This window comes from Edaphocola flava, assembly GCF_004118155.1.
GTDB classification, from domain to species: Bacteria; Bacteroidota; Bacteroidia; order Chitinophagales; family Chitinophagaceae; genus Edaphocola; species Edaphocola flava.
Map to the genome: position 1 here is coordinate 230686 of NZ_SAIQ01000003.1, position 57671 is coordinate 288356.

49 protein-coding genes (2 of these 49 only partly in view) are annotated in these 57671 nt (G+C 43.9%); 17 read left to right on the forward strand and 32 right to left on the reverse strand.

Translation table 11 applies throughout. The features are described from left to right. From EMP01_RS10505 to EMP01_RS10515, 3 genes are all read left to right on the forward strand, one after another. On the forward strand, nucleotides 1-70 hold the final stretch of the coding sequence (locus tag EMP01_RS10505; protein WP_161971314.1) for a tetratricopeptide repeat protein. The gene continues 989 nt to the left of window position 1, outside the view; 70 of the gene's 1059 nt are visible here — the last part of the coding sequence; the start codon falls outside the window, past its left edge; its stop codon occupies nucleotides 68-70. 63 nt (nucleotides 71-133) lie between these two features. After that, the gene (locus tag EMP01_RS10510; RefSeq protein WP_129021475.1) at nucleotides 134-670 is read left to right on the forward strand and encodes an inorganic diphosphatase; all 537 of its coding nucleotides are present in this window, start codon (nucleotides 134-136) and stop codon (nucleotides 668-670) included. A 113-nt stretch (nucleotides 671-783) separates the two neighbouring features. After that, nucleotides 784-1437 (forward strand): DUF4240 domain-containing protein, encoded by a 654-nt coding sequence (locus EMP01_RS10515; RefSeq protein WP_129021476.1) that lies wholly within the window; start codon nucleotides 784-786, stop codon nucleotides 1435-1437. Nucleotides 1438-1635: 198 nt separating this feature from the next. Here EMP01_RS10515 and EMP01_RS10520 read toward each other — a convergent pair whose 3' ends face one another. The 11 genes from EMP01_RS10520 to queG form a co-directional block, all read right to left on the reverse strand. Continuing rightward, on the reverse strand, nucleotides 1636-3741 hold the full coding sequence (locus EMP01_RS10520; protein ID WP_129021477.1) for a gliding motility-associated C-terminal domain-containing protein: 2106 nt from the start codon (nucleotides 3739-3741) through the stop codon (nucleotides 1636-1638). Nucleotides 3742-3805: 64 nt separating this feature from the next. Beyond that, nucleotides 3806-5566, reverse strand: a complete 1761-nt coding sequence (locus tag EMP01_RS10525) for a PKD domain-containing protein (RefSeq protein ID WP_129021478.1) — start codon at nucleotides 5564-5566, stop codon at nucleotides 3806-3808. A gap of 186 nt (nucleotides 5567-5752) precedes the next feature. Further along, nucleotides 5753-7438 (reverse strand): hypothetical protein, encoded by a 1686-nt coding sequence (locus tag EMP01_RS10530; RefSeq protein WP_129021479.1) that lies wholly within the window; start codon nucleotides 7436-7438, stop codon nucleotides 5753-5755. A 406-nt stretch (nucleotides 7439-7844) separates the two neighbouring features. Beyond that, complete coding sequence (locus EMP01_RS10535; protein WP_129021480.1) at nucleotides 7845-8441, reverse strand: acyltransferase; 597 nt, start codon at nucleotides 8439-8441, stop codon at nucleotides 7845-7847. 16 nt (nucleotides 8442-8457) lie between these two features. Continuing rightward, nucleotides 8458-8943, reverse strand: coding sequence for a 1,2-phenylacetyl-CoA epoxidase subunit PaaD (paaD, locus tag EMP01_RS10540; protein WP_129021481.1), 486 nt, complete (start codon nucleotides 8941-8943; stop codon nucleotides 8458-8460). 1 nt (nucleotide 8944) lies between these two features. Beyond that, entirely contained in the window at nucleotides 8945-10114 is a 1170-nt protein-coding gene (locus EMP01_RS10545; RefSeq protein ID WP_129021482.1) for a class I SAM-dependent rRNA methyltransferase, read from the reverse strand. Between the two features lie 70 nt (nucleotides 10115-10184). Beyond that, the gene (locus EMP01_RS10550; RefSeq protein ID WP_129021483.1) at nucleotides 10185-10889 is read right to left on the reverse strand and encodes a hypothetical protein; all 705 of its coding nucleotides are present in this window, start codon (nucleotides 10887-10889) and stop codon (nucleotides 10185-10187) included. Between the two features lie 103 nt (nucleotides 10890-10992). Next, entirely contained in the window at nucleotides 10993-12375 is a 1383-nt protein-coding gene (locus EMP01_RS10555; protein WP_129021484.1) for a thioredoxin family protein, read from the reverse strand. A gap of 51 nt (nucleotides 12376-12426) precedes the next feature. Continuing rightward, a complete protein-coding gene (locus tag EMP01_RS10560) occupies nucleotides 12427-13827 on the reverse strand; it encodes a chloride channel protein (RefSeq protein WP_202616052.1) in 1401 nt (466 codons plus the stop codon). Nucleotides 13828-13906: 79 nt separating this feature from the next. Then, the gene (locus EMP01_RS10565) at nucleotides 13907-15034 is read right to left on the reverse strand and encodes a cysteine desulfurase family protein (RefSeq protein ID WP_129021485.1); all 1128 of its coding nucleotides are present in this window, start codon (nucleotides 15032-15034) and stop codon (nucleotides 13907-13909) included. A gap of 73 nt (nucleotides 15035-15107) precedes the next feature. Beyond that, nucleotides 15108-16046, reverse strand: coding sequence for a tRNA epoxyqueuosine(34) reductase QueG (queG, locus tag EMP01_RS10570; protein ID WP_129021486.1), 939 nt, complete (start codon nucleotides 16044-16046; stop codon nucleotides 15108-15110). Between the two features lie 109 nt (nucleotides 16047-16155). Here queG and EMP01_RS10575 point away from each other — a divergent pair, with 109 nt between their 5' ends. Beyond that, nucleotides 16156-17436 (forward strand): MFS transporter, encoded by a 1281-nt coding sequence (locus EMP01_RS10575; RefSeq protein WP_237559520.1) that lies wholly within the window; start codon nucleotides 16156-16158, stop codon nucleotides 17434-17436. Between the two features lie 48 nt (nucleotides 17437-17484). Here the strand turns inward: EMP01_RS10575 and EMP01_RS10580 are convergent, their stop codons facing one another. The 3 genes from EMP01_RS10580 to EMP01_RS10590 are packed head-to-tail and all read right to left on the reverse strand — an operon-like array spanning nucleotide 17485 to nucleotide 20115. Further along, a complete protein-coding gene (locus EMP01_RS10580; protein WP_129021487.1) occupies nucleotides 17485-18648 on the reverse strand; it encodes a hypothetical protein in 1164 nt (387 codons plus the stop codon). A 4-nt stretch (nucleotides 18649-18652) separates the two neighbouring features. Continuing rightward, nucleotides 18653-19573, reverse strand: a complete 921-nt coding sequence (locus EMP01_RS10585; RefSeq protein ID WP_129021488.1) for a DUF4974 domain-containing protein — start codon at nucleotides 19571-19573, stop codon at nucleotides 18653-18655. Continuing rightward, a complete protein-coding gene (locus tag EMP01_RS10590; RefSeq protein ID WP_161971315.1) occupies nucleotides 19561-20115 on the reverse strand; it encodes an RNA polymerase sigma-70 factor in 555 nt (184 codons plus the stop codon). Before EMP01_RS10590 ends, EMP01_RS10585 begins: the two co-directional genes overlap by 13 nt. 142 nt (nucleotides 20116-20257) lie before the next feature. Between EMP01_RS10590 and EMP01_RS10595 the strand changes: the two genes are divergently transcribed. The 3 genes from EMP01_RS10595 to EMP01_RS10605 are packed head-to-tail and all read left to right on the forward strand — an operon-like array spanning nucleotide 20258 to nucleotide 21534. Then, complete coding sequence (locus EMP01_RS10595; RefSeq protein ID WP_317125605.1) at nucleotides 20258-20698, forward strand: MarR family winged helix-turn-helix transcriptional regulator; 441 nt, start codon at nucleotides 20258-20260, stop codon at nucleotides 20696-20698. A gap of 30 nt (nucleotides 20699-20728) precedes the next feature. After that, on the forward strand, nucleotides 20729-21151 hold the full coding sequence (locus tag EMP01_RS10600) for an organic hydroperoxide resistance protein (RefSeq protein ID WP_129021490.1): 423 nt from the start codon (nucleotides 20729-20731) through the stop codon (nucleotides 21149-21151). Between the two features lie 11 nt (nucleotides 21152-21162). Next, nucleotides 21163-21534, forward strand: coding sequence for a DUF1304 domain-containing protein (locus EMP01_RS10605; RefSeq protein ID WP_237559521.1), 372 nt, complete (start codon nucleotides 21163-21165; stop codon nucleotides 21532-21534). Between the two features lie 74 nt (nucleotides 21535-21608). Here the strand turns inward: EMP01_RS10605 and EMP01_RS10610 are convergent, their stop codons facing one another. Next, the gene (locus EMP01_RS10610; RefSeq protein WP_237559522.1) at nucleotides 21609-22511 is read right to left on the reverse strand and encodes a metallophosphoesterase; all 903 of its coding nucleotides are present in this window, start codon (nucleotides 22509-22511) and stop codon (nucleotides 21609-21611) included. A 531-nt stretch (nucleotides 22512-23042) separates the two neighbouring features. Here EMP01_RS10610 and EMP01_RS10615 point away from each other — a divergent pair. The 7 genes from EMP01_RS10615 to EMP01_RS10645 all read left to right on the forward strand — a co-directional run bounded on the left by EMP01_RS10615 (nucleotide 23043) and on the right by EMP01_RS10645 (nucleotide 34789). Then, nucleotides 23043-23804: a class I SAM-dependent methyltransferase gene (locus EMP01_RS10615; protein WP_129021491.1), complete on the forward strand. Its 762-nt coding sequence runs from the start codon at nucleotides 23043-23045 to the stop codon at nucleotides 23802-23804. Nucleotides 23805-26113: 2309 nt separating this feature from the next. Beyond that, nucleotides 26114-27472, forward strand: a complete 1359-nt coding sequence (locus EMP01_RS10620; RefSeq protein ID WP_129021492.1) for a sigma-54-dependent transcriptional regulator — start codon at nucleotides 26114-26116, stop codon at nucleotides 27470-27472. 26 nt (nucleotides 27473-27498) lie between these two features. Further along, nucleotides 27499-28638, forward strand: coding sequence for an FIST signal transduction protein (locus tag EMP01_RS10625; RefSeq protein WP_129021493.1), 1140 nt, complete (start codon nucleotides 27499-27501; stop codon nucleotides 28636-28638). After that, nucleotides 28625-31663: a PAS domain-containing hybrid sensor histidine kinase/response regulator gene (locus EMP01_RS10630; RefSeq protein WP_129021494.1), complete on the forward strand. Its 3039-nt coding sequence runs from the start codon at nucleotides 28625-28627 to the stop codon at nucleotides 31661-31663. The genes EMP01_RS10625 and EMP01_RS10630 overlap by 14 nt, the downstream gene beginning before the upstream one ends. A gap of 142 nt (nucleotides 31664-31805) precedes the next feature. Then, a complete protein-coding gene (amaB, locus tag EMP01_RS10635; protein ID WP_129021495.1) occupies nucleotides 31806-33338 on the forward strand; it encodes an L-piperidine-6-carboxylate dehydrogenase in 1533 nt (510 codons plus the stop codon). Nucleotides 33339-33362: 24 nt separating this feature from the next. Then, nucleotides 33363-33908, forward strand: coding sequence for a DUF7935 family protein (locus EMP01_RS10640; protein WP_129021496.1), 546 nt, complete (start codon nucleotides 33363-33365; stop codon nucleotides 33906-33908). A gap of 308 nt (nucleotides 33909-34216) precedes the next feature. Next, nucleotides 34217-34789 carry a YdeI/OmpD-associated family protein gene (locus EMP01_RS10645; protein WP_129021497.1) on the forward strand — a complete coding sequence of 191 codons (573 nt, stop codon included), beginning with the start codon at nucleotides 34217-34219 and terminating at the stop codon, nucleotides 34787-34789. Nucleotides 34790-34833: 44 nt separating this feature from the next. On the opposite strand, the gene EMP01_RS10650 is transcribed toward EMP01_RS10645, so the two are convergent. The 5 genes from EMP01_RS10650 to EMP01_RS10670 form a co-directional block, all read right to left on the reverse strand. After that, a complete protein-coding gene (locus EMP01_RS10650; protein WP_129021498.1) occupies nucleotides 34834-37284 on the reverse strand; it encodes a TonB-dependent receptor in 2451 nt (816 codons plus the stop codon). Between the two features lie 40 nt (nucleotides 37285-37324). Next, nucleotides 37325-38773, reverse strand: coding sequence for a M56 family metallopeptidase (locus EMP01_RS10655; protein WP_129021499.1), 1449 nt, complete (start codon nucleotides 38771-38773; stop codon nucleotides 37325-37327). A gap of 25 nt (nucleotides 38774-38798) precedes the next feature. After that, a complete protein-coding gene (locus tag EMP01_RS10660; protein WP_129021500.1) occupies nucleotides 38799-39197 on the reverse strand; it encodes a BlaI/MecI/CopY family transcriptional regulator in 399 nt (132 codons plus the stop codon). 116 nt (nucleotides 39198-39313) lie between these two features. Then, entirely contained in the window at nucleotides 39314-40105 is a 792-nt protein-coding gene (locus tag EMP01_RS10665) for a patatin-like phospholipase family protein (RefSeq protein WP_129021501.1), read from the reverse strand. A gap of 294 nt (nucleotides 40106-40399) precedes the next feature. Next, a complete protein-coding gene (locus EMP01_RS10670) occupies nucleotides 40400-40786 on the reverse strand; it encodes a Fur family transcriptional regulator (RefSeq protein WP_129021502.1) in 387 nt (128 codons plus the stop codon). Between the two features lie 122 nt (nucleotides 40787-40908). Here EMP01_RS10670 and EMP01_RS10675 point away from each other — a divergent pair, with 122 nt between their 5' ends. Then, entirely contained in the window at nucleotides 40909-41859 is a 951-nt protein-coding gene (locus EMP01_RS10675) for an NAD(P)/FAD-dependent oxidoreductase (RefSeq protein WP_129021503.1), read from the forward strand. Between the two features lie 227 nt (nucleotides 41860-42086). On the opposite strand, the gene EMP01_RS10680 is transcribed toward EMP01_RS10675, so the two are convergent. From EMP01_RS10680 to EMP01_RS10700, 5 genes are all read right to left on the reverse strand, one after another. Next, nucleotides 42087-42515 (reverse strand): GNAT family N-acetyltransferase, encoded by a 429-nt coding sequence (locus tag EMP01_RS10680; protein WP_129021504.1) that lies wholly within the window; start codon nucleotides 42513-42515, stop codon nucleotides 42087-42089. A gap of 228 nt (nucleotides 42516-42743) precedes the next feature. Next, complete coding sequence (locus EMP01_RS10685) at nucleotides 42744-43421, reverse strand: TetR/AcrR family transcriptional regulator (RefSeq protein WP_161971316.1); 678 nt, start codon at nucleotides 43419-43421, stop codon at nucleotides 42744-42746. A gap of 47 nt (nucleotides 43422-43468) precedes the next feature. Beyond that, nucleotides 43469-44731 carry an aminotransferase class I/II-fold pyridoxal phosphate-dependent enzyme gene (locus EMP01_RS10690; protein WP_129021506.1) on the reverse strand — a complete coding sequence of 421 codons (1263 nt, stop codon included), beginning with the start codon at nucleotides 44729-44731 and terminating at the stop codon, nucleotides 43469-43471. Nucleotides 44732-44923: 192 nt separating this feature from the next. Continuing rightward, complete coding sequence (locus EMP01_RS10695) at nucleotides 44924-45547, reverse strand: Crp/Fnr family transcriptional regulator (protein WP_129021507.1); 624 nt, start codon at nucleotides 45545-45547, stop codon at nucleotides 44924-44926. A gap of 407 nt (nucleotides 45548-45954) precedes the next feature. Further along, on the reverse strand, nucleotides 45955-47406 hold the full coding sequence (locus EMP01_RS10700) for an acyl-CoA dehydrogenase family protein (protein WP_129021508.1): 1452 nt from the start codon (nucleotides 47404-47406) through the stop codon (nucleotides 45955-45957). Nucleotides 47407-47658: 252 nt separating this feature from the next. Between EMP01_RS10700 and EMP01_RS10705 the strand changes: the two genes are divergently transcribed. Beyond that, nucleotides 47659-49665 (forward strand): putative porin, encoded by a 2007-nt coding sequence (locus tag EMP01_RS10705; RefSeq protein WP_129021509.1) that lies wholly within the window; start codon nucleotides 47659-47661, stop codon nucleotides 49663-49665. 75 nt (nucleotides 49666-49740) lie between these two features. Here EMP01_RS10705 and rnhA read toward each other — a convergent pair whose 3' ends face one another. Then, complete coding sequence (gene rnhA, locus EMP01_RS10710) at nucleotides 49741-50205, reverse strand: ribonuclease HI (RefSeq protein WP_129021510.1); 465 nt, start codon at nucleotides 50203-50205, stop codon at nucleotides 49741-49743. 55 nt (nucleotides 50206-50260) lie between these two features. On the opposite strand from rnhA, the gene EMP01_RS10715 reads away from it, so the two are divergent. Further along, entirely contained in the window at nucleotides 50261-51007 is a 747-nt protein-coding gene (locus tag EMP01_RS10715; protein WP_129021511.1) for a menaquinone biosynthetic enzyme MqnA/MqnD family protein, read from the forward strand. Here EMP01_RS10715 and EMP01_RS10720 read toward each other — a convergent pair. The 6 genes from EMP01_RS10720 to EMP01_RS10745 all read right to left on the reverse strand — a co-directional run. Next, complete coding sequence (locus tag EMP01_RS10720; protein WP_129021512.1) at nucleotides 51004-52299, reverse strand: hypothetical protein; 1296 nt, start codon at nucleotides 52297-52299, stop codon at nucleotides 51004-51006. The genes EMP01_RS10715 and EMP01_RS10720 overlap by 4 nt on opposite strands. After that, the gene (locus EMP01_RS10725; RefSeq protein ID WP_129021513.1) at nucleotides 52293-54419 is read right to left on the reverse strand and encodes a hypothetical protein; all 2127 of its coding nucleotides are present in this window, start codon (nucleotides 54417-54419) and stop codon (nucleotides 52293-52295) included. The genes EMP01_RS10720 and EMP01_RS10725 overlap by 7 nt, the downstream gene beginning before the upstream one ends. Before the next feature lie 9 nt (nucleotides 54420-54428). Then, the gene (locus EMP01_RS10730) at nucleotides 54429-55100 is read right to left on the reverse strand and encodes a hypothetical protein (RefSeq protein WP_129021514.1); all 672 of its coding nucleotides are present in this window, start codon (nucleotides 55098-55100) and stop codon (nucleotides 54429-54431) included. A gap of 85 nt (nucleotides 55101-55185) precedes the next feature. Further along, nucleotides 55186-55434, reverse strand: a complete 249-nt coding sequence (locus tag EMP01_RS10735) for a type B 50S ribosomal protein L31 (RefSeq protein WP_129021515.1) — start codon at nucleotides 55432-55434, stop codon at nucleotides 55186-55188. A 95-nt stretch (nucleotides 55435-55529) separates the two neighbouring features. Further along, nucleotides 55530-57581 carry an alpha-ketoacid dehydrogenase subunit alpha/beta gene (locus tag EMP01_RS10740; protein WP_129021516.1) on the reverse strand — a complete coding sequence of 684 codons (2052 nt, stop codon included), beginning with the start codon at nucleotides 57579-57581 and terminating at the stop codon, nucleotides 55530-55532. 81 nt (nucleotides 57582-57662) lie between these two features. After that, nucleotides 57663-57671, reverse strand: partial view of a competence/damage-inducible protein A gene (locus EMP01_RS10745; protein WP_129021517.1) — the final stretch only. It continues 1248 nt past the right edge of the window; 9 of the gene's 1257 nt are visible here — the last part of the coding sequence; the start codon falls outside the window, past its right edge; it ends in the stop codon at nucleotides 57663-57665.

Here is a 57671-nt window from a genome sequence, read left to right on the forward strand (position 1 = left end):
AAGTTTTGAGATGTGGAAACAAAACAACCCTTACCTGCCTAATGTGGCAGACGAGCATCCGGCCAAATAATTTTGGGCTTATAGCATATAATTGAATATGCTTTGTTACTTTTGCAAAAATTTTTAGATAACTATGCAATTTAATCCTTGGCACAATGTAAGCTATGGCGATAAAGCGCCTGAAGTAGTAGATGCGATCATCGAGATCCCAAGAGGATCCAGAGCAAAATATGAATTAGATAAAGATTCTGGCATGTTGCGCCTGGACAGAGTATTATACCACTCTGTATATTATCCGCATAACTATGGTTTTATCCCTAAGACTTACTGTGATGATAACGATCCGCTGGATGTACTGGTACTGTCTCAGGTAGACATCCACCCGATGTGTATCGTTTCTGCCAAAATTATTGGTGTAATGCGCATGGTTGACCAGGGTGAGGCTGATGATAAACTGATCGCAGTTTGCGAAAAAGACATGAGCGTTGCACACATCAATGATATCAGTGAATTACCGGCTCACTTACTGAAAGAAGTAAAACAATTCTTCGAAGAGTACAAACGCCTGGAGAATAAAGAAGTAGTGATCCAGGACTTCCACGGTGCAGAAAAAGCACGTGAGATCCTGCAGCAAGCGATCGTTGACTATAATGTAAAGTTTGGTAAATAATTCTTTTACATAAATAAAAAGTCCCGGAACAATTGTTCCGGGACTTTTTATTTATCCTATTCTCTTCTGTTTTACGATCAGGGATAGTATCTTGTTGCTCAAAAAACAAACCCATGATCCGTTCTGTATTTTTAGGAACCTTATTAAGCCTTTGCAGCATATCTGCTGAGACTGTTCATGCGACTACACATACGGTTTTCGCGAATAATCAGCCGGGCTTTACAGAACCTATGCCAGAAGCAGCTTACTGGAAACTGATCGAATCATCGCTGCAAAATACCGAAACGCTGGAGGACCAGGAAGAATACCTGTCAGAAGCCCTGGAAAAAATGACACCGGAGCAACTGGCTGGCTTCAAACTGCGTACCGATCAGTTGCTGATGGATAGCTACAGCTCTGCCTTATGGTGTGCAGCCTACCTGATGAAAGGCGGTTGTGGAGAAGAGGACTTTACCTTTTTTCGCTGCTGGCTTATTTCGCGCGGACAAAAAATCTATACCATAGGCATACAACATCCTGATGATATCGCCTTTGCGGTGCAGACCAATACCAATAGTGCATTTGATTTTGAGGCCCTGCAAACCTTACCGGAAACGATCTTTAAGAAGAAAACAGAACAGGAACTTAGTGCCGCAATTGATTACACCCAGGTACATACCCAACCGGATGATTATCCACCGTTGGAGATCAACTGGAGAGAACAGGTACCTGGTACTATGCAGGCGATATGCCCTAAGCTGTACCAGCTGTTCTGGGAGCAGCAGTAATATCAGATAATATCTCCAGCCGATAAAACGTTTATATCCCCTTCAGAGGCTCCTCAAACGGAGCGTTTTCAGACAGTGCCTGATTCTTTTTGCAAAATACCTCGCGGGTGCTGCTTGCAGAGCAAAGCTCAGGCCGCTTAAGCGTAAGCTCGGCGGCCTGATAGTAGTAAATAAAAAGCTGCATGCACACCCCAGGGCTCAGCGTAATAGCGTAATGTCCCCTTTCTGATAAAACCGCTGTAGAGACTTACCTTTATATAGAGACAACTCATAGATATATATACCTTGAGGTGCCGGCTTACCTTCAAAAGTACCATCCCACTGATGATTGATATTTTCTGAAAAGAATACACATTGGCCCCAGCGGTTGTAAATACGCAGTATATAGGTTTCTATATTGCAATCCAAAGGCTTTTGCGGTGACCAGTAGTCATTGCGCCCGTCTCCGTTAGGACTGAATGCATTAGGTAGCATGATATTACAATCACATAAAGTACTGTTGATGTTGACCTCAGTATAAAATGATCCGCAGACAGGATGACTAACGGTTACTCCGTAAGTTCCCGGCTGCGTGGCTATAATCAGGTTTCCGGTACTGCCATTACTCCACAATACCGAGGCTTGATTAGGGACCTGCACGGTCAACGGTACACGAATAGCCTCTTCCGCACAGAAAAACATATCTTTTCCCAGGTCCTGGTACAGGCTGATCATATCTACATATACAGAATCACTGAGGGGGCAACCGGAAATAATAGCCTCCATCTTATAGGGCCCGGATTCCGCAACCGGATAGAAATTGCGCGTACTGCCATCCTGCCAGCGTATTTCGGAGGCCGTACCGGTTATTTTAGGATATAGGTAAAAAGAATTGCAGACCAGGGTATCCGGACCGAGGTCCAGCCTGGCTGTATTGCTCCTGATCACCAGCGTATCGGTATATAAAGTACAGTTTTTGATGTATGATACCCAATATGTACCGGGGGTATTGACGCTTATCGCAGATCCACCGCTACCATTACTCCATACGTAATCGCTGCCACCACTCCTTGCACTGATCTGAACTGTAGTTCCGGGACAGACACTGGTGTCTTTCCAGCGAAGGGCGATCGTGTCGTTCGAGAGCAGTATAGGTTGCATAATAGTATTATGAAATGAAGCAAAAGTATTGGTGCCGGAGATAAGGTTTACCGCCTGGGGATTGAATCCGCAAGCCGTACCCAATAGATTAGGAAAACTGATACTGCCCATTTTGGAGATATACCCGCCATTAAAGTATATTTTACCGTCAGGTCCCGTCTGCAGCTGTGTGATCGACGCATTGCAGGCACCCAGGTATACTTTACTATTCCGTATCTGAATGATCGTAGGTAAAGCAAGATTATACTGATTAAATGCTTTCAGGGCAATGTTAGCAGCACAATTTGACACGTATAACCGGTTACCGTCAGGTGAAAAACTGACACCATAAAACCCGTAACTGTCATTTACAGAATCTACAACACCTCTGGCGGTAACCTGTCCCGTGGTATTATTAAAACCATACAACTCTACATAATTACCTCTGAAATAAGTAGCCGCAATTTGTTTGTAGTCTGCAGATACCGTCATTTGTCCCACAATGTGAAAATTATTGCCCTGGTATCCAGAAATGCCAGGCGGTGCAAAACCTGTAACCCCGGCCGTAGATAAAACCGGAGTAGCGTTAAACCCGTTCTGATCGATACGATAGGCTTTAAACGTGGGTGTGGTACGTCCGTGTACCAGTATCCATACAGAATTGCAGGAAGGTATTGCGATCATATGCTCTGAAAGTCCGGTATCTGCAGCAATGTGTGCAAGACCGGGCACAACATCTCCCATACCATTATTCAGGCTCATATCTATTACCGAATAGTATAATTTACCGCCTGCATTGTTAGCTGATTCCTGTGCGGTAAGAGAGAAAAGATAGTAACGGTTGCTGTTGCCGGGAAACGGTATTACTAAGGCACCCTGCGCGGTGCTTTGCGTAAGATTTGCCAGTGCAGGGGGAAATAATGGGTTGGCAGATGGCATAGGATTATTGCCCGCATCCCAAACGGTATTGCCATCTGTGTAAAACAATAGATTTCCGTTTGCATCACAAACCGATTCTGAACATTCATTAGCATTGATTTGTGTGCTGAATGCTGTATTGGTATTGAAATTATAGCCTGCGTGATTTCCGAAAGCCCATATTTTATTCTGCGGCTGATTATACTGAGCAGAAAGATCAAATGAAAAAAGACAAAGCAGGAACAAAAGAAAAAAATAACGATTCATAAGGACCAAGATTTAATATCCACCACCGGTATACTGCCAGTGGTGGAAAAAATAATAATATAGATTACCTGATGCTTACTTTCATCGTTGCAGATCCATTGTCCGATTGTATACGCATATAGTATGTACCTGCTGGTAACGCCTGAACATTAAGCTTACTGGCCATGCCGCTATGACGCAGTACTTCCTGCCCCAGCACATTACTGAGGGTGATATATTGCACATTGATTTTTTTATGAAATTCAAGGTATACATAATCCTGTGTAGGATTAGGATACAAGCTGATACCCAGTCTGGTCGCATCTGTTTCTGTTATGCCGGTAGGCTTCACTGCAATGCTTTTGGAAAGGGTAATGTCGCCACATTCATTGGAGAGTACTACTGTAACAATATAGGTGCCTTGCTGCGTGTAGGTATGTACAGGACTTGCCTGTGCATCGTGGGCCGAATTGTCTCCGAATTGCCAGTCGTATGTATTTATACCATTACCATTAGCTATAGAAAATGTATAATCCATATTATTTCCGGCAGAGACGATGATACTGTCTCCCGCAGGAGGATTTAGCACAGAGACATTTATCGTATCACTTCCGCTACATCCGTTAATATCGTTTACCATTGCCCAATAAGTGCCCGCATTGCTGAGCGTAAGCGTTTGTGCTGTGGAGTTATCGCTCCATACATAACTAATGCCGGGTATAGCATTACCGGCATCCAGCGTTAAAGCATTTCCGTTGCAAATTGTGGTGTCATTGCCCAACTGCACCTCCAGGGTAGCTATACCAATCGCGACCGTATCGGAAAATGCGCTATCTGAGCTGCTGGTACAGGTTACCTTACAACGGTATTCAGTAGCGAACGGCAAAGTACTTACAATATAAGTGATAGTGTTTGCTCCGCTGATATCTGCAAAGTTACCGCTGCTTACAGATCGGGATTGCCATTGATAACTGATGCCAGAAGCCACGCTGGCACCAATCAGGTTCAAACCCAGGCTATTACCCGGACAAATACTGGTGTCTGGCATATCTATGTGTCCGCCATCTGGCGTGCCGGTACAGTTTACTACTGTTTTTACACAGCGGCAGCTGGCACCATATCCCCTGCTCCAGTTATTGGAAACAGCACCATTGTATATCACGTATGGGTACTGGACACTATAATTGCTGGAGGTCCAGTACAGGTTGGCGTATCCGCTTTGTTGCACACCACCATTGGCCCCGTTACGATATCCGGAATAGGGAAGTTTAAGATTGGAACTGAAGCCGGATGTGAGGCTGGTAATATTTTCTGCGGTTCTTACATCCAGCCAATCTGTGTTGGTTGGCATATGCCAACCGGCGCCCAATGCAGCACAGGGATCTGTACCATTGGTGGCCGATGGTGCTCCGGCGGACCAGGTGTCACTCAATTGCGGGTTGCCCGCAGGTGTTGTGGTAGCCGTACCACCCCACCACAATGGCTGTACATTATTTCGCAGAAAATTGGCATTACCACTGATGCCAGATGGATTATTGATTGTAAGTGTGGTTACCTGCTGATTTGAGCTGTTGCGCAGCTGGTGTCCGTCAATCCATCTGCCCCACTGGAACAAATGACCATAAGAAGCCGTATCGGTAGCCGCGGTGGCTACCTGTGAAGAACCAAGGTTTTGCTGTAACCATATTTTTCCATCGGCCGCCCTTACCGAAGTAAGCGTAACCTGCTGACCAGCATAGTTAAATGTAACACTCCCCGTACTACCCACTGTAGCCCCAGGATCTTGTGCACGAACAGCAGTAGCCGCTATAAGGCATAGTCCTAAAATCTGTAAGCTCTTTTTCATTTTGTTCTTTTTTTAATTTAATGATAAGGTTTAAAAATTTGCAGTAAAGCAATTTTCACTTAATCACTAAATTATAGATAGCAAATTGTAAGATGCTTAAAATGGACAGGACAAAACTATGGACAAGTTATATTCTTTTGACTATCAATATACTATTTGGTATTTATGTTTAAATATGTTCACTTTTCAAATACTCCGGACAAGATTTTCCAGTGACGACTCGTCTTCCAATGCGAGCTTTTTCCGTAAACGGTAACGTGCCTTCCGTACAGAATCGGGAGAAATACCCAGCATAGATGCCGTTTCTTTTGTATTGAAATTTAGTTTTACAAGCGTAAGCAGGCGCACTTCCGCCGGTGTAAGATTTGGGAATGTATGGTTGAGCCGGGTAAAAAAATGCTCGTGTACTTGTTCTACAAGACTCGTAAATTCTGCCCAGCCTTCTTCTGTGATCAGGCTGGCTTTTTCCAGCTGCGCCAGAATAGCCACATCTCTTTCAGAGATCTCTCTGTGTACTATTGTAGCTGTCTGTGCATTTTGCTCCAGCTTTTGCTGCAACTCTTCCAGCATAATGTTCTTATTACGTATATTTTCCAGGTAGGTATCGAGCTGCTTACGGGCATTATTGAGGTTCAGCTGGTAGATTTTTTGTTCATTTTTGCGGTTCTTCCGTTGTGTATACAATATTTGTAATACAATAATCAACACAAATACAGATATTATAATAATAGAGTTCCGCAGCCAAACCCCTCTTTTGCGTTCGCTCTCCATAAGTTTCATCTGTGTCTCATGCACACGGCTCACTACTTTTAGTTCAAGGTTACGAAAAGAAGATGTACCTTTCTCATTGATTAATTTCTGAAAATAAGTAAAAAAGGAATCCTGGTACCGGGCTTGTTTCTGATAATCTCCCATCTCCCGATAATACTGCGATAACTGTGCATAATATTCCTTCTGAGAATTTGTAGTCATGCAATTACAGGCCTTATAAAGGCTGTCCGCATCAGAAAGCGCTTTTTTTGCATTGTCGTATTGCTTTTGGTGCAAAAACGCCTTGGCCTGCATTAACCGGGCACCTCCCGCACTTTTCCATTGTTTATGCAGACTGCTGATCCGGTAATCTTTTTCCAGGTAAAAGAGTGCCTGCTTGTAGTCAGCAAGTTTCATATAGATCGCACCTATATTTCCCGACATACTACCTATTTCAGCGGTGTCTTTAAACTGTTCCACTAAAGCAAGGGCTTTCATACTGGCCGCTAGGGCTTCTTTATCTTTATTTTGCCAGTAGTTTGCTAAACCTATACCTCCCCAGCAGGTATACTCATCCATATTACCGCAGAATGGATAGTGAGTGGCCATATCCAGGTAATATAATCCTAAATCGTAGTCACTGTAATCGCAGTACATGCCTCCCAGTACGGTCAGGAAGGATGCTACATGAGGAAAATCTGCTTTTTGTTTTAAGGAAACCACGACCTCTTTTGCATATAACATTGCCTCAATAGCCGGTGCAGTCTGATTATTTACGTAGAGCATGTAGCCCATACGGTAATGAAGGTAAGCATCAGCTATAGTATAATTATAACTTTGCAGCTGCTGTATAGCGTCACGTATGCTCAACCATGCACTGCTGTCTCCGGGGCTGGTGCGAAATTGCTCCTCAGCGCGCTGTACCTTTATGGCTATCGCCGACAGTTCTCCTTCCGGTTTCTGTTTCCGGACAGAAGTTTTGGATGTACAAAGATCCGTATCCCAAAACTGCAAAAGTGAAGATTCATTGTTGAGGCGTTGTGCAAAACCGGAGGTATAGCACAATAACATACACAGAAAACTGAAGAGTAGCCGGCTGTAGATGCGGATATGGTGCACCATGTAAGAATTTGTAATAAGGTAATAATGGGTTAATGTGTTTAAAGATAATACAATTTACAGGATTTTCATTTTGAGCAGCAACTAAAAGGTTATCGCTGTAAGGAATGCATCAATTAATTTTTGTTGATGAGATTGCCGGATCAGGCTTGTAAATACGGCATTACTAAATCGTTGGATTGGTCGATTATGTCTAAATCATAATCTGGACAGCGCGGGTTTCGTCGGAGATCTTGCCTGCACATTGAATTTTCGCAAGGGCCTTTAACCCTTGTTTCTTGACCGTAACTTTCGATTCAGGACAAAAGATTGTAAATCATAATAGAATGCCGATATACTTTTCCAAAAGAGAATATATTCATAATAAAAGCGCAGTACTGAAAAGTACTGCGCTTTTATTATGAATGTTTTATTTACCCTTAATCGCATTCCAGGTTTCAAACAGGATATCCTGTGAAGGGCGATCGGCCGGCATTTCGCTCAGCGGTTCGCAGGCGCGCCAGTGCTGTTGCATATCCAGTGGCAGGCTCTGGTATAATTGAGTGCCTTTTGTTTTCCAGGCAATCATATCATCGCTCACTTCTTTAATGATCTTAGCCGGATTACCGACAACCAGGCTTCTGCGGGGAATGATAGTATTGGCATTGATAAAGGATAAGGCACCTACAATGCTCTCCTCGCCTACCTCTACATCATCCATAATCACTGCATTCATCCCGATCAGGCAGTTGCGACCAATATGGGCACCGTGAATAATGGCACCGTGACCGATATGGGCACTTTCATCCAATTTAACGGTAACACCGGGAAACATATGTATGGTACAGTTTTCCTGTACATTACAACCATCTGCAATCTCAATACCGCCCCAGTCGCCGCGCAGCGCTGCTCCAGGTCCGATATAAACGTCCTTGCCAATAATAACATTACCCGTTACGATTGCCTGCGGGTGTACAAAAGCAGTCGGATGCACCACTGGTATAAAACCTTTAAATTCGTATATCATATGCTATAAATCTTTTTTAATGGCATTTAAAATGTTCGAATGGCTCTTTACAATCCAGGCAACGATACATTGATTTACAACTCGTAGCTCCGAAGCGGCTGACCAATTCGGTATGTGCACTGCCGCAACGCGGACAGGCCACTTCATCTTCTTCGAACAGACCCAGGTCATCTTTTGAGCCGCGTACCGGTGGCACAATATTCAGGGCCAGCATTTTGGCACGACCGCTTTCCGTGATCCAGTCTGTAGTCCATGCCGGACTTAACTGCTGTTCGATATGCACATTCTTCACGCCTCTTCCCAGTAAGGTCATCCGTATTTGCATGGCAATAATATCCATAGCCGGACAACCGCTGTAGGTTGGTGTAATCATTACCCTCACCGTGTCTTCATTGACCACCGTCACCTCCCTGAGTATGCCCATCTCGGCAATGCTCACCGTAGGGATCTCCGGGTCGGTCACTGTCTCCAGCCAGGACTCTATCTGCTCCTTAGACCACATATTAGTTTACTTCTACAATTAAAAATTTCAGGTACTGCGTATTCGGCACGTTCCATACAATCGGGTGATCGGCCGCCTGGGTTTGCCAGGTTACTTGTCTGATCTGCTTTTTGGCATCTTTAGCCGCAGCCTCGATTGTTTTCAGGAACATATCCGGTGGCACCAGGTTGGTACAGGATGCCGTTACCAGGAATCCACCAGGCTTCAGCAGTTTCATACCGCGCAGGTTGATTTCTTTATAACCGGTAACCGCTTTCTGAATATTGGCGCGGCTTTTGGTAAAGGCCGGAGGGTCCAGCATCACCGTATCAAAACGTCTGCCTTCTTTTACCCATTTCTTCAGTACATCAAATGCATTTACACATTCAAATGAACAGATATCACTAAAGCCGTTCAGTTCGGCATTACGTCTTGCCGTATCAATGGCTTTGTCCGAAATGTCCAGTCCCAGTACACTTTTAGCACCATAACGAGCTGCATGGTTGGCAAAGGTGCCAGTATAACAGAACGCCTCTAAAACGTCTGCATCTTTCACCACAGGAGCAATCGCACGGCGGTTATCCTGCTGATCGAGGAAGTAGCCGGTTTTTTGTCCGTTTACGATATCAACGTGAAACTTAAGTCCGTTTTCATTGATGATGATATTGGTATCAAACGGATCGCTCAGGAAGCCTTTTACCTGCTCCATGCCCTCCAGTTCGCGTACCGGCACATCATTTCTTTCATAAATACCTTTTGGCTTGAAAATAGTATTCAAAGCCTTTACAATAGCACCTTTCCAGCGTTCGATACCCAGAGACATCGTCTGGATCACGAAATAATCATTGAACTTATCAATGATCAGCGCCGGTAAATCATCTGCCTCACCGAAGATCAGGCGGCAATTTTCAATATATCCCAGTCGCTGGCGGTAAGCCCAGGCCTTTTGTATTTTATGTAAAAAGAATTCGTCATTGATCTCTTCCTGCTTGCGGGTAAGCAGGCGCACTTTGATCTGCGACAAAGGATTGATATATCCTTTACCTACAAAAGAACCATTAGAAGAAAATACATCAACAATATCTCCCGATTCATAAGCACCTACTTCGTCTCCAATCTCATTGTTAAAAATCCAGGGGTGTCCGTCTGCAATTCTGCTGCTGATCTTTTTGTTTAGAAAAATTTTGGCCATAGCGCAAAATTACGTGAAATAAGCGAGTTATCTAAGGTTATAGGCCATATGCAGATTGTTAATTAGCAGATTAGTTAAGATTCAGTCCAAAGGCCAGACCATACCATATTTTGTTCTGGTACATCCAGTCTTTACGGTTGCGGTCCAGCAGGTAATCATAACCGGCAGAAATGCCGACTGTAAAACGGTTGACGGCAATAATACCGGCAATACCCCTGGACCATACAATGCCATCATAATCGGGCATGGCCGGATTGGCAGTTGTATAGGTATTGATGGCTGTATTGCCCGCTCCGGTAAATAACCCGACAGAAAACCCAAAGTGATTAATGTTGCGCTGAGCCTTTCCCAGGGGGCTTTTCTCGTAATTGACCCGATACAGATCGGTGCGATAACCCAGGTACAATGCACCGTTCAAATTGGTATTCAGTTGTGGCGCCATTCCCTTGCGCGCCGGACGGTATTTTAAAGGAATCGTCAGTACATCGGCATCAAAAGTATGCCTGCTGAAGGTGGTAAGCATCGGTGTATTATCCTGCAATACCATTGGGAATATAAGCGGAGCAAGGCTGGTGTCTGCGAGGTGTGTATTTGCTACCGTTTTATGGACCCGCAGATCATCATCCGCTATATCCACATAGACCTTGCTATGGGAGGAATCGGTATGCTGTATGTAAAATGCATCTGTAAATTCTGTTTTGGAAGACTTCTTTAATAACGCGCAGCTTCCTGAACAGAAAGTAATGATCAGTATTAAAAATAGATTCGTTTTCATATGTATATACTCTTTTATCTGTATTGATAGTTCAGCACGCCGGCAAAGATAAGGGCTCTGCCGGCATCGCCGGCAGAGCCCTTAATAAAGAAAGATTAATATATTATAATTTACCGGCCTTCATATTATTCAGTACTTCTTCCATCTCTTCCAGACCGTCTGTTACTTCAGCAGCTTTCAGTAATTCGATGGCGGCAGTTTCCTGTTTAATCGCCTCTTCTTTCTCTCCGTTGGCAAATAAAAGGTGTGCATAGGTATCCATACACGCAGCACGCATAGAAGGATTAGCGCTACCAATCAATTCAACTGATCTTTTGCTCCATTGCAATGCTGTTTTATATTGCGCCTGATCTTTACCTTCGTAAATGCCCCAGGCCAGTTCATTCAGATCATTGGCCGCATTGAAAGAAACCATATTATTGATCATCGGGTTTTGCTCCAGTACGCGTGCAATCTGCGCCTGTTGCTGTTCTGCAGGTACATTAGCCGCGATCATCTGGTTCTTCATAGAAGCAATAGTCTCTCCTTTCTTCACCTCATCATCATTGGCATATGCTTCTGCAGTTCTGCTGCTCAGGAATTGCCCTTTCTCCATCTGGAACTTCTGCATCGCTGCCTTATCTCCTTTCGCTCTGTAGAAATATTCGCGATAGAACATCATATCGGCATCCGGAGTTTTACTGCGGCGCTCTACAATAGGACGCACGGTAACATCGAAGCGGGCAATGGCACCTTCCTTACCTAACTTTTCTGCCGTAGGTACCAGCAAGGTATTGGTAAAGTTGTTGAAGAAATCAGGCACTTCTTTTGATTTCAGTGCATTGATCTTATCTTTATGATCAGACAGTAATGCATAAGCCTTATTATCTATCGTTTGAATGTTGTCTGCCAGGTAAACCAGGTCTTTATCAGCCGGGTTTTTAGCATTAACATATTTGGTTACATATTTATCCAGGGCGGCATCATTTTCTTTACCCAGGCGTTTCGCTTTCTGCAGGTACTGCGTCAGAAAGTCTTTTGTCTCAGAACCTTTTTTAAAGCTTACAGCATACCAGTCCCAGTTGTGCGGATCTTTATTTTCCTCAATAGCCACATCAGCATTATGCAGGAATCCGTCCAGATCACTAATGCCCATACTGGTATAGACTACAGAACCATCAGGCTTCAGGTACAGGCTGGTTGGGTAGCCACTCACATTATACTTCTGTGCAACCTGTATACCCTCTCCTTTTTCCGCATCTATCTTATAATTGACAAAAGCAGTATTGTATTTATCTCCGGCTTCTTTGGTCGGGAAAAATTCCTTTGCCATTTGCTTACATGGCCCACACCAGGTCGTGTAGATGTCTACAAAAACAATCTTATTTTCTTTCTTAGCTTTAGCCAAAGCTTCTGTAAAAGTACCTTCTTCAAATTTGATACCCTGTGCCCAAAGCATAAACGGGCTGACTGCTGCCAGAAGCAGGCTGAATACGGTTTTTTTCATGCGATTCAATGTTGTATATGTGATTGTGGTATACACACAATATTACGGAATTTAAACCATTTCAGCAGGCTTAACTTCTTTCAGGTACATCGCTTTTAAACGGTCGTAGAATGGATGTTTGTCGGCAAAGCTGGCGATCACATTGGCAATGATTGCGCCCAGCAAAAGGAAAAAGATCACACTGTGCCGGTCCGTCATTTCAAAAATGATAATAGCTGAGGTAAACGGAGCCCTTGTCACCCCGGTCAGGAATGCAGTCATACCGATCAGGATCAGCAGGTTGGCCTCTGGTCCCGTAAAGTGCATCCATTCTGCGAGAAAGGCCCCTATGGAGGCTCCTGAGCTGAGTGATGGTGCAAATACACCTCCCGCGCCGCCAAAACTGAATGATGCAATAAGACCATTCATCCGCACAAAGGGAGTATACCATTCTACGGACTTGCTGCTCGTAAATAAAGTACGTTCCATTAATTCCTTACCGGAACCCATCGCTTCTGTGCCCAGAAAGAATATAAAAGTGGCTACAAAAAGACCACAAAAAACAACTATTGCGACCTGTTGCCAGGTACGGGTAAACCGTCTGAACAACTGCATCACTTTGAGCAGGAGTACACACATCTTGCTGCCGAAAAATCCGGCAACAATAGCCGTAATGATTACTCCGGCTGTCAGCAACCATTCACTGCTATCCAGCTTTGGGTAACCCAGGTACAGATAAGATCCGCCCAGTCCCTGCGCTGTTAATCCCGCTACAATAACGGCAATAAACAGGGGTGATTTATAATGTTTGACGTGGAATTTGGAAAGCTCTTCTATAGCAAAAATAATACCGCCTAATGGAGTATTAAAGGCCGCTGCGAGGCCAGATGCTGCACCGGCAATAAGGATATTGCTTTGAGATATGGGAGGCCACCATTTGGGAAGCCATTTGTGTACCTGGTAAAAAATAGAACTGGCAATCTGTATCGTAGGGCCTTCGCGACCGGCTATTCCTCCGCCGACTACTTTAACAGCACTGGATAGGATCTTTACAATGATGATGCGCAGGCTCAGAAAACGGTGAATAAGTTTTCGTTCCTGTGGTTTACGCAGTTCGACAGCAGCCATTACCTGTGGTATACCACTACCCTTGGCATAAGGTGCAAAACGGCGCACCAGCCACCAGGAGAGTAAAAAGCATAAGGGCGTAACCGCGAAAATCAGGTATTTATTCAGCCGGAACAGGTAGCCCGATAACTCTTCGGAATAGCTGAATACTTTACTGTACAGCACGGCAACAATACCGGTTGCCAGAGAGGCTACCAGGAATGGAATAAACTGGAGCAGCTGCGTTTTAAGGCGTGTATTGGTTTCTGTTGTGCGATCGTATAAATCTTTAAGATAGCTCCTTGTGTACGCCACAGCAGCATTATTCTTTAGTCGGATGATTGTTCTTAAATGTTTTATGTTCAAAACAAGCAGCGTTTTCTTTAAAGATTAGAAAGTATATGAAATAATAAATGCCCGAAACCGGGCACTTATTTATTTATGATTAAAGTATTTCTTTTAATTTCTCGATAACCGTATCAATCTCTGCTGTGGTATTGTGTTTGCAGAAAGAGAATCTCACCGGTACCCTGTCGCTGCCCGGATCAATGCAGTTGATCACATGGCTGCCCACACTGGCCCCGCTGGAGCAGGCGCTGCCGCCGGATACACAGATGCCGGCCATATCCAGGCTCATCAGTAACATTTCTGACTTTTCTGTTTTAGGGAAAGATGCATTCAGTACTGTGTAGAGAGACTGCCCGTCCCAGTCACCATTGAAAGATACATCGCCAAGCTGCTGCTGCAATTGCTCTGCCATATATCTCTTCAGGCTGCGGATATAAGTAGAATCCTGTTCATAGGTTTCTGTAGCCATTTGTAATGCTTTGGCAAAACCTACAATACCGTAAAGGTTCTCGGTACCGGCACGCATATTACGCTCCTGACCACCACCGTTGATCATTGGTTTGATGCTTACTTCATCACTTATATACAGGATACCTACACCTTTCGGTCCATGGAATTTATGTCCCGCGCCGGTAGCAAAGTGTACATTGATCTGTGACAGATCTATCGGGTAGTGACCTACTGTTTGCACAGTATCGCAGTGGAATACGGCATCATGTTCTTTACAGATCTCCCCTACTTCCTGTATAGGCAGTAAGTTACCGATCTCGTTATTGGCATGCATCAGGGTCACCAATGTTTTGCCATCGGTATGTGACGCTAATAAATTACGTAAAGAATCCAGGTCTACATGTCCGGTCGGAAGAATGGTTACATAAGACACTTTAATACCCTGATGTTCCCAGTATTCTGCACAGTGCAGTGTAGCGTGGTGCTCAATCGGCGATGTGATGATGTGGTTACAGCCCAGATCACGGATGGCTGCACGGATGGCCGTGTTGCTGCTCTCTGTACCTCCTGAAGTGAAAAATATATTACCTGGTTTGGTATGTAGTATTTTAGCAACGGTTTTTCTGGCCGATTCAATGCCCATTTTACTCTCTCGCCCGTATGAATAGATAGAACTAGGGTTACCGAACTTCTCCGTAAGAAAAGGGAGCATTTCTTCTAATACTTTGGGATCCAGCGCAGTAGTAGCTGCGTTGTCGAAATAAATACGTTGCATAATTAAAAAATAATGGTCAAAGTTACAAAAAAGCACTTATTTCCCATAGTCTTTTCTACGCTTTGATAATTTTTTAAGAAGTCTTGATAAACTGCAGGTTTCGCTGTACCCCTTTCCATTTGGAACGCTTGATCGGGGAATGCCTGAGCAGCACCTTAAAAAAGTCTTCGTCCAGCTGTTCCCAGTCGCCTGTGGTGAAATTGAGAATTTCTGGTATAGGAGTAAAACGTTCTTCTGTATTGGGACTGGAAAAACGGTTCCAGGGGCATACATCCTGGCATACATCACAACCAAACATCCAGTTCTGGAATGTACCCGCCAGTTCGTTCGGGATCAGTTCATCCTTCAGCTCAATAGTGAGGTATGATATACATTTATTGGCATCGATCACAGAAGGAGATACAATAGCCTGCGTAGGGCATGCATCCAGGCAACGGGTACAGGTACCGCAGAAATCCTTTGCATACGGATCGTCATAATCCAGCTCCAGATCCACAATCAGCGTAGCCAGGAAGTAAAAAGAACCGGAAGATTTGGTAATGAGGTTTGCATTTTTGCCGATCCAGCCAAGCCCGCTCTTTTGGGCCCAGCGACGCTCTAGTACCGGGGCACTGTCTACAAATCCCCTACCCTCTACCTCACCCACCTGTTCCCGTAATCCGGCCAGGAAGGCATGTAATTTAGCCCTGATCACCTCATGATAATCCTCTCCGAAAGCATACTTGGCTATTTTGGGTGCATCTGCAGCCTGTTGCGCTTCAGGATAGTAATTCATCATCAGCGTGATAACAGATCGGGCACCGGGAACCAATAGTTTTGGATTGGTCCGCAGATCAAAATTGCGCTCCATATAACTCATCCCTGCATGATAGCCCTTGTTCAGCCAGGCTTCCAGCCTGCGGGCATCCTCATCCAGATGCTGTGCCTGCGCAATGCCACAGTAATCAAATCCCAGCTGTTTGCTGAGTTGTTTTACCGTTCGGGTATATTCACTGATGGTCGTCGCCTGCATATCTCCTGCAAAAATAACCAGAGATTGTCAATATACCCTAATTAACAAAAATGATTGATGCTCAATCTGCCAAATCTGTACCTTTGTGTCTTTTTCTAAATTATTTCCTGTGAGCTTTGCACGAACCTTTTTGGCGAAGAATGAGTCGCTGAAGAACAAAGAGTTCCTCTACTACCTGGTCATCCGTTTCGGGCTGATCTTTGCCCTGAGCCTGCAGTTTACCGTTATTACCTATTGGATTTACAAGATTACCGGGCATAGTAAAGTAGCCCTGGCGATGGTGGGCCTTGCAGAGGTAATCCCGGTAATAGGCAGCTCTTTTTTTGCTGGCTACCTTGTTGACCTCCGGGAGAAGCGAAAGCTGATGATCCAGATCATTACAGCCTATATCTTCCTCGGTGCGGGGCTTTTATACCTTTCCACGCCTGTTGCGGCGGAGCACCTGACGCATGATCTTCGCATAGTCCTTATATACCTGGTGATCTTCCTGGGCGGTATTATCCGTGCATTTCTGGGGCCTACTTCTTTTTCGCTGGTCAGTCTGCTGATTCCCAAAAACCAGTACCCTAACGGGGTGAGCTGGGCCAGTATGGCCTGGCAATTAGGGGCCGTGCTGGGGCCGCTCATATCTGGAGCAATCATTGCCTTATCAGGACCCATAACCGGTATGACTACCGTGGTGGTCATAGAACTATTACTGCTCTTACCGGCCATAGGCATCAAACCCAAACCTATCCTGCAGAAAGAGCGGGAGCCAGTACTGAAAAGCATCGGCGAAGGGTTACGTTTCGTATTCAAAACACCGACCTTATTAGGCGCACAATTGCTGGATATGTTTTCTGTATTATTCGGAGGCGCTATTGCCCTGCTACCAGCTATTCAGCAGGAACTATTTCCGGCAGATGGCAGCTTTTTCAGCGGACCGACGGCCTTTGGTGTATTGCGCTCTGCGACCGGTATAGGCTCGCTGTTGACGCTGGGTATACTTGCTTTCCTTCCCTTAAAAACCAATCCCGGCAAAAAGCTTTTTGCCTGCGTAGCGGGCTTCGGGCTCTGTATTATAGGCTTTGGCTTGTCTACCAATTTCTTTCTTTCCTTCTTCTGCATCCTGCTTTCGGGTATGTTTGACGGGGTAAGTGTGGTGATCAGAAGCACCATCCTGCAGCTGGTTACACCGGACGAAATGCGTGGACGGGTGGCCTCGGTAAACAGCATGTTTATCAGTTCCTCCAATGAGCTGGGCGATTTTGAAAGCGGGATGATGGCCAGCTGGCTGGGTACGGTACCGGCTATTGTAACTGGCGGTTGTATTACCTTACTGATTGTAGCCATAACCTATTTCAGAACACCACAGCTACGTAACTTCAAGTTCGAAGAACATCACGAATAGTGCAGCCTTCAGATACTTAAACGATATTAAACAAAACGGGAGCGATATTTATCGCTCCCGTTTTGCAAATGGCCTGAATACAATTCCGGCATGAAACCCAAGCCAGGACTTATCATAAGAAGGTTTATCCATACTGATTGTGGTCTGCAACTGATAAGGTGTTTTAAATATTTCAAAACCGGAAGGATCACTGATGCCCAGCTGAGGCGGTAAACTGTTCAGTGCAACTGTCTGATCACTGGCTCCGAAATAAAACCAGGTACGCATATGATTAAACACAATGCCGACCTGCAACCCGAGTGTTTTGCTGAGTGCATATTCATAAACCAGACCGGCTTTAAAGAGATTAGCCTCGCTGCGCACCACACCTTCTATACGTACCGTTGTCAGCGAATCCGGCGGGATGATGGAGTCATAAAAGACACTTGTTCTGGCTTTTGGCTGACCCCAGCTCGCATATACCCGTATCGCACTTTTATCATCAAGCTCCTGCCGGTAACCTATTCCATAACGCAGATGCGCACCGGTATTGTGGTATGCATAAGACAGGGAAACATACAGGCCATTTGTGCCTACAGACAATTGCGGATTCAGGTAGAATAACTCATCCCCATACAGCATCGCTTCTGCAAAAGGGCGCAATGACAGTACCGGTCTAAAAGGTGCTGCTCTTAAGCGCTTGGAGCGAAACAGCTCACGGGTATTCACACTACTTTCTGCAAGTGCCATTGCACCAGCCGGAACAATCTCCGAACTGCTGTCTGAAAGCGCATGCACATTGGGTTCCCAGGCCAGCGGACCAATGAATGCTTCCGGGCTGATGGTTGTTTTTGATAATATGGTATCCTGCCGCGTATCCGTTTTGGCAACTATAGGAATATTTTTGCGTTGTACCTTTTTCCGGCCCTTTGTTTTATACAGTACAATATGCTTGCCAACTATGTGGTGTCCGATATGGTATTGCTTCCGGAGATGGGCAAAGAGCTGATCCATGTCCGTGTATTGTCCTTTCAGTACAATAACCATATCCCCATTCACGGCTTTGGCATTGTAAGAAAAGGAAAGTTGCTTTTGGTGCTTCACCTCCTGCATCAGCTCATATAATGTATACCTGCCTTTGGGCAGATTGACAACTTTATTGGCCAGGTATACCTGCGCATGCATGTTCAGTGCAAACAGACAGCAAAAAATAAGGCTAATGATATAACGCATAGGATCAGTACAGGGAATAAACAGTGTCGTTTTCTTTTTTAACCTTGCAGGAAATAGTGGCACTCAGCATCTGCAGTACCTCATCTATACCGGCATGATCCGCTACCAGGTCTATCCGCTCCTCTTTGAGCGCCGCGCTGCTGATACGGATAGTATAGCCCAGTCGCTGCTGTATAATCTGTACAGCTTCTTCTAAGGAGATATTCCTGAGATTAAAGTCGGCATAGGGTGCAAACTTTGCCGGTGGCATCAGGCGTATAGATTGCCCTGCTGCCAGCAGAATAGTATCTGATGGCATATACAAAGCTACGGTTCCTTCCTGTACCCGTACTACAACACTATCATTAGTATTGCTCAGCAGGAAGCGCGTGCCGATATCTTCCAGGCTCAGCGTATCATTAAGGTGTAAGAACAGTCTTTGTATTTCCTTATGGCTGATGCTGAACTGTCCTCTACCGGTAAATCCTGCATTTATGATATTGTCTTTGATGTTGAATGCAAGAGCACTACCCGTTTGGCAATCGATGCGGTGATCGCTGTTCAGCAAAACACTGGTATCAATAGCAAAAAAGTGCGTCTCACCTTGTGTAAGGTATGGCCTATTGCCCTTTTGGTTGATGAAATACCAGGTTACCAGTAATGCCGGTACCAGTATAGCAGCCGCAATTTTTGCCATAGCAAAACGGTGCTTTTTTGGAGCAGTTGCATCATTATGTACCGGCAGCTTAGCCTTTAACTGCTGTAGGGTATGATCCGGATCGGCCTGCAGGTATTGGTCTTGCTGGTTCCAGGTCAGGAATAATTGGTCAAAATATTCTTTATGGCGCAAGTCTGCAGCACACCAGTCATCGATGAGCATCGCTTCCTCCGGACTGGCTTTGCCATCCATGTACTTAAGCAGGAGTTCAAAACTTACTTGCGGCATATGAATAATATAAATAGCATGGTGGTAATAGTAGATTGCGGTTGTCCCTGCAGGAAAGAGCGGATGAGCTTAAGGGCTTTGGAAATATGCCCTTCTACCGTTTTGGTAGAGATATGCAACTCTTCTGCAATCTCTTCATATTTCTTATGCTCCATGCGGCTCTTCTCAAATACAATACGGCATTGCGGTGGCAGACTATCCAGTATCTCATTGGCCATACGGTAAAATTCGGTGCGGGTATGCTGGTCGATCAGTTCTTCTTCTTTGTTAGGAGTGGATTGCTGCTGGGCAGAGAAGTTCCGGCCAAGGGTCTCCTGCCGGCTGCTGTTCCTGATCTGTTTCAGGGCATGATTGTGAATACTTCTGTATAGATAGGCTCTGGCATTCTGCACCTCCGTTTCCTCTTGTATGCATACATGATAATAGTTCAGGAACACATCTTGGGTGATATCCTGTGCCAGGGCAGAATCTTTAACAATCGTAAAAGCATAACGATATAAAGATTCAAAATGCTGTTTGTATATATGTTCAAAATCAGGCAAGCGTATGGATAAAGGGTTGATAACAAAACTAACAAAATATTCTCATGTTCCTATAGTTGCTCCAATCCCCCTTTCCTTGTGTTAATATTTTTTAAAATTAAATTGTGTACAATTTAATTTTAAAAAATATACTACTTTTGCATTGAGATTAAGAGAAACGATTATGCAGGAAGCACTTCTTTTAGAAAACCAGGTATGTTTTCCCATTTATGCCTTATCACGGCAGATTATACAATATTACCGCCCCATGCTGGATGCGCTGGATATTACCTATCCGCAATATCTGGTGATGATGGTATTGTGGGAACATGATACCCAAACGGTGAATCAGCTGGGGGCGCTGCTGAAACTGGATAGTGGCACCCTCACCCCACTGCTGAAAAGACTGGAGCTGAAAGGATTGATTATTCGTAAGAGAAGTAAGGCAGATGAACGTGTCGTAAATATCAGCCTTACCCCATCCGGCAGGGCAATGGAAGAAATGGCCTGTTCGATTCCGCACCAGATGCTGGAAAGTATGGGACTAAGCCTTGAGGAAATGCAGCAATTGAAACAACTGGCGGAAAAAATTTTAGACAAATAAATAAGTTCACAAATATAAAAACACTAATAAATGAAAACATTGTATACAGCAGTAGCTACTGCAAAAGGAGGCCGTAACGGCGAGGTACGCACCGATAATGGTGTACTGGATCTGACTGTTAGAATGCCTAAAGAACTGGGTGGTGCCAATAACGATCATACCAACCCTGAACAATTATTTGCAGCTGGCTATGCCGCTTGTTTTGACAGTGCATTGAACAGAGTGATCCAGATGAGTGGTACAACAACCGGTGAGACAAGTGTAATGGCCAAAGTGAGCATTGGACAGATTGGTAATGGTGCATTCGGACTGGCAGCAAACCTGGAGATCAATATTCCCGGTGTAAGCACAGAAGAGGCGCAAATGCTGGCAGATAAAGCACACCAGATTTGTCCTTACTCTAATGCTACCCGTAATAATATGGAAGTATTAATAACTGTAACCAATAACTAAAAACATATCCTATGCTGTCAGTAATCGCCAATATATTAGTTGCCGTAGTAGCCCTGGAACACCTGTACATCCTGTGGATGGAGATGTTTGCCTGGGAAACAGCAGGCAAAAAGACCTTTAAAAGTGCCTTACCGGAAGCCCTGTTCAAACCCACAAAAGGCCTGGCCGCCAATCAGGGTTTGTATAACGGATTTCTGGCCGCCGGACTGATCTGGTCATTGCTGATCTCCGATCCTGTATGGTCGGTTAATGTAGGTATCTTCTTCCTTTCCTGTGTAATTACAGCAGGTCTCTACGGTGCGTTTTCCGCAACAAAAAAGATATTTTTCGTACAGGCATTACCCGCCATACTGGCTTTAGTGTTTGTATTACTGGCCAGATAATCAGCGTGTTGATATAGAATAATTACATTAGGGGTTAGTATACCGGTCGTCCTTGTGGTGGCCGGTATTGTTTTTTATACAATAGCAGGCTCCAGGGTAAACAGCGTTACCTCCGGCCTTACATTAAACCTCAGGGGCCACAGGTGCCCTAAGGCACGGTTGATGTACAGAGTACGCTCCTTTTCCAGTTCAATCTTACCGGAAGTGTATCTTTTATTCTTTACAGGAAGGATCAAGGGATCCAGAAATGGCGGCCTGGCCTGCCCGCCATGTGTATGTCCGGCCAGTATCCATCCTTTATATCCATTCCAGATATCCAGGTCGCAAACATCCGGGTTGTGACACAATACAATACCGGCTTGCTCCGGATTATATGCATTCATTACTTTCCCCGGATCAAAAGATGGCCCCCAGTAATCATCGAAGCCTATAAAGTTAAGTCCTGCATATGCCTGCTGCTCATTGCGCAGCATATGAATGCCCAGTTGCTGCAACAATGCAGCGACCTCATTACCGACCTCTTTTTCTGCAAATTTTTTGCCGTAATCATGGTTCCCCATAATGCCCACAGTACCGAGACGCCCTTTGGGTGCATGCTGCATCACCTCTTCCAGGGAATGGAACAATACCTTATCCTTATATGTACTGACATAATCTCCGGTAAAGACCACAAAATCGGGCTGCAGCGCCTGTGCTTCTCTGAAGGTTTTAATGATATAGTCGTAGTTAAATCGTTTGCCGATATGAATATCACTGATCTGCATCAGTGTCTTGCCTGCAAGTTCCGCTGGCAGATGTCGCACCGGCATGGTCAGTTTCACCCAATCTACCCAATAGGGTTCTACCTGCCATGAATATAAGCCCAGCCCTAATCCGCCGGCACCAAGAGCCAGGCAGTAACGCATAAATTTCCTGCGGTTCATCATAAAATATATCAGCAAATCTGTATAAAGATAACGGGTACACAGTTGTTTCATTATGCACGGTGCAAAAAATAGACAATAAAGTATCCGCATGTAGACAACATTTGTACTGTTGTGTACTTTGATCGTTACTCTTCGGGCACCTCATGGTACAAGGCATGCAATCACCGCACCACCCAAATGGCTATTACTGTGATGAAAGCAATTTGTTCTGTACGGATCGCTATACCGGCCTTATACATCCGGCGTTAATAAAATCATTGGCTCGGTCGATAAAGTCGAAAACCATTGTCTGAAAGAAGTGAGTCTGGTTTGCGACCGACCGACACATTGATTTTTAGCCAGGGATTTATATAGCCTTGATTTTTTGACGCTACCATTTGCATCAAGGCAAAAGGTAGCAATATGAATAAATAGAAAACCAAACTATGTAAATCTTTGTTTTCTAAAAGCAGAGGCACACAATAGAGAATATATCAACTTAAGCCGAGAGATCACTTTTCCCATAAATAAAAACTAAAAAAATACCCCGTCAGAGCAAGGGTATTTTTAATCATCGGGGTCATAGGGGCAAATCATCAACCCATGTATCACTATTTATTAAGAGTTCTACCCCGCCCTGTATTAATCGAACTCAGCGTACGCCTGCGCAGTATTTTAGAATTCCTGTACCAGGGCAATCGCTTTACTGACCCGATCAATGGCAAATCATACCGCAGCTTCCTGCCTTACGGACAGGTCGCGCAAACCAAACGTCATAATGTGCTGGCACCAGGCACGCTTTCACTGGAGCGGCACCGGCTCATGTGGTTATACCTGCAGCAGGAAACCGATTTTTTCACATCCAACGCTAAGGTACTGCATATTGCACCGGAGCAGTGTTTTTATAAACGGTTCCGCAAGCTGAAACAAGAGCAATATATTACCGCAGATTATAATTCGCCTATAGCAGATATACATTTCGACCTGCATCATGCACCTTTTGAGGACAATAGTTTTGAGGTGATTTTCTGTAATCATGTACTGGAGCATGTGGAGGATGATAAGCAGTGTATGAAAGAATTATACCGTATACTCAAACCTGGAGGCTGGGCAATATTACAGGTACCTGTCGATTACCATAGCGCATTCACCCTGGAAGATGAACGTTATAATACCGATGAGTTAAGAGAAATACATTACTGGCAGAAAGATCATGTACGCCTGTATGGCCGGGATTATCCCGATAAGCTACGGGCTGCGGGCTTCTCCGTTGAGGAGAATGACCTGGTCAGCAGGCTTGATCCTGCGCTGGTAGAACAGTACCGCCTGGATCGTAAAGAAATTTTATATATCGCCAGGAAGTAATCGTTATTGTATAAAAAAATGAGGAGTCAAAGTAGATACTTTGACTCCTTTTTCATTTACTCCTCTAATAAATTATGGTTAGCCGCCATAAAAAATATTTTGTTACAATCACACAGCGCTCGTTTTAATCTGTAAAGAAGAATAATCACTTCATACTTCAAATAGCATTATACTTAAATCTGTAAAGTTTAACCGCTTACACAATACTATATACCAAAGCCGTGCCATAAATTTTTTATATTGATAATCATTTACTTACAAAGTAAACATTAGACCATTTGTTCCATTTCCGGGAATTATATTCTGTACTTTGGAAATTCACTTTGTTTCTTAATAGGATGTAGTACCAAAACGTAAAACGTCAGAGTAGACACCCCGACGCTTTTTGCATTTTACCTCCTCTATGATTATGGCCTGAGCCATAAAAGTTTTTTACACATCACACAGCCTTCATTATGGATCTGTAAAGAATAATTAGTTATACTTCAAATAAACACTCTCCTATTTAAATCTGTAAAGTTTAACCGCTTACATATAGTATATACCAAAGCTGTGCCACAATTAATTTCAATTGACAATCAATAACTTACACAGTAAGAAACCATTTATATATTCCATTTTCAGGAATTATACTCTGTACCTTGGAAAAATAGTCTGTGATGACTGTATTATTTACCCCGGAGCATACGCCGTTAAGGGTTGTTGCTACGAAAAATAAATGCCAAAATAAAAGTAAAACGTCGGAGTAGAAACCCCGACGCTTATGCATTTACCTCCTCTATGATTATGGCCTGAGCCATAAAAGCTTTTAACAAATCATACAGCTCTGTTTTGATCTGTAAAGAAGAAATAGGTTAACTAAACTTCAAATAAACACTCTCCTATTTAAATCTGTAAAGTTTATAACTGATAACATAATAGTATATGCCAAAACTGTGCCACAATTAATACAAGCTGATAATCAAATATTTATAAAATAATTTTCGGCCATGTGTTCCATTTTCGGGAACCAGGTTCTGTACTTTGGAAATTGCATTCACTGAGTATCCGCTTAAAGGAAACAAGAACTAATATATTATGATTTAAATAGTCTATTTAAATCTTTTGCTACCTTTTGCCTTGATGCAAAAGGTAGCGCCCAAAAATCAAGGCTGTATAAATCCCTGGCTAAAAACCAATGTGTCGGTCGGTCGCAAACCAGAACGCTGCGCTCAGACAGTGGTTTTCGACTTTATCGACCGAGCCAATGATTTTCTTAACGCCGGATTTATAAGGCCTTTCGAGCGATCTGTACAGTACGGATCGCTTATTGTTTTCATCACAGCGATAGCCATTTTGGTTGGAGCTGCGATCGTTGAGCAGTGAACGCCTCACACGCTAAGCTCAGACGATCAATGCACGCAACGATACAAAATGGCGGTGCCCGCAATCGCCTTGATGAAAACAAAGGCACTTTTGGTCCTTTTGTTGCCGGACAAAAGGACGAAGAAAATAGTTACCTACATGCGGATTTCAGTTTGAATTTTATATGCGTCCTTACTGTCTAAAAAAAAGATCGCCAGAGTGAACACTCCGGCGATTACTACTCCTCTCTATATTATAATACCCTCTTATTAAAAAATATACGTCGAAGTAGAAACTTCGACGCCCTTGCATTTACTCCTCTATATATTATGGATTACCCATAAAAGCTTTTGCTACAAATCATACAGCTCCGCGCGATCTGTAAAGAAGAATTGTTTTACTTCATACTTCAATTAACTTAAATCTGTAAAGTTTATTAACTGCTTACATAATAGTATATACCAAAGCTGTGCCAAACTCTAACCTAATTGACAATCAACAATTTGAATTTTTATTATTTAATAATATGTTCCATATTCCGGAATATACTTCTCTGTACAGGAAAAGGCATAAACCATTGTGTGCAGCATAACGCATAAAAAAAGCGTCAAAGTTTCTACTTTGACGCTTGCATTTACTCCTCTATGTGTTATGGTTTACCATAAAATTTCTTTAGATACAGATCACACAGCTCCGTTTTGATCCGCAAAGAAGAATAATAAAAAAATTGCTTCATACTTCAATAAATCATACAACCCACATTCAAAATCTGTAATTTGATGTCTTTGCTCAATAAAATATATGCCAATTCCGTGCCAAACTTTATAATAATTGATAATCAGTATATTAATAATTAAAATTATTCAAATCCATTCCATTTTTTGGAAAATTTTTCTATATTCTGGAAAAAAATCGTTAATATAAAGTATATACACTACTTTTATATATAGATAGATGAATCAAAAATGAGTAAAGGAAAATTTAAGATTTTTATAGTGGATGATGACCCTTGGTACGGGGAGATGCTGGAGTATTATTTATCCATGAATCCTGAGTATGAATTGTGTCGTTATACCACTGCTAAAGAGTGCCTTGCCAACCTGCACCAGAAGCCGGGATTAATTACCCTGGACTATGGCTTGCCAGATGGCAACGGAACTACAGTACTGAAAAAAATATTGCAGACTGATGATACTATTCCCGTCGTCATCATCAGTGCACAGGAAGACATCAGTACTGCCATCGGCCTGCTCAGGGCCGGTGCCAGAGACTATATACCTAAAGACGAACATACCAAAGATCTGCTCTGGAATGCGGTGATCCGCATACGTGAGCATCAGGAATTAAAAGAAGAGGTAGATCACCTGAAACAGGAGCTGGGACAGCGTTTCAGCCCGGACAAAATGATCAAAGGAAATAGTTCGGCCATGCAAAAAGTGTTCCAGATGATGGAAAAAGCAAGGCATACCAATATCAATGTATCTATCTCCGGTGAGACCGGTACCGGTAAGGAAGTAGTGGCCAAAGCCATACACTACAACTCTAACCGGAACGCTAAATCTTTTGTGGCCGTGAATATGGCTGCAATACCTAAAGAGCTGATCGAAAGCGAACTCTTCGGACATGAAAAAGGATCCTTTACCGGTGCCGTTGCCCGTAAGATCGGCCGCTTTGAACAAGCGCACCAGGGTACCCTTTTCCTGGATGAAATTGCGGAACTGGACCTCAGCCTGCAAGCGAAACTGCTGCGGGTAATACAGGAACGGGAACTGGTACGTGTAGGCGGCAATGAGCGCATCAAACTGGATGTAAGGATCATTACCGCAACGCACAGAGACCTGGCCCAGGCAGTACAGGAAGATACTTTCAGAGAGGATCTGTACTACCGACTCATCGGCCTGCCGCTTACCCTGCCTCCATTGAGGGACCGGGAGAGTGATATCATTCTCTTAGCCAAGTCTTTCCTGGAAGAGTTTTGTAAAGCCAACAAACTACCTGCATTAACGATTAATACCGCTGCGAAGAACAAGCTCATGAGTTATCCTTATCCCGGTAATGTACGTGAGCTGAAAGCTATAATAGAGCTTGCTGCGGTCATGTCATCCGATGGGGAAATACGGGAAGAAGATATTACCTTTACGCCTGTTGGCACCTCTAAGAGAGGCCTGATCTATGAGGAGAAGACTTTGCAGGAATATACGATTGATATTATTTCGGCCTATCTGCGCAAGTACGATAATAATGTGGTACGGGTTGCAGATAAACTGGATATTGGCAAATCTACTATCTACAAATTGATCAAGGACAAAGCCATCGTTATTTAATAAACGTTGTTAATACTTATACCTCAATGATCGTAGAACGCTACTTATATCATTCCGGAAAGTGGGCCGGTAAAGATAATCAGGCTTTGGACCCCGATTCTGTACAACTTATCCTGGCATTCAGTGCCAAAGAGCACTTACTTAAGGATGACTGTTACGGGGATCTGCGGAAAATGTTTCCGAATGCAGAAATTGTACTCTGCTCTACTGCCGGTGAGATATTCGATACTGAGGTGTATGATAACAGCATTGCTGTAGTAGCGATACGGTTCTCAACCACATTGATCAAAACAAGATCAATTACCATTACCGAGGGAGAAAGTAGTTATGATGCTGGTCTGCGTCTGCTGGAATCCTTTCCCAAAGAGGATCTTACAGCCTTTTTAGTATTATCTGACGGAAGCAAAGTAAACGGTAGCGAACTGACCAAAGCCCTGAATCATATTGCCACTAAGAATGTATCTGTTACCGGCGGACTGGCCGGCGACGGCAATCGCTTCAAGGATACATTGGTTGGATTGAATGAACAACCGAGAGAAGGTGTGATCGCCGGTATCGGCTTTTACGGCCCTGACCTTAAAGTGTCACACGGCTTTGGAGGCGGGTTTGAGACTTTTGGTCTGGAGAAGAAAGTAACCGGATCAAAAGCGAATATCCTGTATGAAATCGACGGAAAAAATGCATTGGAATTATATAAAAAATATTTAGGACCCGAGGCGGAACTCTTACCGGGTGCAGCTTTACTCTTTCCGCTTTCGGTAACCTTACCGGAGACAGGAGAGCAGGTGGTGCGTACCATTTTATCTATAGACCAGGAAGAAGGATCTATGACCTTTGCCGGAGATATACCCCTAGGTGCCAATGTCCGCTTTATGCGGGCCAACTTTGATAAGATCATTTTCTCCGCCGGGTCGGCCGCCAGACAAGCACTGGCAATGCATAAAGAAGTACCGCAACTGGCTTTACTGATCAGTTGCGTAGGACGAAAACTGATCCTGAAAGACCGTACTGAAGAAGGTCCGGAAGCCATCAATGATGTTTTCGGAGGTAAAACACCCATCATAGGTTTTTACTCTTACGGGGAGATCGCTCCCCTGCTCCAGCATGGCCCCTGCAGCCTGCACAATCAAACAATGACTATAACAACCTTTTATGAAGCTGAATAAATTACTGCAAAGGCAATTGAATAAATACCTGCCGGAGTCCTGTAAGGACAACGAGGAGTTGCAGGCCTTTATTCAGGCAGTACATAATTCTTACGAATCTTTTGAACGGGATCTGCAACTTTCCGAAAGGGCATTCCGTATTACAGAAGAAGAATACCTGAATGTCAATGATCAGCTGAAACATGAACTTGCAGTAAAGAATGACTCTATACAGCAGTTGCGCTCAGCTCTGGTTTCGCTTAAAGGAGATCAGCCTATGTCTGAAGAGGTCACCTCAGAAGTATCTGATCTGGCCAACTTCCTGACCGAAGAGATCAACCGCCGTGTAGAGACGGAGAAACAACTGGAGCTACAACGCGCATTTTATGAGCGCATCCTGAACCAGATACCTGCAGACATTGCTATCATTGATGCAGACCACCGTTACCTGTTTATCAACCCAAGTGCGATCAAGAATGAAGAAATCCGTAAATGGATTATCGGTAAGACCGAGATAGAATATGCCGAATACCGCGGCCGACCTGTAGAGTATGTTGCAGAACGTATGCAGCGCTTTAATGAAACCATAAAAGGTGGCGTGCGCAGAGAATGGGAAGAGGTGATCACCCGCCCCGATGGCGAAGTAGAATACCACCTGCGTATACTGCATCCGATCTATAAACAGGATGGATCTCTGGACATTATGGTCGTGTACGGCTTCAACCTGACAGAGCGTAAGAAAATAGAAGAAAAAGTAAAACAAAGTGAAGCCAAGTATAAAAGTATATTCAATAACAGCCAGGCGCTGATCTGTACACATGACCTGGAGGGCAAACTCATAGATGTTAACCCTACAGCCATGTCCGTATTCGGATACAGTAAGGCAGAGCTGATCGGTAGAAATATAAGTTTATTACTCCCGCACAACAAAAGAGCTGCATTTAATAACCTCTACTTATCCAAAATATTAGCCGAAGGTCGTGCCGAAGGCATTATGACGGCTTATAAAAAGGACCATAAACTCATTCACCTCTTATACCAGAACTATATGGTGAATGAGGATGGCATGCAACCTTACATCATTGGTTTTGCGCAGGATATTACACAGAGGATACAGGCTGAGAAAGGATTACGGGAGAGTGAAGAAAAGTATCGTAATATTATTGCCAATATGAATCTTGGCCTGGTTGAAGTAGACCGGGACGAGAAAGTGAAGTTTGTAAATAACTCCTTCTCCGAAATGAGTGGCTACCCGCCGGAAGAACTGATTGGTGAAAATGTGGGTGCACTGCTGATGAGAGGCGTAGATAATATTCAGGCACAGGAGATCATGGAACGCAGAAGCAAAGGTATATCCGATGCTTATGAACTGCGGGTAGTGAACAAAAACGGCCAGCGCAAATGGTGGCTGATCAGCGGTGCACCAGTCATTAATAGTGAGGGTGAGTTTAAAGGATCAATAGGTATACACCTCGATATTACCCCGCAAAAACAGCTGGAAGCAGAGCTGCGCAAGGCCAAAGCTGCGGCAGAGCAATCCTCTTATGCCAAAGAGGTATTCCTCGCCAATATCAGTCATGAGATCAGGACACCAATGAATGCAATCCTGGGTATCAGCCGGCTGTTACAGAAAACACATTTAGATAAACAGCAGAAACTGTTCCTGGATACGATCAGTTCTGCTTCCAATAACCTCCTCGTAATCATTAACGACCTGCTGGATCTGTCTAAGATCGAGTCAGGTAAGATCATCCTCGAGCATATCACGTTTGACCTGCACCAGGTCGTACAGAACGTTGCCCATATACTGGAATATAAAGCCAGTGAGAAAGGGATACAGCTGCATATCGACTGGGAACCGGGTATCCACAGGGCCGTTTGGGGCGATCCGTTCCGGATCAACCAGGTGCTGATCAATCTTGTGGGTAATGCCATCAAGTTTACCGAAAAAGGTACAGTACACATCATCTGCGCACTGGAACCGGTAACGGAGCATGACCAGCAATGTGTATCATTCAAGATCAAGGATACCGGTATTGGTATGAATGAAGAGTTTAAAGAGCATCTTTTCGAAAAATTCACACAGGAAGATGAAAGTGTAACCCGCAGATTCGGTGGTACCGGACTGGGTATGAATATAACGAAACAGCTGGTCGAATTAATGGGCGGAACGATTGAAGTAGAGTCTGCCAAAGGCGTGGGTACTACCATCTCTTTCTCCCTGTTGTTTGACTATGGCACACTGGATCCTGTACTGGCTGCCCGTAACTCTACGGTTGACGAAAGTGCGCTGCAGGGCTGCAGGGTATTGCTGGTAGAGGATAATGAAATGAACCGCCTGTTGGCCAAAACCATTATGAACCAGCGCGGCGCAGTAGTTGAAGAAGCAGAAAACGGGCGTATCGCTGTGGAGATGCTGCAAAAGGATGCGGCGTATGATGTCATACTGATGGATGTGCAGATGCCTCTGATGGATGGTGTACAGGCTACAAGATACATACGTCACCAGTTGCAGCTGGAGATTCCGATTATTGCACTTACTGCAAGTGCTTATAACAGCGAGCGCAGTAAATGTCTGGAAGCAGGAATGAACGATTACCTGGCCAAGCCTTTTGATGAGGAGGATCTGGTAAAGATCATATTTGCCTGGGTCAATCACGGGGAGCGTAAAAATTTTGTACAGAAAACGAGTATCGAGCCGGAAGCAGATGCCCTTTACGACCTGGGTAAGCTGCGGGATATGGCAGATGGTGATGAAGTATTCCTGGAGCGTATGGTAAACCTCTTTATCAAGATCGTACCGGAATCGCTGGTGCAATTACAAGAGGCATATGCACAACAAAACTTTACACAACTAGGCGCAGTGGCCCATAAATTAAAACCTTCTATACTGAATATGGGTATCAGTACCCTCAGGAGAGATGTACTGCTGCTGGAAAATCGTGCAGAGACCGAAATGGCCGATGCCGTGGTGGAAGAGGCTTTGCAGCACATTACCGAAGTACTGACCACTGTTGTGGAAGCACTGAAAGTAACCCGCCAGTAAGACTTACCTTTTACGCAATATGCACCACAAATGTCCTTATGATTTTGGTGGTGCATATTCGTTTATTGACGAATATTTAAACAAGGTATTTGAATAATTACTGTTATATTTGCCCACTGTAAATCATTGCATTTTATATCTTATGAATACTAAAAAAATACTGGCTGCTTTAGGCATTGACAAAGTTAATGAAGGTACTTCAACCGGAAGTAAATGGCTGAAAAGCACAGGCGCCAACCTGGACTCTTTTTCTCCTGTAGATGGCAAACTGATTGCCTCTGTAAAGCAGACATCTGCTAAAGATTATGAGAAAGTAGTAGCCAAAGCGCAAGATGCATTCCAGGAATGGAGAATGATCCCTGCTCCGAAACGCGGCGAGATCGTTCGTCAGTTTGGAGATGCACTGCGTAAACAAAAAGACAATTTAGGAGCCCTGGTTTCTTACGAAATGGGTAAAAGCCTGCAGGAAGGCCTGGGTGAAGTACAGGAAATGATTGACATCTGTGACTTCGCTGTAGGATTATCCCGTCAGTTATATGGTATGACTACACACAGTGAGCGTCCGGGCCACAGAATGTATGAGCAATGGCATCCGCTGGGTATCTGCGGCATCATCTCTGCATTCAACTTCCCTGTTGCGGTATGGAGCTGGAATACAGCCCTGGCATGGGTTTGTGGTGATGTGTGTATCTGGAAACCTTCAGAAAAAACACCTTTAACTGCTGTAGCCTGTCAGAAAATTATTGCACAGGTATTCAAAGCAAACGGTGTACCGGAAGGTGTGAGCGGACTGGTAATCGGTGGCCGTGAGATCGGTGAACTGATGAGCCATGATGAGCGTGTGCCTATCGTTTCTGCTACAGGTTCTACCCGCATGGGTAAAGAAGTGGCTAAAGCAGTAGCAGGTCGCCTGGGTCGTTCTTTACTGGAACTGGGTGGTAACAATGCCATCATAGTTACAGAAAATGCGGATCTGGAAATGACCCTGATCGGTGCCATCTTCGGTGCTGTAGGTACTGCAGGACAGAGATGTACAACTACCAGAAGACTGATCATCCACGAAAGCAAATACGAAGAACTGAAAAAGAAAATTGTAAATGCGTACAAGCAACTGAAAATCGGCGATCCGCTGGATACTAAAAACCACGTAGGACCACTGATCGATAAAGATGCTGTGGCTCTGTATGAAGCAGCGATCAAAGCGGCTGAACTGGAAGGCGGTAAGATTGTAGTGAAAGGTGGTGTACTCTCCGGTAAAGGTTACGAAAGCGGTTGTTATGTAAAACCTTGTGTGATCGAGGCAGAGCATAACTTCGAAGTAGTGCATACCGAGACCTTTGCACCTATCCTGTATCTAATCAAGTACAGCACACTGGACGAGGCTATTGCTATCCAGAATGAAGTGCCTCAGGGCCTATCTTCTGCCATCATGACTACAAACCTGCGCGAGGCAGAATTGTTCCTGAGTGTAGCAGGTAGCGACTGTGGTATTGCCAACGTAAATATCGGTACCAGCGGTGCTGAGATCGGTGGTGCATTCGGCGGTGAAAAAGAAACCGGTGGTGGCCGCGAGAGTGGTTCTGATGCCTGGAAAGCGTATATGCGTCGTCAGACCAATACGATCAATTACAGCACCAGCCTGCCATTAGCACAGGGTATTAAATTTGATCTGTAATATTAAAATTATATATTGCATCCCATGAGCATAGGAGCACAAATTTTTGAAATACTGAAATACATCATTCCAGCCATTATTGTGCTGATCGCTTCTGTAGTGATCGTCAATAAATTCCTGGTGGGTGAGTTTAAACGCAAACAACTGGCTGTATTCCGCGAAGGACAAGGTACTACCCTGCGTCTGCGTCTGCAGGCATACGAGCGCCTGATCCTGTTTATCGAAAGAGCACATCCGCGCAACCTGGTACCGAGACTGTATGTCAAAGGTATGACAGTAAGCGAGTTGCAGGCTTTAACGGTAGAGCAGATCAAAACAGAGTTTGAACACAATATGTCACAGCAGATATATGTGTCTCCTCAGGTTTGGAACACTGTTATTTCGGTTAAGGAGCAAGAGATCGCCATGATCAACCAGATTGCACAAAGTCTTAAGCCGGAAGATGATGCCAAGGAGCTGAATGCCCGTATCATTAACTTCATTATGACCCGCGAAGATGCGACTCCTACAGAGATCGCACTGGAAATGATCAATAACGAAGCTAAAATGGTGATGTACCAGCAGGCATAGTCCTGAAAATATATTTATAAAGAAAAGGCTACCTTATGGTGGCCTTTTCTTTATGTTAAACATACGCCCCTGGCGCCTTTTCGCACAAAATGCAACGACGTCGGGAAAGCTAACCATAAGAGAAAGGCTACCCACCTTAAAGGTGAGTGTACCTGCGGCGCCATTGAGATGCATAGATAGAGCATATGTGCGGGGCGTGTGCCTATCCTGACCGGGATACTATAGTATTCGGCTACTGCTGTAAAACTAAGTACTGCTGACATACCCTTGTCTCCGGCAATAGTATATTTGTATCAAAATACATTCATATGGACTACAGCAATATACCGGAGCATGCTACCTATTACGCCCCCAATCGTGCAGACTGGCGCCGCTGGCTGGAAACCCATCACCAGCAGGCTACATCGATCTGGCTGGTTTGTTATAAACAAAAATCAGGCACCCCCAGCCTCAGCTGGAGTGAAGCGGTAGATGAGGCCCTTTGTTTCGGCTGGATCGATGGCACGCGTGTATCGGCAGGCGAAGATCGGTTCATGCAGTATTTCACCCGCCGCAAACCAAGCAGCATCTGGTCTAAGATCAATAAAGATAAGGTAAGCCGACTAATAGAAACCGGGTTGATGATGCCCGCCGGACAGGCCAGCATAGACTTGGCTAAACAAAATGGCTCCTGGATTATATTGGACTCCGTAGAGGCCATGATCATTCCCGAGGACCTGCAATGCGCCCTGGATGCCCATTCTGGTGCTACCGATGCTTTCCAGAAACTCAGCAAAACAGCAAAGAAAGGTATGTTGTACCAGCTTATCGCTGCCAAACGCCCCGAAACAAGACAGAAAAGGATTGCAGGGATTTTGGAGCAGGTAATGGGGAGTAAATAAAAGAGAAAGAGCGTTGTATATAAATACAACGCTCTTTCAACTTCTTATTTCTTCACCCTACCCTGTTCCGTCTCCGCACCGGTAGCATCATGTTTGCGGTCATTGTTCATTGCCTTACCAAAGCGATAGCTGAAGCTGAGTATGGCCTGACGCGTATCCAGCTTATTGGTCCAGTGGGCATCGGTCAGGTAGAGGTTATTGATAATACCGTTATTGGCATTGGTATAGAAGATATCATTCACGCCTAATTTTAAGGTGGCTTGTTTGCCTATAGCCTTTTGCAGGCCTGCATTTACACCACCATTACTCAGGATCACAAACTGTGCTGTGGTCACATCAGTGATATAGCGGCCACTCAGCTCTGCCGTCCAGCCTTTGCCCAGACGGGCCTGTGCCATAGGTTGGATAAACCAGTAAGTACCTTTATTATCCAGTATGCCGGTATAGAAATTACTGCGGGAATGGATGTTACATAATTCTGTATACGCACTCAGGGTAAGCCAGGAAAGCGGCTCCAGGTTGGCATCTACAGAGATACTCTTTACTACATTACGACCGATATTACCCGGGCGGCTAAAATAGGTATTGCCAATCATCTCAATGGTTTCCTGTACTTCATTGCGTGTACGACCATAAGACATGGTTACCGTAATGCGGTTATTATAAATATAAGACAGGGCAATACTATTGGTGAAAGATGGCTTCAGGAAAGGGTTTCCGACATAATAGGTAAACTTATCTAATGGGGAAATAAACGGATTCATATCCTGGTAATACGGACGATTGATGCGGCGGCCGTAATTCAGATTCACCTGGTGTTTAGCTGCGCTATCCAGTTTATAATTCATATACAGCGTAGGAAACAGGCTCAGGTATTCTCTGCGGAATGTGGAGTCTGGCTTCATGGCATTACCCAACTGATGCCCATCAGATAAAGTATGCTCCATGCGCAAACCCGCCTGCACGGAGAAACGGTTGAACTCCTTGTTGGTATTGATATACGCGGCATTGATATTCTCCTTGTAAATAAAGTTATTGCTCTTATCATAATCCGGTGTCGTCACATTGTCTTTGGTGTACAAGTACTCTGCCAGGTTATCGGTCTTGATGTAACTTGATTTCAAACCTGCACTGATCACAAATCCGTTTTTGGTCGGACGCGTATAGTCGGTCTTTATGGAATAGATGTAGATATCCGAAGGCAGATTACCATTCAGCTGATCGCGCTGCGATACTGCACCATCGGGCATATAAGTGGTATTGAGGAAGAGCTGATCGTTATGGGTGCGGTAGCGGATATAATCCAGGTCTGCCGTCCATTCATGACCTGCATTATCGAAGCGATGTCGGTAATTGGCATTGACGCCCACATTACGAAACTGGTCTTTTTCCGTATTCAATGCTTTGATCACAGAATCGGTCTGTCGGCCGGAATTTAATAGATTACTGGTATTATCATTAACCTGTTTACCCTGGTTTAATTGTCCGTTGAATTGTACGCCCCAGGTATTATGTTCATCCTGGTAAAAGTCTGCTCCTACTCTACCCGTATACCCATCTCCTTTACGGCGGATGTAGGTATTCTGCTCAAAGAAGGAACGGGTACTTTCATCGGTATCCTTATACCGGCGGTAGATATCCAGGTCATTAAAACTGTTCTGACGGCCATAACCCAGGCTGGCAAAGATGTTCACCTTATTCTTTCTCCAGTTCAGGTTCAGGCTATTATTGCTGCGGGTATACTGTCCCTGGTTCAGCCCCAGGCTTACATTTCCGTTAAAGCCATTGGCCTTGTTCTTTTTGGTGCGGATATTAATCACCCCTCCACTACCGGCCGCATCGTAACGGGCTGGCGGATTGGGCATCAGCTCAATTTTTTCCAGGCCGGAAGCCGGCATAGAACGCAGGTAATCCTGCAATTGTGTGCCGGACATGTATGTGGGTTTATCATCAATAAAGACCATAACACCGGGCTTGCCTTTCAGACTAATACCTCCGTTCTGGTCTACCCGTACACCGGGAGACTTCTCCAGTGCATCCAGTGCCGAACTACCTGCATTACCGATCAAAGCATCTACATTCACCACGGTACGATCTACTTTCTGTTCTACAAATGGGATTCTGGCCACCACACTGACCTCTTTCAACATACCATTACCCTGCTTTAATTGCACAGCTGGTAAGTGTACTGTAGCACCACTGACACGGAAGGTATCACTTTTATATTCTTCATAACCGACTGCACTGAGCCAGATGCGGTACAGTCCGTCTGGTATGTCATCCAGTACATACTGACCATTTTCATAGCTCATGGTCGATTTGATAACAGTTGATTCGTCCGGGCTGATCAGCGCTGCAGTAACCGCCATTAAGCCTTGTGCAGTATGGTCGGAAACCTTACCGTTAACAGCAGATGATTGCTGCTGGGCAGCGCCATTCAGGCTTGCAGTCAGGGCACAGGATACCAGGACCGTTTGGGTAAACAGTTTATTCATGTGATGATTTGAATTAAATTATTCGGGTAAAATGGGTTGTTTAATTTGTAGTCTCTCGTTCGTAATTGACCTGCCAGTCTCCCTCTGTACCGCTTAAGGCCACATAGTGATCCTGGTATTTGCGCGACAGATCTACTCCTATGGTAATGCCATTCACGACCACAACATTATTGCTGATCCGCACTTGCACATTCGGTGCATTGACGGCTACTAATCCATCCTTTTCCATCTCTACCACAACAGTCTCTACAGGATTAGTATCTTTTGCTGCTGTGCCGGATACGGCAACTGCAGAAAGGGGCATATTATTGGCCACAGTTGTTTCAGCTTGGGTCTCCTTACTTGTTGTTTTTGCCGGTGGCGGCGGACAGACATCTGCTTCGGTCGCTAAACCCGGTAATGCAGGCGGGACAATACTGCTGGCTGTTACAGCCGGTGTACCGGACGCCGGCAAAGGTTTATAAGTATAACTATATATTGCTGTAGCTCCCAGTATTAGGGTACAAAGACACATGCTCAGGATTGCTTTTTCGGCACGGTTGCCATTGCGGCTGTATCCGGAAACCAGGCGCAGCACACGATCCTTCAGCTGATGGCCTCTGCCAGCAAAGGATAAGGCATAGGCTGGTGTAGCTATTGCATATTCCTCACAGACAACCAGTGCCTGCAGGTATTGTTTCTTATTTTGTGTCAGTGCAATAGCGACATCATCACAGCAATGCTCCCGCTCTGCCCGCAGCAGCGAGGATATCCACCATACCGCAGGATTGAAGAAATATACAGTTTCAACAATATGCTGTAAAAGGTTGACCAGGTAATCTCTGCGGCGGATGTGCGCGAGTTCGTGCGCCAGTATAGCCTCCAGGTCTGCAGGAGAAACCCGTGCCAGTAAACCGGCAGGCACCAGTATCAATGGTTTGAAATAACCCAGCGTCAGCGGCACTTTAGTAAGACCGGAAATGGCCAGCTGTACACCACGATGAATGCCTAATGTTTGTGCTGTTTGTTGTACATAATGTTTCCATTCGGCAGGAACAGCATCCGCTGCACTGCGGCGTAAAGACCGCATGCTATTCAGGCCCAGCGCCAGTTGCAGCATACGCAGGCAGATGACGGAAAGCCAGACCAGCACAATCAGACCGGCATGTGTATTCAACCAATAAGTGAATTGGCCCACATAAGGCCAGGCCATCATACGATCAGTGAGCTGCTGCACCCAAGCCGCAAAAGAAAGATCGGATCCGTGTGTAACGCTTATCGATACCCGGTAATGGCTGATATCCTGTAACTGGTATATAAAGGTAAAAGTGCTGCCCAGTATAAATAAGAGCAGTGCTCCCAATAAAAGATTGTATCGTTTTGCCGGTGCGGCCTTTCGGGTGGTGCCGATGATGATTGCCGCCAGCAAGGCCAGCAATATGCCCTGCCACAGAGAATGTGCCAGGCTGTGATATACCGCTTTGATCAGGCCGGAGGGGATTGAATTCATGGTGATCTGTTTACCGGTTAAAAAATTATTGCTTAGGGTCCATTTTATCGAGCATTTTACGGATCTCTTCCAGGTCTTTAGAAGAGGTACGCTTATTGCCCAGTAATTGCATAACGAGTTTACTGGCCGAACCTTTATACAAAGTCTCTACAAATTTGTCCAGCAAATGTGCTTTGGTATCCTGCTCGGCCTCCGCCACACTGTAAGTATGTTTCATACTGCTTTCATCACGCGTCAGGATACCTTTCTCCACCATGATCTGCATGAGCTTTAAGGTGGTGGTATAATTTACTTCCCGGCTTTCATTCAGCCGGTCGTTCACAAAACGCACGGAAGCACTGCCGTGTTCCCACAGTACATTCAGTATTTCCAGCTCTGCCTTGGTTGGTTCGGAGGTGGATTTATGTTGTTGTTTTGTACGCATGAAACCAAAGGTACGAAACTTTTCGTACGAACAATATATTACTTCACAAAAAAATGTAAATATTGGAAACTCGCCATAATATTGAGTGCGCCCGGCATAGCCGGGCGCACTCAATATTATGGCTTTTGCAGTGATGCCTTCAGTTCCAGCAAGGCTTCTTCAAATTCCTGTGCATAGCGATAGCCCAGGTCATAAATTTCTTGTATTTTCTTGGAATCGAATGTGCCGTAACGATTAATCTCATCCGGCTGCATATATATATCACATTGTTTTTCCTCGAGATTGTACAATCTTGATGTTGCTATACGAATAATACGGCCGATCACTTCTTTATAACTGATATTGCCTTCCATGCGGCTAATCGGGTTCACATTTATCCCGATCACTTTATTACAGGAAGCCCGCATCTGTTCTACCGGGAAATTATTCATAATACCTCCGTCACAGAGATATACATCCTCTTTATATTTTACGGGTTGAAAGATCAGCGGAAAGGAACAGGAACATTTAATAGCAAAGGATAATGACCCCTGGTTGAATATAAGTGATGCTGCATTGGTCAGATCGGTAACGGATACATAAAGAGGAATTTTCAATCCTTCGAAACTATCGTGGGGAATATACTTCTTTACGATACGCTCAAATACTATGGTATTAAACAAACCACTGCGCCTGGCAGACAGGAGATCTGAATAGCTGAAGAATTTTTCATCCTTACAGAACTGTAATATCTCCAGGGGTTTGTACCCTTCAGCAATCAATGCACCGATAAGTGCACCGGCACTGGTTCCGGACAGTTCATTCGCTGAAATGCCCAGCTCTGAAAGGAATTGCAGTACTCCCAGATGGGCTACCCCTCTGAATCCGCCACCGGATAAAGTAATACCTAATCTATGGTTCACGATCATATTGCTAACATACGCATTTTGCCGTAAAAATCCCACATCTGTCTATTAAAGTGCTGTTATCAAAACCGGTATGCAGGGCATAAAAAACCCGGCCAAAGGGATGACCGGGTTGATGTGTGTTTTTGTTTTTGGGTATGTTGAAAATGCTTTTACAGAGTATTTCCGGAAGTTTTATGCAGTGCAGATAATACCTGCTGCACAGCCGGACTACAAAAGAATAAGCCGATCCCTGCATTTCCAAGCCTTTACATTTATTTGAGGCTGAAGCAATACATTATTGAGCCTGAACCTGCATTATCGCTTACCCGAACATTTGGGACACAGACCGGATACGGTAAAGTTCATGCTATGTACCACATACTGTCTCGGCAGCTTAAACTCGGGCTCTACCCGGTTCAGGCAAGTTACAGACTGACACGCCTCACAACGGAAGTGAATGTGATTATGCAAATGACGACTGCTGCAATCGTGACAGGCCGCATAGGTAATATTCCCATCTACATCTGCGATCTTATGGATCAGGCGTTCCTCCAGCAAACGGTCCAGCACCCTGTAGATCGTAACACGGTTACACAAATCGCCTAAAGATGCCTGCAGATCAGCATGAGACAAGGCTTCTCCCGCTTCCCTGATCAGGTTCAGTATCTCGGTACGCGCTATAGTATTTCTTGAATTGCTCATTTTAACACAAATTTTATTAATGCAACTTAGTTGCAATTAATTATGAAGCTTTATTTTTGCAACTAAGTTGCATTAGCAAAGATACAGCAGCAATCGTTAATCCTCCATTAAAAATCTGAATTATGATACAAGAAATAAATACACTGCAGCCCTCTACCGAAGTCCTCTATGATGCAGTCATTATAGGCGGCAGCTATGCAGGCTTGTCGGCTGCAATGGCCCTTGGCAGGGCATTGCGTAAGGTACTGATTATTGACAGTGGCATACCCTGCAATCGTCAGACACCGCACTCGCATAACTTCCTGACCCGCGATGGGAGTACACCGGCAGAACTGTCTGCCATAGCACTGGAGCAGGTGCTCGCCTACCCGACCATTAGTCTTTGCAAAGACATTGCCATTAACAGTGTAAATGACGCAAACCTCTTTACCACAACAACAGCTTCAGGAGACCAGTACAAAAGCCACAGACTGGTGCTGGCAACGGGTATTAAGGATATGATGCCGGAAATACCAGGTATTGCCGAATGCTGGGGCATCTCTGTTATTCACTGCCCGTACTGTCACGGATACGAATACCATAGCCAGCCTACGGCTATACTGGCCAATGGAAATATGGCTTTTGAATTTGCCATGCTGTTATACAACTGGAGCAAAGAATTATACCTGCTGACCAATGGTCCGGTTACCATGACTGAAGAGCAGATCAGCCAGCTGAGAAAGTTGCCTGTACATATTATAGAGCAGCCACTGGCCTCGATCAGGCATAAAGAAGGCAAACTGGAGGAGATTATTTTTAATGATGACACTACACTTGCCGTACCGGCTATGTATGCACGCCTGCCATTTGTCCAGCATAGTACTATTGCAGCTAACCTGGGCTGTGCGCTTACAGATCAAGGTCATATTGTTATTGACATGATGCAGCAGACTTCAATAGCAGGAGTCTATGCGTGCGGAGATAATAGTTCTGGTATGCGCTCTGTTGCACAAGCCGTATACAGCGGGTCTATGGCGGGTGCAGCCCTTAACAGGGAACTGAATGAAGCATTACTAAAACAAAGACTGGTATAGGTTTTGTGCGCACAGGGGTGAAACCCCGGTAAAAATACGGGTAAAACACCCTACGGTATCCGGATATGTGATCCTACCTTTGCATGGGACAAAAAAGAATAATAGCACACGGACTAAACCCTATCACACACCGTTTTCATTTACTTCAAAATAATTAAAACCTAAACCTTAGACTGTCCCTATATCGTAACCGTTATTGCGGTATGCGGACAGCAACAGGCTTATACCTATTTGGTATAAGCCTGTTCTTTTCTACGTTCCATGATTCGCTCAGGTGTCTCTGTGACTTTAAAGCCAAATTGCTGATACAGGCCATGGGCATCAAGTGTAGCCAGCATGATCCTTCTCAAACCAGCCATCCAATCCAGATCCATGATGTATTGCATCACTTCTTTAGAAAGCCCTTTGCCTCTGTGTACAGACAGAATATAGACATCTGCCAGGTAGGCAAATGTGCTGTAATCCGTTACCAGCCGGGCAAACCCGACTTGCATGCCACCGTTAAAGACACCGATACAAAATGAATGTTGCAACGATCGCTGTACTGTTTCAAAAGGTATACCTTTTGCCCAATAGCTCTCTTGTGATAAGTATTGATGTATGGCCGCAATATCCATAGCCTCATAGCCGGTATGTATACTGTATTCTTTATCCATATAGTCTTTTCTTATAGAAACGCCGGAGTCAATCTGTTCAGTATTTATTTTAATCTTAAAACAATCTAAAGTAAAATAATTTATTTTAATATATATTTATTTATAATAATCAATATATTAAATTGAAGCAAATAATTTAACCAACTAAAAAAAAGGCAAAAAACCCCTTATACAGGTTGAGAATAACCTGTATAAGGGGTGCTATATCTTTGATTAAGAAAAGAGGAATTACTTTTGACTCTCCGCTTCTTTGTAAATCAGCTCCATCATTTTGGACAGTGCTGTTTTAATCGCCTTTCTGCCTTTAGGAGCATTCAGGTCAATCTCACAGAACGTACTCCCGTTTGATAAAGCATGAAGAATAAGATAGTATATACCTGCGATCTGTACAGCCATCATGGCTCTCAGGTTAATATCTGTCTTAGCAAAGTTTGCATCGGTAAGTTTAAATAAATGCTTGCCTAACTCTTCACGGTTATCTGCCAGCTCTCTTAATCTTGGTTGAAACTCACTGATTTCCCAATTGAGGATTTTTTGCAAATCAGCAGACTGAAATACCTCATCAAACATGGTATGTAAGATGGCCGTAATTTCATTCTGACCGAAGTTGTCGGCGGCTTCCATAATCGCCTGCGTCTTCGGACTGATCTGACTCATCCAGTAATCCTTTTCATTCAGATAAGTCTCAATTAACTGATCTACTCCTCCGAAATACAGATAGATTAACCTTCTGTCTACTCCAGCAGTCTCAATGATGTTGCGAATAGTTAAACCGGTGTAGCCCTTCGTACGCAAGACCTCTCCTACTGCATCAAGCAGTTTTCTCTTGGTACGAGCTTTGTTACGAATAGCGCCATCCGTTACTTTACGCGCTTTTGTAACTTTCTCCTGGGATTCCTTATTCATTGTTTTCATTACTTCTAAATTATCGTATTATTACTATTAATACCCTTTCAATTTGCAAGTTCCAACTTTTTATTTATAAATTCAAATGCTTCAAGGGCTTTACCTAATTGTTCACAATTGTGTGTAGCCATTAAACTCATTCGTATACGGGCATCCTTCTTAGACACGGCAGGATAAAGTATAGGATTGGCATATATTCCAAACTCCAGAAGCATCTTTCCTACCTGCCCCGTTTTATGCGGATCACCTATTTTTACCGGGATAATGGCTGAGCAGGTATTACCCACATCCAACCCCATATCAGTCAGTCCTTTTTTAAAATATTCAATATTCTCTCTCAGTCGATGACGCCATATAGGCTCTTCATCAAATAGTTCCAGAGCCTTTACTACACCACTTATAGCCGGTGTAGCTGCCGCGGAGAATGCATATTGCCGCGACTGATACTGCAGGAATGCGATCATTTCCGGAGAAGAGATTACAAATCCACCAATATTACCAAAAGACTTACTCAATGTTCCGGTAATGATATCTATCTCCTGCAAGAGGTCCAGGTGCTCCAGTACGCCTCTTCCGTTTGCTCCGATTACACCGATACCATGTGCATCATCCAGCATCAGCAAGGCACCATATTGTCTGCATAGCTGCAGTATCTCCCGCACATGTGCCATATCCCCATCCTGCGAATATATACCGTCAATGATCACCAGTTTATTACGATACTTGAACTGTGCGTCTTTCAATGCCATCTCCAGCATCTCCAGGTTATTATGCAGAAAGCGCTTGGTATTGGTCAACAAACACCCCTCATACACACTGGCATGCACTGCCATATCCATAATCGCAATATCCTCTTTCTGCAAGAGCGCCTGTAAAGTGGCACTATTTGCAGTATAGCCGGTGGTAAATACAAGAGAGCAGCCTTCCGGACGACCAAAGAAATGACATAGCTTGCGCTCCAGTTCTTCATGATAATCATAATGACCACCGATAAGCGGAGAAGATCCGGCACCCGTTCCATACTGCTGAATACTATCTATAGCAGCCTTCTTTACGGCAGGGTGTTGCGAAAAGCCGAGGTAGTCATTGCTCACAAGATTGAGCAGTTCCTTTTCTTTTCCATCAGGTCCAATATGCCTAACCATTGGTCCAGACATATCATAATTGATCTTCCTGTAATGATGCCTGTTATTTTCTTTTAAGTATAAAAGAAAGGCATTAAGCTCTTTAGCCCGCTCAAATATTCCCATACCCGGAATATTCTCAAAGTCCTTAAAGGACGCGTTTTCGAATGTACTTTTCACGTTCATACCCCAAAAATTTATTAGTGTATGATAAAAGTAATCCTTTTATTGTGATATAATTAACCTAATTGCAAGATAAGTTTCACATTTATACGCATAATCGTTAACCCAAGTATATAAATATTTGAATCTAAATCATTAATGCTCCCGGCCTGGGAGCATTAATGACAATTAATAATCTGAATACTTATTTCTGAATTAATTTTCCTCCTGGTCTCCATTGGCAACTTTAGTACCTACGGTCTTAAGCCTGTTTTTGATACGGCTGAGTGAAGGATTCTCAATACCGAGGAAGGAAGCAATATGATATTGCGGAATCAGGTCCGGCAAATCAGGGAAATTCTCCAGGAATTGCTTGTACCGATCTTCTGCATTCAGGAAAACCAGGTTTTCCATGCGGTTCAGTAATTTATAAAACGCATCCTCCGCAATCGCTCGCCCTACTCTTTCCCATCCTTTTGATTTGCTGTAAAGTGACTCCAGGTCATTGATGTGGATGCTCACAATATAAGAAGGCACCAGCGCCTGTACATAATAGATACAGGGTATGCGTTGCACCATACTGCGGAAAGCGGTTACGAATTCATTTGGAGTATAGATAAATACAGTATTTTCTTTAAGGTTGTCATCAATATAGTATGTACGGAAAATTCCGGATACTATAAAGCCCAAGTGTTGACAAACATTTCCGTACTGGTTAAAATATTCTCCTTTTTTATAAGAGAATTTCTTCCAGTAGGGTAAAGAAAGTGCTACATCTTCTTTGCTCAGTTTTAAATGATTTTCTAAGTAGTTGGCTAAGGCCACAAACTCTAGTTCCATACACAAGTTGATATTATTTGCAAAATTACAATCACACCTCCAAACCAAAAAAACAATCTTTAGCCAGTAAATTTTACCCTTTTATTTACCTGAAAGGGTGTGAAAATTTGACTAAGATAACAAAAACTTTTTAGTTAACGGCATCGTTTATAATGATATATAAATAATAGTCCTTGTATAAAATCATAAAGCCCCTAAAAAGGGGCTTTCTTTACAGATTTAAATATGAGCTGTATGAAGAGTACAAATTTATGGGAATTAAGTTTCGTTATTCAAAGTCAGGCTACACTTGCTTTTCGGCTACCTCTTTAACTTAATTCTACAACAAAGATAAATAACTGTTTCAACAATTTATTTAACTTAGGTTAACAGATTGAAAAAAAATTATTTTTTTTCAATCTCCTCTGCTAAATGCGGCTGAAACATTCCGATTCCGTGATAACCTTCTTTATATCAGCAATTAAGAAAGATACGGCATTGATATATTCTTCATATTCGAATGGGCGTTGCTCCTCCTCCAATTGCATTACATCGTTCAGGCAGTTAAGACCAAATATACGGGCTATTATCTGTCCGTTAAATACTTTTTGCGCCTGATTGTCGTTTTTATCTAAAATGGAAAGATCGAAATTAACATGTTTCAATCCGAAACGGGTCTTATCATAAGTAGCCAGGAAACGGGATACCGGAATACCCTCACATTGCTTCAGGCAATATTCTGTAATCTGCTGGTACAGTAAATCGTTGGTTCCGTCAAAGACAGTATACACCCTGCTGTCCAGGAGCGCATATGCGGCACTGTTATTCGGAGCGTTATAACGATAACCATCTCCACCGCATATCTGCTGATAGTTTAAGGCTCCTTCCAGCATCTTATCTGTAGATAACGCTTTGATGGCCTGCGCCTCGAAAAAATTCTCGGTAAGCACATTACGGAAATCATTATAACGGCTTACAAATGAAAGTAAAGCCTGTGATATTGTTTTACCGGATCCAATCAACTTCAAACGATATTGTACATAAGCGATATCCTGCAGCGCACCGTTACCGATTTTACGCTGTGCCGCTCTTTCTGTGGCTTCCTCATATATACGGCCAATGAAGCCGCTGGACATAGCGCACATACTAAGGCGAGAAGCACAAAGCATATCTATTGCTCCGTCAAGGCGTTCTGCAGATACATTCAGACGGCGGTAAGCCGGTACATATGCATCGATCTCATTGCGACCATAATCAATCGCTTTAAGTCCTAATGCATTATATTCTTCAATATTTCTGAAACCCTCGCTGCGCTTGACGATAAAATAACCGAATTCGTTATTATTCTCTGCATTTTTAGCGGCAATCAGCCACCAGTCTGCACTCAGACTGAATGCCTGCCAATGCTTCTGACCTGTAATGTGATACCTTCCATCTGCCTCCTGGCGATATACTGTACACATACGGGACAGGTTAGAGCCGCAATGTGGCTCTGTAAGTGCAAAACCACCAACCAATGCCTCGGTACTGAATAAAGGTAATACTTCGTCTTTAAGCTCCTGAGATCCGTATTTAGCAACATTCCTGATGAACAGCAATGTTATAATCATTGTATACATGCTTAATGGCAGATTATATTTTGCCATTATTTCAATCAATGCGCAGATCTCTTCGTGACTGTCTCTTCCTCCATATTCAACCGGGATCATAGAAAGCAGCAAACCATTGTCCGTCAGCCTTTTCCAGTCTTCGCGAGGAAAGGCTTCATTCGGAAATGTATTAGACCTATAATGCTTTTGCATTATAGATTCTATCGTGTGAAGAAAGGTAACCGTTTCTTGAGTATGATGCTTATCTATAGTAACCGATGAAGAGCCCATATAATTTTCAAATTATACTACTTAATTATTATCGTAAAAATATACCGTGTTTCGTTGAATTCCGTTAACCTAGGTTAACAAAATACTAATTTCATTCTTTATTTTATTTATTATCCCCTCAAACCTTGTGCCAGCCGGGACATATAATTGCTAATATTATATTTGTTCCCATACAATATTTACTTAATAAATACCGTAATTAACTTAGCTTTGCCCTTCAAACCAATTGGTTTAACAGAATTGCGCCCAACCATGACTTTAAGACTGTACGTTTCTCTATTACTGTTTTTCGCCTGTTCTCTTTCCTATACTCCACTCCGGGCCCAAATCAGCCCCACAACCAGCACTGCTGAGGCAAACCCGTTTGCACAGGCGGCCAAAGATACGGCACTACAGAAGAAAAAGAACACAGACTGGGACGAAGCACCTGCCCGTATACAATATACATATTATAATAGTGAAGTGCCGCATTATTTCGACAGTTCTTTATTATTTTTTCATCGCAATCAGTATACGCAACCGGTGTGGTACAAAGACCTCGGCAACTGGGGTACAACAGCCAGAAATCTGATGTTTACCACAAATACCCGTCCGGGAATGTACCTTGGTTATAATGGATGGGATGTGTATAAATACACAATCGACAGCCTCCCTTTCATTCACACTACCCGACCATACACTTCATTCTCTTTTATGCTGGGCAGCAAACAACTGCAATGGGTTGAGCTGATGCACACACAAAACATTAATCCCCGCTGGAACTTTACCTTTAAACTGGCGAATAATGTGTCTGATGGTTTTTTCAACCTGCAACGCACTTCCGGATTTAATGGTTTCTTCAGCACCAACTATAAAAGTCAGAATGAACGGCTGCGCACAAAATTCGGTATAATATTTAACAATTTCAAACAAGATGAGAACGGCGGCATCCGAAATGACAGTTTTTTAACTGAGCCTTTATATAAAAATCGCATTAGCATCCCAGTAAGGTTTGATAATCAAGGAATTGCGGCAACAAGATCGGATGTTTATAATCGCCAGAGAAATAATCTTTTTTTTCTGGAGAACAGCTATGCATGGGGAAAAAAGGACTCCATCTACAATAATGACTCCACAAAGGTGACCTATAGCTTCACCCCGCGATTCTCTATTAAACATGTTATCAGCCTGGAACATACCCGTCACCAATTTACTGATGGTAGTCCAGATTCTGTAAATTACCTGTATGCCGGCAATTTTAGTTTTAAGGTATCCGATACCCTGAAGTCAGTGCAGAACTGGACTAGCCTTGACAATAAATTTTCGCTCAACACCTTTCTGGGCAAGGACAGCCAGCAAGTGAAGATAGAAGCGGGCATTGGCTATCGTAAAGATTTTTTCCGTACGATCGCATACATTCCGAATATCAAAGATTCTTTGTTCAATTTCGACAACGTCTACTTATTCGGACAGATCGGGAAAGAGGCCTTAAAACCTCAGCAATGGACCTATCTGGCCAATGCAAGTTTTTTCTTTCTGGGGCAATCGGCGGGCAATCTTAATGTTTCCGGGACTTTATCCAAGCGATTCCTCAATTTGGGGCAAATTACCCTGGGCGCTATGCAGTCAATCAATGATCCTGCATACTATACACAAAAATTCAGGACTAATTTTTTTGAATTAAATAACTCCTTTGCTAAACAAACAACAACAAAGGTTTACGGCAGATTGCTGATTGATCGCTGGAAGCTGGATGTAAGCCTGAGCAATCAACTGATCTCAAACTATATTTTCCTGAACAGTGATCAGCATTTTGAGCAATACAGTCCTGCATTTTCTATCCTGCAGTTAGCGGCCCGCAAGCGATTTACCTTCGGAGCCTTTGACCTGGACAATGAAGCAGTATGGCAACAGGCTACGAACAATGCACCGGTACATGTACCTGTTTTGATGCTGCGCCATCAGCTGGCGTATAAACTACCCATCTTTAAAGGAAGACTGGATGCCTACCTGGGACTTGAAGGTAGGTACCATACCGCATATTATGCCGATGGCTACAGCCCTTTCTACAACCAGTTCTACTACCAGGATAATATACTGATCAACAACAGACCGGAATTATCGGCTTTCTTTAATTTCAAAGTAAAACGACTGAGGGCTTTTGTTACCGGAGACCAGCTACAGCAGCTGTTCTGGACTAAGAACGTAATGCAGGCACCGGGCTATCCGGCTCCGAATGTGTACCTGCGCCTGGGATTCAACTGGATCATGATGAACTAATGTGGGTAAGAAATACCTATATAATAGCAGAGCCGGGCATGTGCCCGGCTCTGCTATTATATAGTAAATTGATGTTTATTTTCCATAGAACTCCTGCTCATATACCACATCTACCAGCAGGTTGCCGCCATCGGCAGCGGTAGTAGCCAATACATCACAGCGGTTGTTGTATGGATTATCGGCATGGCCTTTTACCCAATGGAATCTGACCTCATGTTTACGGTACAGCTTCAAAAAACGCTGCCACAGATCCGGATTTTTCTTTCCTTCAAACCCTTTCTTCTCCCAGCCGAATACCCAGCCTTTCTCAACAGAGTCAATCACATATTTAGAATCGGAATAGACCATGATCTGCAGGCCGGGACGGGTCAGTACCTCCATGGCTACAATCACCGCGAGTAATTCCATACGGTTATTGGTGGTCAGGCGATAGCCTTGTGACAGTTCTTTTTTGACTGAACCCCATTGGAGAATAATACCGTATCCTCCCCTGCCCGGGTTGCCTCTGGATGCGCCGTCTGTGTAGATTATTAATGACAAATTAAAGCGTTGCGTTTAGTAAATTAAAGGTAATTTTGGCGGCAAAAGTACAATTTTGAATCGGAACATAAAAGTTACTGCGGTAAGCTATCTTAATACAAAACCGCTATTATATGGCATCGAACGCCACCCTGTCTTATCCCGCATAGACCTGAATGTTGCCTACCCTTCGCAAATTGCTGCCCAATTACAGAACGACACTACAGATATAGGCCTTGTGTCTACTGCCGCTATCCTGACTATCCCTGATGCACGTATCGTCACGGACTATTGTATTGCTGCAGACGGCCCCGTAGCCTCTGTTTGTATTTATAGTCATTGCCCGCTGGAAGAGGTAGAACAGATTTATATGGATTACCAATCCCGTACTTCTGTAAAACTGGCGGAGATTTTATTAAAACATCACTGGAAAAAAGATGTGGTCATACTCCCTGCACCAGAAGATTTTATCGATCATGTACAAGGTACTACAGCAGCAGTTATTATCGGTGATCGTGCCTTAAAAGCCAATCATCACTTCCCTTATATCTATGACCTGGCAGCACATTGGAAAGCCTTTACCGGCTATGACTTTGTATTTGCAGCATGGATTGCCAACAAGGCGCTTCCTGAAGATTTCATCCGTGAGTTCAGTGAAGCAAACGCTTTGGGACTGCAGCACATTGATGAGGTGATCGCGGCAAATCCATTCCCGGAATATAGCCTGGACACCTATTATAGACAAAATATCCGCTACCAGCTGGATGATAATAAACGTAAAGGATTGGAGTTATTTCTTCAATACTTAAAGGAAATGCCTTAAAACAAGTCCAGTACTTGTTTTAAGGCATATTTTTGCTGATCGGTAAAGATCAGTTCTACATCATAATTATTTTTACTTCCATTTTTACGGCCTTGTAGTTGCAGTGTTTTAAAAGGCTTCAGGTAAACTGCTGCATCGGTAAAGACAGGCAGAGTCCTTATCTGGTCTACATTACACCATAAGGACAAATACAATTCCCCATCGGCAACGGTTTCCTGTTTATGATCTGCAGCGGAAATGTTGCTACTCACCAGAAATTGCCCTCCATTATGTACGGCATATTGTAAGCCAAATAAAGGGAATATGGTTTTTGAAATGCTATCCGGTGGAGTAATTACCGACTCCTGTTGCAGTATGGTAAGGCTTTCCGGGCTGGCCAATGTGGTGTGCAGGTATACGCCGGGCACCTGCTTTTGCTGTACACTTACCTTTGCAACCTTTTCAAAATTATCATCAAAATCATAGGTCACTACAGATTCCTGCTGGCTTACTGCCCCCTTGATATACAGGGTATAACCTTTGCTGAATACCGTTTGTAACCGATCCCAATGCACACTATCGGTACGCTCTTTGAGCAGACCAGACAAATCAGTAACCAGGTTAGCACCAGAATGCAGGGCCAGTGCCTTATCCTGCGGCGCAGCAATGACGGCACCACGTTTTGCGGTATCTGTATCCGTCCAATGTGCATGGATACGTCCTTTTTCAAAATTAAGTTGTCCGCTCCCCATATCCCCGGCAATGGAGATATCATCAGTTGTGCTACGCAGATTATTCCATTTGCTCTCTGCTAAAGCAACTGTATTTAATCCTGACAAATATGCTTTTGCTGCAGCCAGCATTTTTTCATCCGGCCGGGTGCTCGTCATCAGAATAACAGTCTTTTCATTATAGATGCAACTAAACAGTTTGCTTTTATGTATAAAAACACCATTTTTATAATCAAAGCTGGTTTTCAGAAAGGCCTGAAAATCGCCGTTATTGCTGATTTCCCAGCGGCTCAGCAGAAAACCTGAAGGCATATCCTTAAGTCCGAACAGAAATACATTAAACGGTAATTCCAATCCGTATTTTTCCTTTTTGCCACTTTTCTTTTGTCCGGACGTTTCTGCACCTCCGGAAAGCAAGAGGTCTATACCGATCTGTTCTACATTAATGCGCACGGCATTTACCGCAGTTGCGGGGACGGCTATATTAAAGGACTGTGTCCGTTTATAATACATAAATCCCCATACACTTACCGCAATCAATACCGCAATAGCTAGAATGGAAATGACAATCTTTTTTACCATGCCTTTCTCATATCATCCAGTAAATAAATAAGGTATTCCAGAGCGTTTGTACGCTGATTCGGAATGTTCAGGATATAATTGGCCTCTACACGTCCTTTCTTGTTTTTCTCTGTGGCAAACTGCATCTGTCCTACATTATTCAGCAGTTTATTCATGCGCAGTTTACGCATAGAACCATCTTCTTCATTCATGATCTTATCTACCAGCTTATTGGCATAGAACCATCCCGATCCATTGTGCTTCATCAGCAAACGCTTGTCTGCTTTGGTCAGTCCGCCACGTTGTGCGCCGTCTTTGATGGCCTGCATTTCTGCAGCATCGGTACCTATGAATACAATACCGTCTTTGATCAGGCAGTAGTAATCAAATGGATCGTAACTTTTCTTTTCACTGATTTTATAAATCCCGTTTTCCAGGACCATCAGGTTCTTTTCTGTAGCATAGTCCAGCAGTTTATGGAATATATGATCATCTTTTGTGGTAAACATCAGCAGAAAGTTGGGTAAGTTCTCCTGGCGTTCCACTTCTTTTTCTGTAGAGGCATAAGTTTCCTCATCCCATATATATTCTATCGTTTTGTATGACTTCTGCTTGATGTTGGTAAATACAAAAGCAGCATCACCGCTGATGGCTTTGCCAATAGCTTTTTCATCGACCACCAGGCTGAATACATCGGCCAGCAGGGTTGCTTCCTGGCTTCCGTATGTATGTAACTGGTTGAAAGCATCCTTTAAAATACCCGGCATTTCTTCCAGGTAATTCTGTGTATTGAAGGCCATGGCCACAACACCAATATCACTGCTGCTGTTAATGTAGCGGGCAAATTTCGGATTCAGTTTGCGTTTATAAATACGGCTGATGCGTTTTCCGTTGCGTTCATCAGTATGGGTTAATGCGTTTACTTTAACCGCATTGCTTTCAAAATTAAGCTGCAACATTACCCAGTTATCTTCACTGGTTTTCTGTTCCTGTGGTTGCTCTCTCAGCCAGCTGTTCACTCCGTAAAAGTATCCCATCCAGGAGGTAACCGGAGAGGCGGAAGCGTTCATATAAACAGTGAAGGCACTATTCGACTTAGGGCGTTCCAGGTCTTTGAAATAGCTCAGCTGCTGGTACGTACCCGTATTGGACACAACCATATTTTCCAGGAATTGCTCCTGCCAGATATTCATTACAGAATCTACTTTGCGCTCATATAATTCGCGGTCTGCATTATAGCGCTCCTGATCAAAATTGCTATTATATTCAACCGAACGCTCTATCACAACAGGCGCATCTATTATATATGGAGCTGTGGTATCTACTGCAACAGCCGAGGCAATCTCATAAACCTCAGCAGCAGCGGCTTCAACAACTTCTGCGGCCTCTTCTTCCTTATTCCCTTCATAAGTTACTATTGCTACTTTTGGCGGAGGAGGTGGTGGTGGTGGTGCAATTTCTACAATCTTTGTCGTTTCTGTTTTGGCGACTTGCTTCTTCTTGCTTTTCGGTACTATAGGTGGCGGTGGCGGTGGTGGCGGAGCTACTTCTACTGCTGTGGCCTCTGTTACGTCTTCGTCTTCATTCAGATAGTAATCACTGTACTCAACCGGTTTAATACTGTAGCGGGCTGCACGTACACTGTCTTCAAATGCTCTGTAGCGCTCACTTCCATCAATTAAGATACCGTATGCACCAGAGTTGGCTATAAACAATCTTTTATCGCTGTCTTTAATAAAGAAGATGCGGCCACCGTTTATTTCTTTAGACTGCTTGCGCTCGTTTACATCCATTACTTTTTTGAACAGATCTACATTGGCAATCGGTAGCAGGCGCACTTCATAGTTCACACTGTCTGTCATCACAAAGTGCATATAGGCTTTTCGCTGATGATCGATACCGGACTGGGTTATGTCTTTATCAGATTCATAATTATGATTCAGGTCGAAGAGGGATTCATATAGTGAACGGGCACTCTCCGACTGATCAATATGATGTATATCTGTCTGTGAAAATATATAGGGAAGGTTGATCTCTACAACATAATCAGCTCTTTTCGGGGCAGGTATTTCGTTTTGTTGTGCGTTGGCTGCGATGGGCAGTAAGGCACCCATTGCAATCAGGTAAGTAATCTTTTTCATGATGGGATATTATTGTAAAATGATAGTATTATTAACGGAAGTTCCGTAGGTAACAATATTGGTAATGGCGGTACGGAACATAACCGCTTTTTTAGACCCGGACAATTTAGCATCTTTATTGGTCTGCGCTTTTACCGGTGCATCAAATCTGTATACAGAGGTATACAGTGCATTCTTGAACACTTCTTTATCTTCCTGTTTCAGGTCCATATATTGCTTCTTCGTTTCCGGGTTCAGCTGGTATGTTTTGATAAATGTTTTGGCCGCTTTGTTGTACTGGTAACGGGCTATGTTGTATGCCGGTATTTTATACTGTTGCAGAATCTTTGTTGAAGCGGTATTTATATTGGAGACTTCTTTGAAGTCGAAGGAAACCGTAAAGATGTAATTAGAGAAATCATTGGTGGTTTTCACATTGCTGATGCCCGGCATATTTCTTAAGGCTACAGCGGTTTTATTCAGTTCGGCCACAATTTCCTGCTGGCTAGGCACTTTGTATCCGTTTACCGTTTTCAGTTTCATCAGCGAGGCTACCTTAGCCTTGCTCTGCGATACATTCAGGGTAAGGATCATGCGGCCGCTACCATCACTATTCAGGTTAATCTCTTCAACGGTTTCAAAACAGGAACTGAACATGATGCTGCATAAAACAATGAGCGTCAGTTGTATAATTTTTCTCATGAAGTAAAGTTATTTGCGATGGCAAATATAGCCTATAAAAAAACTGCGGCCGTTTTTCGGCCGCAGTTTTGCAAAAAATATTGAATTATTTCTTTTCGTAACGTTTTTTGAATTTTTCGATACGACCCGCTGTATCTACGAATACTGATTTACCAGTGTAGAAAGGGTGAGAAGTATTAGAAATCTCAACTTTGATCAACGGATATTCTTTACCATCTTCCCAAGTGATTGTCTCAGAAGTATGAGCAGTTGATTTAGTTAAGAAAGTAGACTCGTTAGACATATCTTTGAAGACTACGAAACGATAATTTTCTGGATGTGTACCTTTTTTCATTTGATTTTTTATTTAGCGTATGGTTTCTAGCCATACAATTGTACAATTAAGGTTGCAAAATTATATAAATATTCCTATTTACACAAATATTTTTTCTAATAAGACAGCAGGTAGGCAATCTTATCAGCCACTTTCTGCGCGTTAGGCAGCATTTCAGCCTCCAGACCCACATTCAATGGTACAGCCGGCAGGTTAAGGGCGCCGATGGTTTGTACAGGGGCATCCAGATTACGGAAACACTCCTGGGCAATGCGTCCGGCCAGGGCTTCCGCAAATGAGTTATTCAACTGCTCTTCAGTCAGGACGATACATTTACCATGCTTTTTCACGGTTTCATATACCAGTGCCTCATCCAGCGGGAAGATTGTTCTCAGGTCCACCACCTCTACTTTACCTGCATGTTGCTTAGCTGCCGCAGTAGCCCAGTGTACACCCATACCATAAGTAATGATACATACACTATCTCCGTTATCAACCTGCTCCTCATCTGCTGTCAACACTACATTACCAATACCAAACGGCAGGATGTAGTCCTCAGCAGGTTCGATCGTTTTGGCGGCTTCTGTACCCGGAACCTTGCTCCAGTAAAGGCCTTTATGTTCCAGCATCACGACAGGGTTATTGTCGTAGAATGCAGCTTTCATCAATCCTTTAAGGTCAGCAGCATTGGATGGGTAGGCAATCTTGATTCCTTTAATCGTAGCCAGTGTACTTTCTACACTACCACTGTGATAAGGACCACCACCACCATAGGCACCGATCGGCACACGGATGATGTTGCTTACCGGGAATTTACCGCAACTCAGGTAGCAGGATTTAGAAATCTCCGTTACCAGCTGGTTCAGACCCGGATAAATATAATCGGCGAACTGTACTTCTACAATTGGTTTCAGGCCCACAGCGCTCATACCTACCGTAGAACCGATGATATATGCCTCCTGGATAGCGGTATTGAATACACGCTCATCACCGAATTTCTGTGCCAGTGTCGCAGCCTCTCTGAATACACCGCCGATACGGCCACCCACATCCTGTCCGTAAAACAGGGCCTCGGGGTGCTTACGCATTACCTCTTCAATGGCATGCAGTGCGGCATCTACCATCACTACTTTTTCACCACCTTCAGGCACACGGGTACCACGCTCTTCAGTGATCTCCAGCGGAGCAAATACGTGATCAGAAACGGTTGACAGTTCCGGATCAGGTGCATTCACTGCACGGTCAAACTCTGCTGCAATAAACTCGGCTTCTTCTGCTTCGATTTTATCCAGTTCCGCTACTGCAACACCCAGTTCTATCAGGCGTTGCTTCAGTTTTGGTCCCGGATCATCCAGGCGGTGTTTCTCCAGGTCATCTTCGGTACGATACCACTCTCTGCGCACACCGGAAGTATGGTGACCGATCAATGGCACGGTAGCATGCACCAGTATTGGTTTACGCTGCTCCCGTACATAATCGAAGGCCTCCTTCATGGTATTATAGGAAGGTTCGAACTGGCTGCCGTCTACGGTCAGGCGTTCAATACCTTTAAATCCTTCAATAAATTCATAAGCCGTCATGGTTCTGGCCTCATCGCTGGATACAGATATACCCCAGTCATTATCCTGTACCAGGAATATAACCGGCAGCTGATGTAATGCCGCAAACTGGAAAGCCTCACTTACCTCACCTTCGGTAACGCTGCCGTCGCCGAAAGAACACACCACAACAGGAGGTGTATCGAAGGTCCTCAGTTGCTGAGATTCAATATAAGCAATACCCTGAGCCACGCCGGTTGTAGGAATGGCCTGCATGCCGGTCGCACTGCTCTGGTGAATGATCTTTGGAAAATTTTCTCTTTTTATATTTGGATGGCTGTAATAAGCACGACCGCCGGTAAACGGATCGTCACCCTTGGCCAGTAATTGCAGCATCAGTTCATAAGGACGGTAACCCATGCCCAACATCATGCTCTCATCACGATAGTAAGGGCTTACATAATCGTCCGGCTTCAGGTGAAATGCCGTAGCCAGTTGTATTGCTTCATGTCCACGGGAAGTACTGTGTACATATTTACAAATGGGTCTGTTGGCTTCATAAATATCGGCCATAGCTTTAGCCGACATCATGAGTCGGTATGCTTTTAAAAGCAAATCTTTATCTGTCATGTAACAATTTTGTGCTATGAGGGAGCAAATTTAAGGTTTTAAATTGATTAGGAAGCCTAAAGCTTATGAGACTACATCTTACTAATAATG

Bases quoted from the DNA above. Each gene is read 5' to 3' on its own strand.
- EMP01_RS10510 (WP_129021475.1), top strand. From the start codon at position 134: ATGCAATTTAATCCTTGGCACAATGTAAGCTATGGCGATAAAGCGCCT.
- EMP01_RS10515 (WP_129021476.1), top strand. From the start codon at position 784: ATGATCCGTTCTGTATTTTTAGGAACCTTATTAAGCCTTTGCAGCATA.
- EMP01_RS10520 (WP_129021477.1), bottom strand. From the start codon at position 3,741: ATGAATCGTTATTTTTTTCTTTTGTTCCTGCTTTGTCTTTTTTCATTT.
- EMP01_RS10525 (WP_129021478.1), bottom strand. From the start codon at position 5,566: ATGAAAAAGAGCTTACAGATTTTAGGACTATGCCTTATAGCGGCTACT.
- EMP01_RS10530 (WP_129021479.1), bottom strand. From the start codon at position 7,438: ATGGTGCACCATATCCGCATCTACAGCCGGCTACTCTTCAGTTTTCTG.
- EMP01_RS10535 (WP_129021480.1), bottom strand. From the start codon at position 8,441: ATGATATACGAATTTAAAGGTTTTATACCAGTGGTGCATCCGACTGCT.
- paaD (WP_129021481.1), bottom strand. From the start codon at position 8,943: ATGTGGTCTAAGGAGCAGATAGAGTCCTGGCTGGAGACAGTGACCGAC.
- EMP01_RS10545 (WP_129021482.1), bottom strand. From the start codon at position 10,114: ATGGCCAAAATTTTTCTAAACAAAAAGATCAGCAGCAGAATTGCAGAC.
- EMP01_RS10550 (WP_129021483.1), bottom strand. From the start codon at position 10,889: ATGAAAACGAATCTATTTTTAATACTGATCATTACTTTCTGTTCAGGA.
- EMP01_RS10555 (WP_129021484.1), bottom strand. From the start codon at position 12,375: ATGAAAAAAACCGTATTCAGCCTGCTTCTGGCAGCAGTCAGCCCGTTT.
- EMP01_RS10565 (WP_129021485.1), bottom strand. From the start codon at position 15,034: ATGCAACGTATTTATTTCGACAACGCAGCTACTACTGCGCTGGATCCC.
- queG (WP_129021486.1), bottom strand. From the start codon at position 16,046: ATGCAGGCGACGACCATCAGTGAATATACCCGAACGGTAAAACAACTC.
- EMP01_RS10580 (WP_129021487.1), bottom strand. From the start codon at position 18,648: ATGCGTTATATCATTAGCCTTATTTTTTGCTGTCTGTTTGCACTGAAC.
- EMP01_RS10585 (WP_129021488.1), bottom strand. From the start codon at position 19,573: ATGCCGCAAGTAAGTTTTGAACTCCTGCTTAAGTACATGGATGGCAAA.
- EMP01_RS10600 (WP_129021490.1), top strand. From the start codon at position 20,729: ATGAAAACATTGTATACAGCAGTAGCTACTGCAAAAGGAGGCCGTAAC.
- EMP01_RS10605 (WP_237559521.1), top strand. From the start codon at position 21,163: ATGCTGTCAGTAATCGCCAATATATTAGTTGCCGTAGTAGCCCTGGAA.
- EMP01_RS10610 (WP_237559522.1), bottom strand. From the start codon at position 22,511: ATGAAACAACTGTGTACCCGTTATCTTTATACAGATTTGCTGATATAT.
- EMP01_RS10615 (WP_129021491.1), top strand. From the start codon at position 23,043: ATGTATCACTATTTATTAAGAGTTCTACCCCGCCCTGTATTAATCGAA.
- EMP01_RS10620 (WP_129021492.1), top strand. From the start codon at position 26,114: ATGAGTAAAGGAAAATTTAAGATTTTTATAGTGGATGATGACCCTTGG.
- EMP01_RS10625 (WP_129021493.1), top strand. From the start codon at position 27,499: ATGATCGTAGAACGCTACTTATATCATTCCGGAAAGTGGGCCGGTAAA.
- EMP01_RS10630 (WP_129021494.1), top strand. From the start codon at position 28,625: ATGAAGCTGAATAAATTACTGCAAAGGCAATTGAATAAATACCTGCCG.
- amaB (WP_129021495.1), top strand. From the start codon at position 31,806: ATGAATACTAAAAAAATACTGGCTGCTTTAGGCATTGACAAAGTTAAT.
- EMP01_RS10640 (WP_129021496.1), top strand. From the start codon at position 33,363: ATGAGCATAGGAGCACAAATTTTTGAAATACTGAAATACATCATTCCA.
- EMP01_RS10645 (WP_129021497.1), top strand. From the start codon at position 34,217: ATGGACTACAGCAATATACCGGAGCATGCTACCTATTACGCCCCCAAT.
- EMP01_RS10650 (WP_129021498.1), bottom strand. From the start codon at position 37,284: ATGAATAAACTGTTTACCCAAACGGTCCTGGTATCCTGTGCCCTGACT.
- EMP01_RS10655 (WP_129021499.1), bottom strand. From the start codon at position 38,773: ATGAATTCAATCCCCTCCGGCCTGATCAAAGCGGTATATCACAGCCTG.
- EMP01_RS10660 (WP_129021500.1), bottom strand. From the start codon at position 39,197: ATGCGTACAAAACAACAACATAAATCCACCTCCGAACCAACCAAGGCA.
- EMP01_RS10665 (WP_129021501.1), bottom strand. From the start codon at position 40,105: ATGATCGTGAACCATAGATTAGGTATTACTTTATCCGGTGGCGGATTC.
- EMP01_RS10670 (WP_129021502.1), bottom strand. From the start codon at position 40,786: ATGAGCAATTCAAGAAATACTATAGCGCGTACCGAGATACTGAACCTG.
- EMP01_RS10675 (WP_129021503.1), top strand. From the start codon at position 40,909: ATGATACAAGAAATAAATACACTGCAGCCCTCTACCGAAGTCCTCTAT.
- EMP01_RS10680 (WP_129021504.1), bottom strand. From the start codon at position 42,515: ATGGATAAAGAATACAGTATACATACCGGCTATGAGGCTATGGATATT.
- EMP01_RS10685 (WP_161971316.1), bottom strand. From the start codon at position 43,421: ATGAATAAGGAATCCCAGGAGAAAGTTACAAAAGCGCGTAAAGTAACG.
- EMP01_RS10690 (WP_129021506.1), bottom strand. From the start codon at position 44,731: ATGAACGTGAAAAGTACATTCGAAAACGCGTCCTTTAAGGACTTTGAG.
- EMP01_RS10695 (WP_129021507.1), bottom strand. From the start codon at position 45,547: ATGGAACTAGAGTTTGTGGCCTTAGCCAACTACTTAGAAAATCATTTA.
- EMP01_RS10700 (WP_129021508.1), bottom strand. From the start codon at position 47,406: ATGGGCTCTTCATCGGTTACTATAGATAAGCATCATACTCAAGAAACG.
- EMP01_RS10705 (WP_129021509.1), top strand. From the start codon at position 47,659: ATGACTTTAAGACTGTACGTTTCTCTATTACTGTTTTTCGCCTGTTCT.
- EMP01_RS10720 (WP_129021512.1), bottom strand. From the start codon at position 52,299: ATGGTAAAAAAGATTGTCATTTCCATTCTAGCTATTGCGGTATTGATT.
- EMP01_RS10725 (WP_129021513.1), bottom strand. From the start codon at position 54,419: ATGAAAAAGATTACTTACCTGATTGCAATGGGTGCCTTACTGCCCATC.
- EMP01_RS10730 (WP_129021514.1), bottom strand. From the start codon at position 55,100: ATGAGAAAAATTATACAACTGACGCTCATTGTTTTATGCAGCATCATG.
- EMP01_RS10735 (WP_129021515.1), bottom strand. From the start codon at position 55,434: ATGAAAAAAGGTACACATCCAGAAAATTATCGTTTCGTAGTCTTCAAA.
- EMP01_RS10740 (WP_129021516.1), bottom strand. From the start codon at position 57,581: ATGACAGATAAAGATTTGCTTTTAAAAGCATACCGACTCATGATGTCG.